At 45.1% G+C, this 57,671-nt stretch carries 47 protein-coding genes, 1 tRNA gene and 1 pseudogene (1 of these 49 running past the window's edge); 22 read left to right on the top strand and 27 right to left on the bottom strand.

Translation table 11 applies throughout. From position 1 onward, the window contains the following. The 3 genes from L9Q40_RS09135 to argR all read right to left on the bottom strand — a co-directional run. Positions 1 to 1,667, bottom strand: the 5' portion of a protein-coding gene (locus L9Q40_RS09135; RefSeq protein WP_498793085.1) for a TRAP transporter permease. It extends 913 nt beyond the left edge of the window; the window shows 1,667 of its 2,580 coding nt (coding positions 1–1,667); the start codon lies at positions 1,665 to 1,667; its stop codon lies beyond the left edge, outside the window. A gap of 468 nt (positions 1,668 to 2,135) precedes the next feature. Further along, entirely contained in the window at positions 2,136 to 3,104 is a 969-nt protein-coding gene (locus tag L9Q40_RS09130) for a TAXI family TRAP transporter solute-binding subunit (RefSeq protein WP_014230706.1), read from the bottom strand. A 402-nt stretch (positions 3,105 to 3,506) separates the two neighbouring features. Beyond that, complete coding sequence (gene argR, locus L9Q40_RS09125) at positions 3,507 to 3,977, bottom strand: transcriptional regulator ArgR (protein WP_014230707.1); 471 nt, start codon at positions 3,975 to 3,977, stop codon at positions 3,507 to 3,509. Between the two features lie 358 nt (positions 3,978 to 4,335). Between argR and mdh the strand changes: the two genes are divergently transcribed. Beyond that, on the top strand, positions 4,336 to 5,271 hold the full coding sequence (gene mdh / locus L9Q40_RS09120) for a malate dehydrogenase (protein WP_014230708.1): 936 nt from the start codon (positions 4,336 to 4,338) through the stop codon (positions 5,269 to 5,271). A 113-nt stretch (positions 5,272 to 5,384) separates the two neighbouring features. Then, positions 5,385 to 5,576 carry a hypothetical protein gene (locus tag L9Q40_RS09115; RefSeq protein ID WP_014230709.1) on the top strand — a complete coding sequence of 64 codons (192 nt, stop codon included), beginning with the start codon at positions 5,385 to 5,387 and terminating at the stop codon, positions 5,574 to 5,576. A 123-nt stretch (positions 5,577 to 5,699) separates the two neighbouring features. Here the strand turns inward: L9Q40_RS09115 and ispB are convergent, their stop codons facing one another. Next, positions 5,700 to 6,671, bottom strand: a complete 972-nt coding sequence (gene ispB, locus L9Q40_RS09110; protein ID WP_014230710.1) for an octaprenyl diphosphate synthase — start codon at positions 6,669 to 6,671, stop codon at positions 5,700 to 5,702. Positions 6,672 to 6,927: 256 nt separating this feature from the next. Here ispB and rplU point away from each other — a divergent pair, with 256 nt between their 5' ends. The 6 genes from rplU (at position 6,928) to folA (ending at position 10,972) form a co-directional block, all read left to right on the top strand. Next, a complete protein-coding gene (rplU, locus tag L9Q40_RS09105; RefSeq protein ID WP_005383096.1) occupies positions 6,928 to 7,239 on the top strand; it encodes a 50S ribosomal protein L21 in 312 nt (103 codons plus the stop codon). Positions 7,240 to 7,259: 20 nt separating this feature from the next. Then, on the top strand, positions 7,260 to 7,517 hold the full coding sequence (gene rpmA / locus L9Q40_RS09100) for a 50S ribosomal protein L27 (RefSeq protein ID WP_005383095.1): 258 nt from the start codon (positions 7,260 to 7,262) through the stop codon (positions 7,515 to 7,517). A 210-nt stretch (positions 7,518 to 7,727) separates the two neighbouring features. Further along, positions 7,728 to 8,903 (top strand): Obg family GTPase CgtA, encoded by a 1,176-nt coding sequence (gene cgtA / locus L9Q40_RS09095; RefSeq protein WP_014230711.1) that lies wholly within the window; start codon positions 7,728 to 7,730, stop codon positions 8,901 to 8,903. A 306-nt stretch (positions 8,904 to 9,209) separates the two neighbouring features. Further along, positions 9,210 to 10,013, top strand: a complete 804-nt coding sequence (locus tag L9Q40_RS09090; protein WP_065296297.1) for a threonine/serine exporter family protein — start codon at positions 9,210 to 9,212, stop codon at positions 10,011 to 10,013. Then, positions 10,010 to 10,483: a threonine/serine exporter family protein gene (locus L9Q40_RS09085; protein WP_014230713.1), complete on the top strand. Its 474-nt coding sequence runs from the start codon at positions 10,010 to 10,012 to the stop codon at positions 10,481 to 10,483. Before L9Q40_RS09090 ends, L9Q40_RS09085 begins: the two co-directional genes overlap by 4 nt. A 9-nt stretch (positions 10,484 to 10,492) precedes the next feature. After that, entirely contained in the window at positions 10,493 to 10,972 is a 480-nt protein-coding gene (folA, locus tag L9Q40_RS09080; RefSeq protein WP_014230714.1) for a type 3 dihydrofolate reductase, read from the top strand. 73 nt (positions 10,973 to 11,045) lie between these two features. Here folA and L9Q40_RS09075 read toward each other — a convergent pair whose 3' ends face one another. From L9Q40_RS09075 to lptD, 6 genes are all read right to left on the bottom strand, one after another. After that, positions 11,046 to 11,852 (bottom strand): symmetrical bis(5'-nucleosyl)-tetraphosphatase, encoded by an 807-nt coding sequence (locus L9Q40_RS09075; RefSeq protein WP_498793084.1) that lies wholly within the window; start codon positions 11,850 to 11,852, stop codon positions 11,046 to 11,048. Between the two features lie 16 nt (positions 11,853 to 11,868). Continuing rightward, positions 11,869 to 12,249 (bottom strand): Co2+/Mg2+ efflux facilitator ApaG/CorD, encoded by a 381-nt coding sequence (apaG, locus tag L9Q40_RS09070; protein WP_014230716.1) that lies wholly within the window; start codon positions 12,247 to 12,249, stop codon positions 11,869 to 11,871. 65 nt (positions 12,250 to 12,314) lie between these two features. Further along, complete coding sequence (gene rsmA, locus L9Q40_RS09065) at positions 12,315 to 13,124, bottom strand: 16S rRNA (adenine(1518)-N(6)/adenine(1519)-N(6))-dimethyltransferase RsmA (RefSeq protein WP_014230717.1); 810 nt, start codon at positions 13,122 to 13,124, stop codon at positions 12,315 to 12,317. Beyond that, a complete protein-coding gene (pdxA, locus tag L9Q40_RS09060; protein WP_065299089.1) occupies positions 13,121 to 14,119 on the bottom strand; it encodes a 4-hydroxythreonine-4-phosphate dehydrogenase PdxA in 999 nt (332 codons plus the stop codon). Before pdxA ends, rsmA begins: the two co-directional genes overlap by 4 nt. Further along, positions 14,109 to 15,392, bottom strand: a complete 1,284-nt coding sequence (gene surA / locus L9Q40_RS09055; RefSeq protein ID WP_014230719.1) for a peptidylprolyl isomerase SurA — start codon at positions 15,390 to 15,392, stop codon at positions 14,109 to 14,111. The genes pdxA and surA overlap by 11 nt, the downstream gene beginning before the upstream one ends. A 59-nt stretch (positions 15,393 to 15,451) precedes the next feature. Continuing rightward, a complete protein-coding gene (gene lptD, locus L9Q40_RS09050; protein ID WP_239948760.1) occupies positions 15,452 to 17,797 on the bottom strand; it encodes an LPS assembly protein LptD in 2,346 nt (781 codons plus the stop codon). Between the two features lie 317 nt (positions 17,798 to 18,114). Here lptD and djlA point away from each other — a divergent pair, with 317 nt between their 5' ends. After that, positions 18,115 to 18,975, top strand: a complete 861-nt coding sequence (djlA, locus tag L9Q40_RS09045; protein ID WP_065296301.1) for a co-chaperone DjlA — start codon at positions 18,115 to 18,117, stop codon at positions 18,973 to 18,975. A gap of 107 nt (positions 18,976 to 19,082) precedes the next feature. On the opposite strand, the gene L9Q40_RS09040 is transcribed toward djlA, so the two are convergent. From L9Q40_RS09040 to leuA, 5 genes are all read right to left on the bottom strand, one after another. Beyond that, complete coding sequence (locus L9Q40_RS09040) at positions 19,083 to 19,865, bottom strand: DUF547 domain-containing protein (protein ID WP_498793083.1); 783 nt, start codon at positions 19,863 to 19,865, stop codon at positions 19,083 to 19,085. Positions 19,866 to 19,998: 133 nt separating this feature from the next. Next, positions 19,999 to 20,601: a 3-isopropylmalate dehydratase small subunit gene (leuD, locus tag L9Q40_RS09035; protein ID WP_014230723.1), complete on the bottom strand. Its 603-nt coding sequence runs from the start codon at positions 20,599 to 20,601 to the stop codon at positions 19,999 to 20,001. Positions 20,602 to 20,612: 11 nt separating this feature from the next. Continuing rightward, positions 20,613 to 22,013 (bottom strand): 3-isopropylmalate dehydratase large subunit, encoded by a 1,401-nt coding sequence (gene leuC / locus L9Q40_RS09030; RefSeq protein WP_014230724.1) that lies wholly within the window; start codon positions 22,011 to 22,013, stop codon positions 20,613 to 20,615. A 73-nt stretch (positions 22,014 to 22,086) separates the two neighbouring features. Then, positions 22,087 to 23,178, bottom strand: a complete 1,092-nt coding sequence (gene leuB / locus L9Q40_RS09025) for a 3-isopropylmalate dehydrogenase (protein WP_020335844.1) — start codon at positions 23,176 to 23,178, stop codon at positions 22,087 to 22,089. 81 nt (positions 23,179 to 23,259) lie between these two features. Continuing rightward, on the bottom strand, positions 23,260 to 24,807 hold the full coding sequence (gene leuA / locus L9Q40_RS09020; protein WP_014230726.1) for a 2-isopropylmalate synthase: 1,548 nt from the start codon (positions 24,805 to 24,807) through the stop codon (positions 23,260 to 23,262). 599 nt (positions 24,808 to 25,406) lie between these two features. Here leuA and L9Q40_RS09015 point away from each other — a divergent pair. The 7 genes from L9Q40_RS09015 (at position 25,407) to ilvN (ending at position 34,262) form a co-directional block, all read left to right on the top strand. Next, positions 25,407 to 26,183, top strand: coding sequence for an SH3 domain-containing protein (locus tag L9Q40_RS09015; protein WP_498793082.1), 777 nt, complete (start codon positions 25,407 to 25,409; stop codon positions 26,181 to 26,183). A gap of 185 nt (positions 26,184 to 26,368) precedes the next feature. After that, complete coding sequence (locus L9Q40_RS09010) at positions 26,369 to 26,917, top strand: phosphatase PAP2 family protein (protein WP_014230728.1); 549 nt, start codon at positions 26,369 to 26,371, stop codon at positions 26,915 to 26,917. Positions 26,918 to 26,920: 3 nt separating this feature from the next. Next, positions 26,921 to 27,967 (top strand): MJ1255/VC2487 family glycosyltransferase, encoded by a 1,047-nt coding sequence (locus tag L9Q40_RS09005; RefSeq protein WP_065301915.1) that lies wholly within the window; start codon positions 26,921 to 26,923, stop codon positions 27,965 to 27,967. Between the two features lie 528 nt (positions 27,968 to 28,495). Then, positions 28,496 to 29,455: a LysR family transcriptional regulator CalR gene (calR, locus tag L9Q40_RS09000; protein ID WP_020335847.1), complete on the top strand. Its 960-nt coding sequence runs from the start codon at positions 28,496 to 28,498 to the stop codon at positions 29,453 to 29,455. 326 nt (positions 29,456 to 29,781) lie between these two features. Then, positions 29,782 to 31,581, top strand: coding sequence for an AMP-dependent synthetase/ligase (locus L9Q40_RS08995; RefSeq protein WP_498793081.1), 1,800 nt, complete (start codon positions 29,782 to 29,784; stop codon positions 31,579 to 31,581). A 460-nt stretch (positions 31,582 to 32,041) separates the two neighbouring features. Next, positions 32,042 to 33,766, top strand: a complete 1,725-nt coding sequence (locus L9Q40_RS08990; RefSeq protein ID WP_020335849.1) for an acetolactate synthase 3 large subunit — start codon at positions 32,042 to 32,044, stop codon at positions 33,764 to 33,766. 1 nt (position 33,767) lies between these two features. After that, entirely contained in the window at positions 33,768 to 34,262 is a 495-nt protein-coding gene (gene ilvN / locus L9Q40_RS08985) for an acetolactate synthase small subunit (protein ID WP_014230733.1), read from the top strand. 154 nt (positions 34,263 to 34,416) lie between these two features. Here the strand turns inward: ilvN and pykF are convergent, their stop codons facing one another. Next, positions 34,417 to 35,829: a pyruvate kinase PykF gene (gene pykF / locus L9Q40_RS08980; protein WP_014230734.1), complete on the bottom strand. Its 1,413-nt coding sequence runs from the start codon at positions 35,827 to 35,829 to the stop codon at positions 34,417 to 34,419. Between the two features lie 432 nt (positions 35,830 to 36,261). Here pykF and L9Q40_RS08975 point away from each other — a divergent pair, with 432 nt between their 5' ends. Then, a complete protein-coding gene (locus tag L9Q40_RS08975; RefSeq protein ID WP_014230735.1) occupies positions 36,262 to 37,023 on the top strand; it encodes a DeoR/GlpR family DNA-binding transcription regulator in 762 nt (253 codons plus the stop codon). 118 nt (positions 37,024 to 37,141) lie between these two features. Continuing rightward, positions 37,142 to 38,974, top strand: coding sequence for a glutamine--fructose-6-phosphate transaminase (isomerizing) (glmS, locus tag L9Q40_RS08970; protein ID WP_498793080.1), 1,833 nt, complete (start codon positions 37,142 to 37,144; stop codon positions 38,972 to 38,974). A gap of 154 nt (positions 38,975 to 39,128) precedes the next feature. Here the strand turns inward: glmS and L9Q40_RS08965 are convergent, their stop codons facing one another. The 7 genes from L9Q40_RS08965 to L9Q40_RS08935 all read right to left on the bottom strand — a co-directional run bounded on the left by L9Q40_RS08965 (position 39,129) and on the right by L9Q40_RS08935 (position 48,749). Further along, positions 39,129 to 39,974 carry a MurR/RpiR family transcriptional regulator gene (locus tag L9Q40_RS08965; protein ID WP_498793079.1) on the bottom strand — a complete coding sequence of 282 codons (846 nt, stop codon included), beginning with the start codon at positions 39,972 to 39,974 and terminating at the stop codon, positions 39,129 to 39,131. 55 nt (positions 39,975 to 40,029) lie between these two features. Further along, complete coding sequence (locus tag L9Q40_RS08960) at positions 40,030 to 41,406, bottom strand: PTS transporter subunit EIIC (protein ID WP_498793078.1); 1,377 nt, start codon at positions 41,404 to 41,406, stop codon at positions 40,030 to 40,032. Between the two features lies 1 nt (position 41,407). After that, positions 41,408 to 42,310 (bottom strand): N-acetylmuramic acid 6-phosphate etherase, encoded by a 903-nt coding sequence (murQ, locus tag L9Q40_RS08955; RefSeq protein WP_498793077.1) that lies wholly within the window; start codon positions 42,308 to 42,310, stop codon positions 41,408 to 41,410. Positions 42,311 to 42,615: 305 nt separating this feature from the next. Beyond that, the gene (locus L9Q40_RS08950) at positions 42,616 to 43,146 is read right to left on the bottom strand and encodes an MltR family transcriptional regulator (RefSeq protein ID WP_014230740.1); all 531 of its coding nucleotides are present in this window, start codon (positions 43,144 to 43,146) and stop codon (positions 42,616 to 42,618) included. A 58-nt stretch (positions 43,147 to 43,204) separates the two neighbouring features. Beyond that, positions 43,205 to 44,353, bottom strand: coding sequence for a mannitol-1-phosphate 5-dehydrogenase (locus L9Q40_RS08945; protein ID WP_422832936.1), 1,149 nt, complete (start codon positions 44,351 to 44,353; stop codon positions 43,205 to 43,207). Between the two features lie 112 nt (positions 44,354 to 44,465). Continuing rightward, a complete protein-coding gene (locus L9Q40_RS08940) occupies positions 44,466 to 46,415 on the bottom strand; it encodes a PTS mannitol transporter subunit IICBA (RefSeq protein WP_409391369.1) in 1,950 nt (649 codons plus the stop codon). Positions 46,416 to 46,994: 579 nt separating this feature from the next. Beyond that, positions 46,995 to 48,749, bottom strand: coding sequence for a bifunctional lysophospholipid acyltransferase family protein/GNAT family N-acetyltransferase (locus tag L9Q40_RS08935; protein ID WP_498793076.1), 1,755 nt, complete (start codon positions 48,747 to 48,749; stop codon positions 46,995 to 46,997). 317 nt (positions 48,750 to 49,066) lie between these two features. Here L9Q40_RS08935 and L9Q40_RS08930 point away from each other — a divergent pair, with 317 nt between their 5' ends. Further along, on the top strand, positions 49,067 to 50,425 hold the full coding sequence (locus tag L9Q40_RS08930; protein WP_498793075.1) for an 8-oxoguanine deaminase: 1,359 nt from the start codon (positions 49,067 to 49,069) through the stop codon (positions 50,423 to 50,425). A gap of 348 nt (positions 50,426 to 50,773) precedes the next feature. Further along, complete coding sequence (locus L9Q40_RS08925) at positions 50,774 to 51,064, top strand: D-fructose-6-phosphate amidotransferase (RefSeq protein WP_498793074.1); 291 nt, start codon at positions 50,774 to 50,776, stop codon at positions 51,062 to 51,064. 144 nt (positions 51,065 to 51,208) lie between these two features. Here L9Q40_RS08925 and L9Q40_RS08920 read toward each other — a convergent pair whose 3' ends face one another. After that, the gene (locus tag L9Q40_RS08920; RefSeq protein WP_329347082.1) at positions 51,209 to 52,012 is read right to left on the bottom strand and encodes a MetQ/NlpA family ABC transporter substrate-binding protein; all 804 of its coding nucleotides are present in this window, start codon (positions 52,010 to 52,012) and stop codon (positions 51,209 to 51,211) included. A 314-nt stretch (positions 52,013 to 52,326) separates the two neighbouring features. On the opposite strand from L9Q40_RS08920, the gene L9Q40_RS08915 reads away from it, so the two are divergent. Both L9Q40_RS08915 and L9Q40_RS08910 read left to right on the top strand, forming a co-directional pair. After that, positions 52,327 to 53,457 (top strand): flagellin, encoded by a 1,131-nt coding sequence (locus L9Q40_RS08915; protein ID WP_498793073.1) that lies wholly within the window; start codon positions 52,327 to 52,329, stop codon positions 53,455 to 53,457. A gap of 510 nt (positions 53,458 to 53,967) precedes the next feature. Next, positions 53,968 to 54,573, top strand: a complete 606-nt coding sequence (locus L9Q40_RS08910) for a porin family protein (RefSeq protein WP_498793072.1) — start codon at positions 53,968 to 53,970, stop codon at positions 54,571 to 54,573. Positions 54,574 to 54,967: 394 nt separating this feature from the next. Here the strand turns inward: L9Q40_RS08910 and L9Q40_RS08905 are convergent. The 3 genes and pseudogenes from L9Q40_RS08905 to dnaG all read right to left on the bottom strand — a co-directional run. Beyond that, positions 54,968 to 55,043 (bottom strand) — tRNA-Ile (locus tag L9Q40_RS08905). A gap of 154 nt (positions 55,044 to 55,197) precedes the next feature. After that, positions 55,198 to 57,069, bottom strand: coding sequence for an RNA polymerase sigma factor RpoD (rpoD, locus tag L9Q40_RS08900; protein WP_014230751.1), 1,872 nt, complete (start codon positions 57,067 to 57,069; stop codon positions 55,198 to 55,200). A 99-nt stretch (positions 57,070 to 57,168) separates the two neighbouring features. Then, positions 57,169 to 57,671: pseudogene (dnaG, locus tag L9Q40_RS08895) on the bottom strand (DNA primase); the annotation flags it as partial.

Genomic DNA, 57,671 nt, shown 5'->3' with positions numbered 1-57,671 from the left:
AGCATTAAGAACACACTACCACCAGAGATGAATTCGACAAAGTCAGTCATGACCAGGCCAATACCAGTCAGAGTTACCACACCGACCACCGTACCAGCAGCGGCTGTCGCCACACCGATACCAATCATGTTACGCGCACCAGAAACCAAACTTTCCAGAAGATCAATAAAGCCTTCTTTCGTCTGTTCTCCAATACCGCCTTGTTTAGATAGCAATGCAATTAGCGGGCGTTGCGTTAACAGGATGAAAATCATGAACACGGTCGCCCAGAATGCAGATAAACCTGGAGAGAATCGCTCGACGGTTAAACACCAAACCAGAACCACAATTGGCAGTAAGAAATGAAGCCCCGATTTTACTGTTGGTCCCGGTTCAGGTACTTCAGTCAGCTCTTCATCGATATTGATCGCGCCATCTTTGGTGTGATTCGCCGATACTTTAACTAAAGCAACATAAGCAATAAGAAGAGCAACCATCACGATAGGTGTTGCAGCCTCACCAAAGACATCTTTCGTCCAGCCGACGCCGTAGTAAACCAGCGCACTGATGACACAAAGTCCTAAAATGGTTCCGGTGAACGACAACATGCTTTGCAGCATGGTTGGGTTATGACGACGAGGTAACCCCGTCATGCCTGCTTTACATGCTTCAAGGTGAACGATGTAAATCAATGCGATATACGAGATAAGTGCTGGCAAGATTGCCGCTTTGATAACTTCAACGTACGAGATCCCAACGTATTCCACCATCAAAAATGCAGCGGCACCCATGATAGGAGGCGTCAACTGACCGTTAGTAGATGCTGCTACTTCTACCGCACCTGCTTTGGTTCCCGGGAAACCAACGCGCTTCATCAACGGAATCGTAAAGGTACCGGTAGTTACTACGTTCGCAATCGAAGAGCCTGATACAAGGCCTGAAAGACCTGAAGCCACAACGGCCGCTTTTGCCGGACCACCTCTCATGTGACCTAATAGTGAGAAGGCCACTTTAATGAAGTAAGCACCAGCGCCAGCTCGTTCTAGCATCGCACCAAAGAGTACGAACAAGAATACGAAGGAAGTCGAAACGCCTAAAGCCACACCAAATACACCTTCAGTTGTTAGCCATAAGTGAGACATCGCTTTATTCAAGCTCGCGCCTTTATGGGCAATGACGTCTGGCATGTATGGGCCAGCGAAGGTGTAGGTAAGGAATACCGCAGCGACAAGCATCAGTGGTGGACCAAGTGCACGTCGTGTGGCTTCCAGAAGAAGCACCATACCAATCACGGCGACAACAATGTCAGGCGTGGTTGGCGCGCCTGAACGTCCGGCGAGTTCCGTATAAAAGAGATAGATATAAGACGCTGAAAAGCTACCAGCAAGCGCAAGAATCCAGTCGACAGCCGGAATATGATCGCGTGGGGAATTTTTCATTGCAGGATAAGCAGTGAAAGCCAGAAAGATCGCAAATGTTAAGTGAATCGCACGAGCTTCAGTGTCATTAAGTACGCCAAAATTAAAAAAAAATGGTAATGGTGATGCATACCATAACTGAAATAGTGACCAACACAGTGGGACAAACCAGAGGATTCGTCCTTGTATGCCAGATGGGCTACGTGCCCCTGTGTCTGCCTGAGCCACCATATCTTGCACATCTTGTGACGGGGCTTTGTTCGTCGCCATGTACTTTTTCCTTATTATTGATGGTTCTGCCTGTTTTATATGTCGAAAACTCACTTCGCTTCTATCAGTGTAGTGAACTGAGCGAAGTTTGCAGTCGAGTATTCCGCTGCCTGAAATTTAAATGAGACTCGTTAGAAGCTCTGAATTGGCGGCGTTAAAGTGTTTTCTTGGCATGAGTGTGAGGTTTTAGAAAAACCGACGAATATACCCAGATGATTTCCAGATGCGGGGTTTATCGCTGTCTTCATGGAGAAATGAATCAGCGGCAAAACTGACAAATGTCGGGTGACTTACCATGACTTTGGAATGTTGCAGGCTCTCAAAAACCAGAACAAGCCAGTCACATTAAGTTTGGCATCCAGAAGCGCCTTAGGTAATAAACAAAGTATGCTGGCGATCCTGCGACAACCAGCATACTAAATCAGGCAGAAACTACTTGTTCCTGCCTTGGTTTAGAGTCCGTGGTGCTTATTTTAGCAGTCCCACTTCCTTGTAGTACTTAGCCGCGCCTGGATGAAGAGGAATTGAAAGACCTGCTTTCACCATGTCTTCTTTTTTCAGGTTCGCGAAAGCTGGGTGCAGGCGTTTGAATGTGTCGAAGTTTTCGAATACTGCTTTTGCAACATTGTATGCCACTTCATCAGAAACGTCTGTTGAAGTAACCATTGTTGCAGCTACACCAAAGCTCTTCACATCTTGATCCGTACCACGATACATGCCGGCAGGTACTGTGCTGTACGCGTAGTAAGGGGTACTTGAAACGATCTTGTCGATCTCAGGACCAGTCGCTGGAACTAGCTTAGCATCACATGATGTGGTTGCTTCTTTGATTGAGCCATTTGGGTGACCAACCATGTAAATAAATGCGTCGATTTTGTTGTCACAAAGTGCTTGAGAACGCTCAGAACCTTTAAGCTCTGAAGCTAACTGGAAGCTATCTAGGGTCCAGCCCATCGCGTCCATCACTACGCCCATTGTTGCACGGTCACCAGAACCTGGGTTACCGATGTTGACGCGTTTACCTTTCAGGTCTTTAACGTTTTCGATGCCAGAGTCTGATCGAGCAATGATGTTGAAAGGTTCAGTATGCAGAGAGAACATTGCGCGTAGCTTATTGTACGGGCCTTGTGCAGCAAACTCACTCGTACCGTTGTAGCCATGGTACTGCCAATCCGACTGAACGATACCGAAGTCTAATTCGCCAGCACGGATAGTGTTAACGTTGTAAATAGAACCACCAGTCGACTCAACGGAACAACGAATGTTGTGATCTTTACGACCTTTGTTGACCAATTTACAGATAGCACCGCCAGTAGGATAGTAAACACCTGTCACCGAGCCCGTACCGATAGTAATAAACTCTTGAGCGTTAACTGCGCCTGCACCCATAACGGCTGCAGCGATAGCGCCTACTTTGAGTAGTTTGTTAAATGCCATGAAATTCCCTTCCTTATATTTCATTATTTACCCGGAAATAACCATCAATCACTTCTGGAGTTTCCTGTTTGGAAACGGCATCTTTTCCAATCCAATTGTTTGAAAAAGCGAACAAATCATAACAAAAAATTGGCAGAAAATTATCCGACTGTTAAAAGTTATAGCGAATAAACCTGAAGATTGCGTTAATAGCCAGTGATTAAGTTGTTATTTTATTTCTTTTATAACAGTAGTTTACGATTGAATGTGGGGAAAGGAAGGAAAAATTAATAGCGTGATGCACATCACAAAAAAATGATTAAAAAATAGCCTTAAAACGCGATAGGGGAAGGAAATTGTGAGCTACAGAATAGGATTTATCTTATAGCTCACAATCAGTTAGGTGACTTCAACCTACAGTTGTTAGCCAGTGTATTCGAACAGTTCACACACGGATTTGAACAACTGCTCTGTCGATACTGGCAACGTCGGAGTGATAAAGATAGTGTCATCACCAGCGACAACACCCAAGATGCCTTCAGATTTGCCAAGAGAGTCCAGCATACGAGCGATAAGCTGCGCGGCGCCAGGACCAGTATGGATAACAACTAACGCGGCATTGTGGTCGATATCCAACACGAGTTCACGCAAAGAACTGCTTGTCGTTGGGACCCCAAGTTCTGCAGGAAGACAGTAAACCATTTCCATTTTTGCATTACGGGTACGAACAGCACCAAACTTAGTCAGCATGCGAGACACTTTAGATTGGTTAATACTTTCAAAACCTTGCAGTTTTAGAGCATCAACAATCTCGCCCTGTGAGCCAAAGCTTTCTTCCTTTAACAGGGCTTTAAAAGCTCGAACTAGGTTATCTTGTTTTTCAGTATTGCGCATAGTCATTATGATTCTCTTAATTACGGATCAGCAATTTTGCATATTCTCGCATATATATTCAGACAGTTCCAAAAAGTCCCGAGATAATGCTAGTTACATCACTGTAAATTATAAACAGAATGACATTCCATTTAATCGTGAATCATACATCCGTTTTATTTCCCGTAATCTATTGTCATTTCAAATGAATAAAAGAATAATCCAACCGTTTGTGTAGCACGAAAATGCGGATTTGCGCGAGGTCGCAAAGCTGGCGTTAATTGATTGTAATCAAGTTGTGATTCCTATAGCTTTACTTGGTTGGTTAAAAACTACCCTACAAATACATTTATAAAAAAATACTCTCAAGGAGAACTACATGAAAGTAGCCGTTATTGGTGCCGCTGGCGGTATCGGTCAAGCCCTTGCCCTTTTACTAAAGAACCGTCTTCCTGCTGGTTCTGATTTAGCCCTATATGATATTGCCCCTGTAACTCCAGGTGTTGCCGCTGATCTTAGCCACATCCCAACACCAGTATCGATCAAAGGATACGCAGGTGAGGATCCAACACCTGCACTGGAAGGCGCAGATGTGGTTCTAATTTCTGCTGGTGTTGCACGTAAGCCAGGTATGGATCGTGCGGATCTATTTAACGTTAATGCTGGTATCGTTAAGGCATTGGCTGAGAAAATTGCTGTAGTTTGTCCGAAAGCATGTGTTGGTATCATCACTAACCCTGTGAATACTACTGTGCCAATCGCTGCAGAAGTACTTAAAAAAGCTGGCGTTTATGACAAGCGCAGACTATTCGGTGTAACTACACTTGACGTTATTCGTTCAGAAACCTTCGTTGCTGAGCTGAAAGACAAAGATCCAAGTGATGTTCGTGTACCAGTTATCGGTGGTCATTCAGGTGTGACTATTCTTCCTCTGCTTTCTCAAGTAGAAGGCGTTGAGTTTACTGCTGAAGAAGTTGAAGCACTGACTAAGCGTATCCAAAACGCGGGTACTGAAGTCGTTGAAGCGAAAGCGGGTGGCGGTAGTGCAACTCTATCTATGGGCCAAGCAGCGTGTCGCTTTGGTCTGTCTCTAGTACGTGCTCTTCAAGGTGAAGAAGGCGTTGTTGAGTGTGCTTACGTTGAAGGTGACGGTGAGCACGCACCATACTTTGCTCAGCCAGTGAAGCTAGGTAAAGAAGGTGTTGAGGAAGTACTAAGCTACGGTGCACTAAGCGACTACGAAAAGTCTGCTCTAGACAACATGCTAGAAACGCTAAATGGTGATATCAACATCGGTGTTGAGTTCGCGAAATAATTTTAAGCGTTTATACGTTTACAAAAAGCCGATCTTAGGGTCGGCTTTTTTGATCCCTTTATTCTGTCTGACGTAAAAGGTGTAACGCCAACAATGTCAATCAGGAGTAGGGTATGGAAGCAAGTCGAATCCGTAAAGGCATGGTTGTAGAGTGCCAACAAGGTGTCGGTACGATTCTTGTCGTTGATCGTGAAGCAGAAACCGTTTTACTGGCTAAACAGGGAACTGACCAGCAAATCGCAGTCACGTTTGACGAGATAGAAGATGACCCGCAGCTACACGGAGGGAGCGACCGTTATTATTAGCTGAGCAAACAACACTGGAACGAGAAAAGGAAGAGCGTGCTCTTCCTTTTTATTTTCAGCCTTAGACCACCAACGTTGGTCGGTGGTTATAATTGATCGCCTTGCTGGTCCAGTTAGCAGTGCTTATCGAGTGCGTTTAACCGCTACATGAGCCAGTGTAACGAGTGCTTCTTTATACTCTGACTCAGGCAGTACAGACAGCTCCGCGATTGCCTTGTCGGCTTCGTCGAGGGCTTTTTGAGTCGTGTACTCTAAAGAACCTGCTTCTTTCATGACAGCGAGGATATCGTCAAGACGATCCATTCCGTTTGCTTTCTCGATCGCTTCACGGATCATCTGAGCATTTTCAGGTGTCGTGTTTCTCATCGCATGAAGTAGAGGAAGGGTAGGTTTACCTTCTGCTAAATCATCGCCAACATTTTTACCCATATCTTCGCCATCTGATGTGTAGTCCATGACGTCGTCAATCAGTTGGAACGCGGTACCTAAGTACTTACCGTAATTCTGTAATGCGATTTCAACGTGCTCAGGGGCATCATTCAGGATGGCACCAATTTGTGTCGCAGACTCAAACAGGCGTGCCGTCTTAGAGTAGATGACCTGCATGTAGCTTTCTTCTGTCGTGTCAGGATCGTTACAGTTCATTAATTGCTGAACTTCACCTTCGGCGATCACGTTTACGGCGTTACTCATTAACTGAAGGATCTTCATGGATCCTAGCTCAGTCATCATCTGGAATGAGCGAGTGTAGATAAAATCCCCAACTAGCACGCTTGCTGCGTTGCCAAAGGCAGCATTTGCGGTCGCTTTACCACGGCGCATATCTGACTCGTCTACCACATCATCGTGCAACAGCGTTGCTGTATGGATGAACTCAATAAACGCAGCTGCCATGGTATGACCGCTGCCTTGATAACCAAGCGCACGGGCCGACAAAATCGCCAATAGCGGTCTTAGGCGTTTGCCTCCACCACTGACGATATAGAAACCGAGCTGATTGATTAAAGAGACATCAGAATTTAGTTGGGCTTGAATTGTTTCATTCACTTTTGCCATGTCATTGGCAGTAAGCGCTTGGATAGTTTTAAAATCCATTGTATATCCGGCTGAAGTTAGACCCTGCAAGGCTTATTCGATTTATATAATTGTCGAATAATACACTAAAAAACGTTGATTAATACATTACTAAAGGGCATGATTGCCGCACTTTTCTTTGGCGATTAGCTTTTCGCCAATTTTTTCAAAATATGGCTTGTCATAGGGACATCTCTTCTGTAGAATCTGCGCCCTATTGATGATTAGTTTAGCGCACACCCTCACGAAAGGCTGTGCGGAAAAAGCGGAGTAAAATATGTACGCTGTTTTCCAATCTGGTGGTAAACAACACCGTGTAAGCGAAGGTCAAACTCTTCGTTTAGAGAAATTAGACGTTGAAACTGGTGCAACTGTAGAATTTGATAAAGTTCTTCTTGTTGCTAACGGCGAAGACATCAAAGTTGGTGCTCCTCTTGTAGAGGGCGGCAAAATTGTTGCTGAAGTTGTACAACACGGTCGTGGCGATAAAGTTAAAATCGTTAAGTTCCGTCGTCGTAAGCACTCTCGTAAGCAACAGGGTCACCGTCAGTGGTTCACTGAAGTGAAGATCACTGGTATCAACGCTTAATCTATTAGGAGAGTTTAACAATGGCACACAAAAAAGCTGGTGGTTCTACTCGTAACGGCCGCGATTCAGAAAGCAAACGTCTAGGTGTTAAGCGTTTCGGTGGTGAATCTGTACTTGCAGGTAACATCATCGTTCGTCAACGTGGTACTAAGTTCCACGCTGGTAACAACGTAGGTATCGGTAAAGACCACACTCTATTCGCTCTTACTGAAGGTAAAGTGAAGTTCGAAGTGAAAGGTCCTAAGAACCGTAAGTTTGTTAGCATCGAAGCTGAGTAATTAGTTTTTAACTTAATTACTTAATAGCTTTAAGCTGAATTCAAAAGCCCTGCCGAATCGGCGGGGTTTTTTATTTGTAGGCAGTCGACATATCGAAACTTCTCGGTAGATCCAAAGCGATTCGAATCTGGGAGTTTAGATCTGTCATCTGCTAAAATTGTCGGATGACAAAGTAGATTTAATCCACGCACGAAGTAGTCGGAGTAAAAGATGAAGTTCGTAGATGAAGCTGTAGTAAAAGTTCAGGCAGGCGACGGCGGTAGCGGCGTTGTTAGTTTCTGGCGTGAAAAATTCATCACTAAAGGTGGTCCTGATGGCGGTGATGGTGGTGACGGCGGCGATGTATATATCCAAGCTGACGAAAACCTAAACACCCTAATCGATTACCGTTTCCAACGCTTTTACGAAGCAGAGCGTGGAGAAAATGGCCGCGGTGGTAACTGTACTGGTAAGCGTGGTAAAGATATTGTGATGCGTGTGCCAGTTGGTACTCGTGCAGTCGATATCCACACCAACGAAATCGTTGCGGAAGTTGCTGAACACGGCAAAAAAGTAATGGTAGCTAAAGGTGGTTGGCACGGTCTGGGCAACACGCGCTTTAAGTCTTCTGTAAACCGCGCTCCTCGTCAGAGAACGTTGGGTACTAAAGGTGAAGTTCGTGAAATTCGTCTAGAACTATTACTGCTTGCTGACGTTGGTATGCTTGGCTTGCCAAACGCCGGTAAATCAACCTTTATTCGCGCTGTATCTGCTGCAAAACCAAAAGTGGCGGATTACCCATTTACGACGCTTATCCCAAGCTTAGGTGTGGTTAGTGTTGTACCTGAGAAAAGCTTTGTAGTTGCGGATATCCCTGGTCTGATTGAAGGCGCTGCGGATGGTGCAGGTTTAGGTATTCGATTCCTGAAACACCTAGAACGTTGCCGCGTTTTACTGCACATGATCGATATCATGCCGATTGATCAGTCTGATCCAGTGCAAAACGCACTAACGATCATTGATGAGTTGGAACAGTACAGTGAAAAGCTAGCTGATAAACCTCGTTGGTTGGTGTTCAACAAAGTTGATCTAATGCCGGAAGATGAGGCGAATGAAAAGATCCAAGAGATCTTGGATGCGCTAGGTTGGGAAGACGAGTACTTTAAGATCTCGGCAATCAACCGTTCTGGTACGAAAGAACTTTGTTACAAGCTGGCAGACTTTATGGAAAACCTACCTCGTGAAGAGGAAGAAGTTGCTGAAGAAGATAAAGTTAACTTCATGTGGGATGACTACCATAAAGACGCAATGGCTGGTAAAGACGTTGTTACTGAAGATGACGACGACGATTGGGATGACTGGGACGATGAAGAAGATGACGGTCACGTTGTCTACGTTCGTGACTAATTTTATCATCCGGTAATAATTACCAAGAAAATTTAATCAAGCCGCAATGCCTATTGCGGCTTTTTTGTATCTAATCATATTTAGATGATGTGATTTACGGCACAATAATACTCATGCCAGTAATGTGTGATCATAAAATTGCGTAGGAAACATCGTTTAAAGCAAGGAAGAATGTGCGGTATTTAGTGGTTCTAATTCTAATATTCTCACGCGACTATAGGCGATTTGGTCCAGCAAGAATGATTTATTAATTTCTGGAACTAGTATCATTAATTATGCAGACCCTAAAAGGACTTAGATGTATCTATGGCATTAGAAACTATACCTACCACAAAGGTATCGGTATCAAATCAAAGAGCGATTTCTCGCCTCGTTGCTCAAGCCGGACAGATGTTGCTTGCTCATGGTGCTGAAAGTACCTTAGTGAGCGATATAATGCGCCGCATCGGCCTTGCTTGTGGTGTTCATGAAGTCGCGGTAGCACTCTCTGCAAATGCACTTGTTGTAACCACGCTGATGGATGGGCATTGTATTACCACGACACGAAGTTGCGCCGATCGTGGTATCAATATGCGAGTTATCACGCAAATTCAGCGTATTTGTATCATGATGGAACGAGGGTTGCTCGATTCAACCATGGCGCAGAAAAAGCTTAATCATATCAGTCCTGAGCGCTATAACCGATGGCTGGTGGTCTTTATGATCGGACTATCATGTGCGGCATTCAGTCATTTAGCGGGAGGGGATATAAGCATATTTTTCATGACTTTCTTAGCCTCTGCAGTCGGCATGATTGTTCGCCAGGAAATTGGCCACCGCCATTTCAATCCTTTACTCAATTTTGCTGCTACGGCATTTGTGACGACCTTAATTTCTGCGCAGGCGGAAATCTATCAGATTGGTAACTTGCCTACGGTCGCGATGGCATCGTCAGTGTTGATGCTAGTGCCGGGCTTCCCATTGATTAACTCGGTAGCCGATATGCTCAAAGGTCATATCAATATGGGGATTGCCCGCTTTGTCATGGCGAGTTTATTAACGCTTGCGACCTGTTTAGGCATTGTAGCAGCGATGAGTGTGACCGGGATTTGGGGATGGAGCATCAGATGAGTACCGTTGATTTGCTGGTTGGATTATTAAACGACATGTTTTTTGCCGCTATTCCGGCAGTGGGCTTTGCATTGGTCTTCAATGTGCCGCATAAAGCATTAATCTATTGTGCGGTAGGCGGCGCGATTGGTCATGGTAGTCGTTATTTAATGATGCAGTTCGGGATTCCTATTGAATGGGCAACCTTCTTCGCGGCGACCTTAGTTGGGATGATTGGTGTGTATTGGTCTCGTCGCTTTTTGGCCCACCCGAAAGTATTCACTGTTGCTGCTCTGATCCCTATGGTTCCCGGCGTGTTTGCCTACAAAGCCATGATTGCGATGGTAGAGATAAACCATTTAGGTTACTCACCTGAGCTACTTGCGACGTGCATGGAAAATTTTCTTAAGGCCATGTTTATTATTGCAGGTTTAGCCATTGGCCTTGCTGTTCCGGGGCTGTTATTCTATCGCCGCAGACCGATAGTATAAGGACCCGACATGATCATTAGTATGATTGCCGCGATGGCAGACAATCGTATCATTGGTAAAGATAATCAAATGCCATGGCACTTGCCGGCTGACTTCGTATGGTTTAAGCGTTGCACCATGGGTAAGCCCGTCGTCATGGGACGCAAAACGTATGAGTCTATCGGACGTCCGTTGCCTGGTCGTCTTAATATCGTTATCAGTCGTGATGAATCTCTAAGTATCGAAGGAGTGACGACAGTGACGTCCATTGATCAAGCATTAGAGGTTGCGGGTGATGTGGAAGAAGTGATGATCATTGGTGGTGGGGCTATTTATTCAGCCTGTCTACCACTTGCGACGAAGTTGTATGTGACACATATTGAGGCAGCTATCGAAGGTGATACGCAGTTCCCTGATTGGGGGAATGAGTTTAAAGAAACTTATTCTGAAGCGTATCAAGCGGATGAGAAAAACGCCTACAACATGCGCTTTACGATTCTGGAAAAATAATGGTTATAAAAAAGCACCGCAAATGCGGTGCTTTTTGTTTGTCGTGTAGGTTTATGTTAAGAGAATGAATCGCTTAACTTAATGCCTGTTGGGTAAAAATTTGTTTATCTTCCCAACGGATCATCGTTAGTTCTCCACCCCAAACACAGCCAGTATCCAGACCAATCACTTCTTCATCGATATGGCCTTGTAATGCCGCCCAATGTCCGAATAGGACAGTCTTGCCTAGCTCCACTCTCTGTGGAAGATCAAACCAAGGAATTAACTCTTCATCTGTCACTTGTTGTGGCGGAAGTTTGCAATCCATGTCCAGGCGTCCATCTGGAAAGCAAAAGCGCATACGCGTAAATGCATTGATGGTATAGCGATAGCGATCTAACCCTGTCAGAGAATCATCCCAGTAATCTGGTTTGTTACTGTACATATTGTGCAGTAGCCACGATAAGTGATCGCTTTGCAGGATGTTTTCTACTTCGCGGGCACATTGGCGGGCTGTTGCCAAATTCCACTGTGGTGGAATTCCGGCATGGCACATAACGAAGTCATCATGCTCCGCAAGAAGCGGTTGCTTAGAGAGCCATTGCAATAACTTTTTACAGTCTGGGGCCGAAAAGATTGGGGCGGTTCTGTCTTTATCTTTCAATTTCTTAACGCCATGAGCGACGGCAAGTAAATGCAGGTCGTGATTGCCAAGTACCACTTTGGCACTGTCACCCAATGATTTAACAAAACGTAAGGTTTCTAACGACTTAGGTCCTCTGGCGACGAGATCACCCGCTAGCCAGAGTTGATCATTCTTGGGAGAGAAAGATACTTGTTCTAATAGACGCTGCAGTTCTTCAAAGCAGCCTTGGATATCACCAACAATATAGGTAGCCACTGACTCTCCAATCTTATTAATTTAAAACATTCGGAATGGCAAGACGGAACGGTTCTATTTCAGCGATGAACTCCTGACCATGTTCATCTAGCATTTTATAGTGTCCCTGCATAACACCGACGGGTGTTTCTAGCGCAGTCCCACTGCTGTAGGTGTATTCATCGTTACTTGGAATAAACGGTTGCTGGCCAACCACACCATCGCCTTCAACGGTCATCTGTTTGCCATTAGAGTCGGTGATCAACCAACGACGGCTAATCAATTGCACAGTTTGCTGGCTCAGGTTTTTAATCGTGATGGTGTAGGCAAAAACGTAGCGTTGTAGCTCGGGATTAGACTGTTCTTCGATGTATTTGGTGTGAACTTGAATTTTAATGCAGGGTTGAATGACGTCCATGTACACTCCTTGGAAAAATTAGCAATAAGCCAAACCGACAGGGTTTGGCTTATTGTTTGGTTTACTTAGTGCTGTGGGTTATCCGCCAGCCAGTTCGCCATCGCGACGAATTGCTCTAGCGTCAGGTTCTCTGGACGCATACTTGGGTTGATTCCCAACTCTTCCAGCACTTCTGTACTCAACAGTGATTTGTAGCAGTTACGTACGGTCTTACGGCGTTGGTTAAAGCCTTCACGACATACTCGATCCAGTAAGCGTAAGTCTTTAGCTGGACATGGTAGTACTTCGTAAGGAACCAGACGAACGACGGCTGAGTCTACTTTCGGTGGCGGTACGAATGCTGTTGGTGGCACTTCCAGTACTGGTACCACTTTACAGTAGTACTGAGCCATGACCGTCAGACGGCCGTAAGCTTTGCTGCCTGGACCTGCTGCCAAACGGTTAACCACTTCTTTTTGAAGCATAAAGTGCATGTCTTGAATGTCTTTATGGAATTCAAAAAGATGAAACATCAACGGGGTAGAGATGTTGTACGGCAAGTTACCGAAGATACGTAGCTTGTTGTTCGGTTTTACGAGCTGTGTGAAGTCGAAACGCATCGCATCGCCTTCATGAATCGTTAACTTGTCCGCCAGCTCTGGGTGGTTACGTAAACGCTCTGCCAGATCTCGGTCAAGTTCGATAACGGTGAACTTGTCGACTTCACGGCCGACAGGTTCAGTAATAGCGCCCAGACCTGGACCGATTTCAACCAGATTCTGGCCTGGTCTTGGGTTAATCGCTGATACGATACCATCAATAATGTATGGATCGTTCAGGAAGTTTTGACCAAAACGTTTACGCGCTTTGTGTCCTAAATGGACATCATTTCTCATTGTTTCTTCTCTACCAATTCTATCGCATGCGTGAGCGCTGTTCGGAAACTCCCTGTATCCGCCTGACCTGTCCCTGCCAGATCTAATGCAGTACCGTGATCCACCGATGTTCTAATAAAAGGTAGACCAAGCGTAATGTTTACTGAACGACCAAAGCCTTTGTATTTTAAAACTGGCAATACTTGATCGTGGTACATGCCTAAAACAGCATCAGCATCGTTTAAATATTTGTCATTGAAAATGGTATCTGCCGGCAATGGGCCGATCAGATTAAACCCTTTTTCTTGTCGAATCTTTTCCAGTGTCGGAGTGATGGTTTCGATCTCTTCACGACCTAAACAACCATCTTCTCCCGCATGTGGGTTAAGCCCGCAAACATAGATGTTTGGTTGCTTGATGGCAAATTTTTCAACGAGGTCTTTATGAAGAATATCGATGATTTTCTCTAATCGCTCTTCAGTGACGGCTTTTGACACATACGCCAAAGGAATATGTGTGGTTACCAGCGCAACACGCAGTCCTTCCGTCGCCAGCATCATCACAACTAACGGCGTATTAGACTTCTCGGCAAAGAATTCAGTATGTCCACTGAATGCAACGCCAGAGCGATTGATCACCCCCTTATGAACAGGGCCGGTGACAATAGCATCAAATTCGTCATTCATACAGCCTAAAGCGGCTCTTTCTAGCGTTTTTAATACATAGTGGCCATTCGCTTCATTGAGCTGGCCAGCAACCGCGCTTTCTGATATTTCAACATGATCAACGATAAGCGTGCCGGCTTTCTGTGCTTGTGGCGCTTCTTCTGGATTATAATCAGAGAGTTGGACATCGATACCAAGTAATTTGGCTCGTTCCATTAACATGTTCTTATCTGCGCAGACGACGATTTGGTGTGCCCAGTCTTCTTTTGAGAGAGCAAGCACCAGGTCAGGGCCGATACCCGCAGGTTCCCCTGCGGTCACGACAATTCTGCGGACTAAATTAGTTGTCATTGCTGTCATCCACGATTTCAACAAACGCACTTGCACGCAGTTCCTGCATCCATGCGCCTGCTTCTTCATTAAACTTACGGTTGAAGAGAATGCGGTAAGCTTTATTCTTCAATGCAGAGTCTGTACGGTCAACCTGACGGCGATCCAGCACTTCTACGATATGCCAGCCGTGAACGGTTTTGAATGGTTCACTGATCGAACCCACTGGTAGTGTTTCTACCTGATGTTTAAATTCAGGTACGTAAAGGTCCGGAGTTTGGTAACCAAGTTCACCGTTCTGAGCAGCAGAGCCAGGGTCCTGGCTGTATTGAGACGCTAACTGAGCAAACGTTGCTTCACCTGCTTTAATGCGACGAGCATATTCATTTAATTGCTTCTTCGCACCGTCATCACTCAGGATAACCGTTGGTTTGATCAGAATGTGGCGTGCGTTAACTTCCGTTACTGCAACAGTTTCCAGACCTTTTACATCGTCAATTTTCAGGATATGGAAACCAACACCACTACGGAATGGACCGATGATGCTGCCTTTGTTCTGCATATTGATTTGGTCGGCAAAGATGGTTGGCATTTCCTCTTTGCGCATCCAGCCCCAGTCACCACCTTGTAAGGCTTTTGGCCCTTTAGAGTAGGTGTAAGCCATTTCAGTGAAATCAGCGCCGTCATTGAGTTTTTTGGCCAGCGCTTTTGCTTCGGCTTCTACTGCCGACTTTTCTTGATCATCAGAGAAGCGCAGCTGGATATGGCTGATTTTGTATTGAACCGTGGCGTTAGTTTCTTGTGATAACTGTTCTGAAAGGCTGTCTACTTCCGCAGGCAGAATGTTTACACGACGACGCACAAGCGCGTTACGTGCTTCTGACGCTGCAATTTCCTTACGGATTTGCTCGCGGAATTCTGTGTAACTTAGCCCTTCGCTTGCAATCGATGCCGTCAGTTGCTCCACACTTTGATTGTTGTTGCGTGCAATCTCTGCAATTGCCTGATTAAGGCGGCTATCGTCGATACGAACGCCGATACGATCCGCTTCCTGGCCTTGAAGCGTATCAAGAATCAGTTTTTCTACTACTTGATCATGCAAAACCTGGGCAGAAGGTAGGCTTTTACCACTTTGGCGAGCATTGGCTTGTAGCGTTTTTAATGCAGTGTCGATATCACTTTGTAGAATGACACCGTCATTAACGATAACAGCAACCTTATCAAGCTCTACTGGTGCTGCAACGGCTCCGCAAGAGAGTAGGGTCGTAAATAAGATTGATTTCCAAATTTTCATTTAAAATTCCGTCAGTATTTTTAATTAGTGTCTTATTTACTCTAAGACGCTTAATTCGATTAATTGTTCAGATAGAATGGGCGACCATATTTGATTGTGTTATCTGAGCCTTCCAATTCTTTGGCAGCAGTGCCGTTGGTTTGGTTGGTGGCAAACCCTTGAATACCGACGCTAACACTGAAGTTGCTTTCGTATTCTGCTGATGCCCCTGAGCCGCCGATAATCTGGTCTTCCCAGCCTAACAGTTGGTTAGAGTAGGTTAAACCGATATACCAACAATCAGATTGATAGCGTAAGCCTGCTAGCCATTCTAAGTCGTTATTTTCATTTAGGTCATAGTAGTACTGACCACTGGCGGACCAGTTCTGGTTGAATTCGTAAGCGGCAACAATACCTGCCTGAGAAATACCTTTACGAGTAATGGTGTCCAGGTTTTCGAGAATGATCGTATCTTCAATATATTCACGAGTGACATAACGGTAGTTACTTTGAATAAAGCCACCGTCGAACTGGTACTCTAACGTGCTGTTCGCAAGTTGCATTGAGCCTAGGTCGATGTCGTACTGAATACCGCCATGATAGAACACGGAATCGTTGTAGTTGAAATCAGCTTCAATCGCCCAAGACGAATAGTTTGTTGTTTCATCTGGATCGGTTGGGTTGTTGCTGAGCTTGGTCTTTTTATCAAAGTAGTAGATTTGACCAAATGAAATATTGAGACGTTCTTTATAATCGTCATCAAAGAAACGTGTGCTCGCACCGTAGCTTAGCTGGTTTGCGGATGCGATCTTATCAATACTACTGTACTTACGGCTGCGGAATAGACCGTAGTAATCGGTTTGCAGCAACGTTGTATCATAGTTGTAGATATTGGTTTGATCTTCTTTCGGTACGTACAAGTACTGGACCTGCGGTTCCAGAGTTTGGGTGTAACCTTCGACCCAGCTGGTATCACGTTCAAGGTAAATCTGCGCATTACTACGGAACTCTGGAATCACACGAGACACTTTTTCATCCAGCTGAAGCTCTAGATCAGAGTCGGTAAGACCATTTAAGTCTTGCGAGTAGTAAGTCGCAAGTACGCGTGCTTCTGTGGTCCAGGCCGACCAAGAGTTTGACAGTGGGATAGTAAAGCCTGGCTCGATATGAAAGCGAGTTGCATCAGGTTTTGCGTTATCACTGGTGTCAAAGCGGCTAAGTTGGCTTTTAACATCAAAGTTCAGGTAATTTCCCCACACAGGCGTGTAGTAGTTTAATGCCAACTGAGGCATCAAACGGTAAGGTTTGTTTTCTTCTTGCAACAAGACCTGGAAGTCACGAACCGTTAATGAGGCGTCCCAGAAATCTGAACGGTACTGGACTTCTCCTTCTTGCATCAGTTGACCGTCTTCACGGTTACCGATATCAGAGTCGAGATCCAGGAAGTAGTCTATATCACTCACTTCTGAGTAATCGACATCGACAACCCAATGCTTGTCGATAATGCCTTCATGCTTAAACTGGTAGCCCCAGCGTGTTTCATCGGCATACTTTCTGTCTGAATTTAGGTATTCGCCTTTGATTTCACCTTCTCCCCAGCCATCGGTTAGATAGCGGAAGTCGGTGTCGAATTTGGTACCACGTTGCTGCATGTAGAGCGTGGTCAGGGTCATATCGTATTGAGGTGCAATGTTCCAGTAGAATGGCACTTCTACTTCCATACCATCGCTAGAACCGTACGATAGAGAAGGGAATAGCAGACCCGATTTACGAGTATTGCCAATTGGCATTGTCAGGTAAGGGACGTAGAAGATTGGAACATCTAAAACTTCAAAACGAGGGTGGTGTAGTGTTGCCGTCTCTTCATCCTGGTCGACATCGATACCAGATGCAACCAGACGCCAAGAGTTATCCCCCTGAGGGCAGGAAGTGATAGAACCGTCTTCGAGTTCATAAATCGACTGACCAGTACGCGCAATATAAGCTGCTGTGCCTCGGCCTTGTTGGCAAATGAAATGGTAGTCTGTGTTCTCGAGAGAGAAAGTGTCTTGATCAATATCGCTGGTCACACGATCCGATCGGGCTTCGACCTGACCATCATTGAAGGTGACATTACCTTCAGCAACCACGACGTTGTCTTGTTGGTGCAGCGTTACGCTATCTGCTGTGATTTTCTTTTGACCTTGCGTGACTTGGACGTTACCAGAGTACTGTGCTTTATCGCCACTAATGGCTTGCAGTCTGTCAGCTTCGACTACTACGGGTGCATTTAAAGCGTCCTGCTCACCACTCGTTTCGACCAAACATTGATCTGTGGTGGGCATTTCCTGCACACTATCATGGATATTCGCGTCAGCTTGAGTGGTAGGTACAAACAAGGCGGTGCTGATAGAGGCCGCTAAAAATGTGCGGGAAAAATGTTGCATTGAATCGAACTTTCCTGTGTCACTGTTATACCAATCGTAGTAAATAACTACTCACTTACTTACGGTAATTGATATTACTCGATGGCTATAGGGCTCGTTGTACCCTAGCGTAATAGCCAAATGAATCAACTACTATCGTCGTAAATGTCCCAGCTCATTGACTCGCTGTGGCATAATCGAGATAAAGTAGCTGCAAAGATAAGCAGGCGAATGGCCTAGCCGAAATAAAACTAATTCCATTATCATAAAGGAAATCGTTGCATACGGCACTATAAGACCGCTTTCGTCGATAAAAATTCATTGATAGAGAACACATAATGCATATTTTTGGCAAAATATTAGGTGCCTTTTTTGGCTTGTTACTTGGCGGGCCACTCGGCTTGCTATTTGGCTTATTTGTTGGCCATCAGTTTGATAAAGCACGCCGTTTGAGTCAGGCGGGGTTCTCTACTGGTGGGTTCGGCAAAGGACCGAGTCAGGCGCAACGTCAGGAAGAATTTTTCAAAGCGGCCTTTGCGGTCATGGGACACGTGGCAAAATCGAAAGGTCAGGTCACTAAAGAAGAGATTCAACTTGCGTCAGCGATGATGGACCGCATGAACCTGCATGGTGAACAGCGCCGTGCAGCGCAAGACGCATTTCGTGAAGGTAAGGAAAGTGATTTCCCGCTGGAAGAGGTGTTGGTTAGGGTTAAAATCTCGACTGCGGGTCGTTTCGATTTACTGCAATTTTTCTTGGAGTTGCAAATTTCAGCCGCCTTTGCCGATGGCGAGATTCATCCAAGTGAACGCAATGTGCTGCATAAAATTGCCCGAGCATTAGGGTTCTCTTCTGAGCAGCTCGAGCGACGACTACACATGCAAGAAGCGGCGTTTCGCTTCCAGCATCAGGGCGGTTTTCATGGTCAGCATCAAGGCCAGTACCAGTCGTCTGGTGCTGGGTGGCAGCAAGCATCTCAAGCTGATCAGTTGGCGGATGCGTATAAAATTCTTGATGTTTCGGCGGATGCCGACAGCAAAACGGTTAAGCGTGCTTATCGTAAGCTGATGAACGAGCACCACCCAGATAAGCTGATGGCGAAAGGTCTGCCACCAGAAATGATGAATGTAGCCAAAGAAAAGTCGCAAGAAATTCAAAATGCTTATGATCTGATTAAGAAAGTAAAAGGCTTTAAGTAATCTTTTTAGTTCTATCAGAGATGAGAGTAAACAGGGCACTTGGTGCCCTTTTTGAGTTTTGGGGTTACAGGTAACTCAAAGCTATTCAAGCTATCCATTCAGTGAAATCAGTTAGCTTGATTCAAACTCCAATCGTAGTCGTATTTAACTCGACCGGCAAAGCGCTTGTACTGAGGTGCGTATTGCCTGATATGATTAAACACGTTGTTCTCACCACCAAAATCCACTGCAAACCAATCATAAATTGAAGAAATTTGCGCCGTGTCTCCTTCGATAGAAACGCCTTTTTTACTGTTGATAAATGTTTTCGCTGCACTCTCTAACAAGGTCTGTGTGTTGTCAGCGGTAAACGCCTGAGCTTGCAAGTTAGGACAGCCCAGACTTGCACAGTTAACTGCGTAATGTGTTCTTGGATCTTGCCAGATGGGGCGCAGGATTCGATGCTCAATATCATTCAGAGTTAAGTTTTTATTATTAATGTTGATGACGTCTTCATCCCATGGCCCAAAACTAAACAGCCCTCCTAACTTAGTGATGGACTTTATCGGGTAATTATCCAATATCAGATCCACAGTGATGGCGTTGTACAGGTTGACCCAGTAAGCATATTGCTCAGCTTTGCGGTACTGCAAAGGATCGAGTTTTGCCAGGCGCTGAATGTACTGTTTGAGCGTTGCTTTATCCGCTGCCGACACAGCGCGGTAGCGAAACAACGTATTTTCCCCCTGAGTGACAAGATAGCGGTCGAGTATTTGTTGCCACTCTTGGTGAGAGACTTGTGTTTGGCTGGCCTCATTTGAGTGGTTCCAGTAGGGCCATAAATCGGCTTTGGGAGCGGAGAATACGGAAAAAGAAAATAGGGCGCAAAGGAGCAATAAAAAACGCATCATAGCGATACCGTCGGTTAAAGTTTGTAGTTAGTGTAGACCGGATTAGTGTTTGTTTTCTTACTTTTATCGACACGTAAAAATGAAAAAAGGCTGACAATGGTCAGCCTTTTACTTGTTTATTGACTAAAGCGTCTTAGCGCAGGAAGCTTGGAATATTCGCTTCATATTCCGCAATTTTATCTTCGTGCTGTAGCGTCAAACCGATGTTGTCCAAGCCATTCAGTAGACAGTGGCGACGGAACTCATCGATTTCGAAGTCGTACTCTTTGCCATTGGCACGCACTTTGTTCGCTTCAAGATCCACTTCAATCTGTGCACCTTCATTCGCTTCAACGTATTGGAACAGTTCATCAACCTCTTGCTCAGTCAGACGCACTGGCACCATTTGGTTGTTGATTGAGTTGCCATAGAAGATATCTGCAAAGCTTGGTGCGATCATCGCTTTAATGCCGTAATCGGCTAACGCCCAAGGTGCGTGCTCACGAGAAGAGCCACAACCGAAGTTTTCACGCGCAAGTAGGATGGAAGCACCTTGGTAACGAGGTGCGTTCATCACAAACTCAGGGTTTGGCTGTTCACCAGCATCATCAAGGAAGCGCCAGTCATGGAATAGGTGTTTACCGAAACCCAGGCGAGACACCTTTTGTAGGAACTGCTTTGGTATGATGGCATCAGTATCAACGTTCGCTGCATCTAGAGGAACAACTAAGCCTTTGTGTTGTTTAAAACCTGACATCTGTTCTTTCCTTAATCTAGTTCACGAATATCAACAAAGTGACCAGCGATAGCCGCCGCCGCCGCCATTGCAGGACTAACCAAGTGGGTACGACCATCACGGCCTTGACGACCTTCAAAGTTACGGTTTGAAGTCGATGCACAACGCTCCTGAGGACCTAGGCGGTCGTTGTTCATCGCCAGACACATTGAACAGCCTGGTAGACGCCATTCAAAGCCCGCTTCTTTAAAGATGACATCCAAGCCTTCTGCTTCCGCTTGTGCCTTCACTTGCTCAGAGCCAGGAACAATCAATGCCTGAACGTGTGATGCGACTTTGCGGCCTTTAGCCACTTCTGCTGCTGCGCGCATGTCTTCAATACGTGAGTTAGTACAAGAACCAACAAACACTTTATCAACTGGGTAGTCTGACAGTGATTTACCCGCTTCTAGTCCCATGTAAGCCAGCGCTTTTGCTGCCGATGCTTTTTCCACTGGGTCTGAAAAACTTTCTGGTGAAGGAATCGGTTGGTCAACAGCGATAACCTGACCTGGGTTTGTACCCCAAGTTACTTGCGGTTTGATGTCGGCTGCGTTTAGCGTTACTACGGCATCAAATTCAGCATCATCGTCAGTTTTTAGTGTTTTCCAGTATTCAACCGCCGCGTCAAAATCTGCACCTTGTGGTGAGAATTTACGGCCTTTGATGTATTCGAACGTGGTTTCATCCGGAGCAATCAGACCCGCTTTCGCGCCCAATTCGATAGCCATGTTACATACTGTCATACGGCCTTCCATTGAAAGGTCCGTAATCGCTTCACCACAGAACTCAACTACGTAGCCAGTACCGCCCGCCGCTGTCGTTTTACCGATGATCGCCAGTACGATATCTTTTGCTGTAATGCCCGGAGCGACTTTACCTTTCACTTCGATTTTCATTGTTTTCGCACGTGCTTGTTTTAGCGTTTGAGTCGCTAGTACGTGTTCAACTTCAGATGTACCGATACCGAAAGCCAGTGAACCGAACGCACCGTGTGTTGCTGTATGAGAGTCACCACAAACAATGGTCATGCCCGGCAGAGTAATGCCTAGCTCAGGGCCCATAACGTGGACAATGCCTTGGTATTTGTGGTTTAGGTCGTAAAGGGTTACACCGAATTCTTCACAGTTTTTCGATAGCGTTTCCATCTGGATACGTGCCATCTCACCAGAAGCGTTGATGTCTTTGGTTGTGGTCGAAACGTTGTGGTCCATTGTTGCGAACGTTTTGCTTACCTGACGCACTTGACGGCCCTTTTCACGCAAGCCATCAAAAGCCTGTGGAGAGGTAACTTCGTGTACCAAGTGACGATCAATATAAAGAATCGGGTTTTCCCCTTCAGCTGCGACAGCAACGTGTGCGTCGTAGACCTTCTCGTAAAGTGTTTTGCCCATTATCACTAATCCTGTGTGCTGCCCCTGATAACGGCTTATCAGAGGCGAATAATTATTATCAATCTAGTTTAACTTATGAGTTCAAGATGTACTCGGCGATCTTGTCACCCATTTCTGACGTGGTCAGTGCAGGCTTGTCGCTTGCTAAATCAGCGGTAAGCTCGCCAGCAGAAAGTGCTTTCGATACGGCGGATTCAATGTCTTGAGCCGCTGCTTCTTCACCCAGGCTGTAACGTAGCATTAGCGCAGCTGAAAGAATTTGCGCCACTGGGTTAGCGATGTTTTTACCTGCGATATCTGGTGCACTGCCGCCCGCTGGTTCGTAAAGACCAAACTTGCTTTCGTTAAGGCTTGCAGAAGGTAGCATGCCCATTGAGCCAGTAATCATTGCACATTCATCCGAGATGATGTCACCGAAGATGTTTGAACATAGCATTACGTCGAACTGCGCTGGATCTTTGATTAGCTGCATGGTGGCGTTGTCGATGTACATGTGAGAAAGCTCGACATCTGGGTAGTCTTTCGCGATCTCTTCTACCACTTCACGCCACAAGATAGAGCTTTGTAGAACGTTCGCTTTGTCAATTGAGCAAACTTTCTTGCGACGTAGACGTGCAGATTCAAAGGCAATTTTAGCGATACGCTCGATCTCAAAGCGGTGGTAAACCTCGGTATCAAACGCTTTCTCTGTTGCGCCTTCGCCTTCACGACCTTTTGGTTGGCCAAAGTAAATACCGCCAGTCAGTTCGCGAACCACCACAATGTCAAAACCACGCTCAGAGATATCAGCACGAAGAGGAGAAAATGCCTCTAAGCCGCTGTGAATCTGAGCTGGACGTAGGTTACAGAACAGTTGGAAGTGTTTGCGCAGTGGAAGCAGAGCGCCGCGCTCTGGTTGGTCGTTTGGTGGTAGGTGTTCCCACTTAGGGCCACCTACTGAACCAAATAGAACCGCATCAGACTCTTCACACGCTTTTACCGTTGTTTCAGGAAGTGGGCAGCCATGATTATCAATAGCAATACCGCCGACATCGTGCTCATCACGCTCAAAAGAAAGGCCATGCTTTTTCTCGATTGCATCAAGAACTTTGTGCGCTTGTGCCATCACTTCAGGGCCAATACCGTCACCAGGTAGAACGGCGATTTTGTATGATTTGTCTGTCATGTTAATCCTTTAATATTCTAATTTTTAGCTAAATTTTATATCGAAGTTATTCTGTTGTGCGCTTGGAAGTAACGTTAGCTATTAAACAGTCGCAATTTTCTTTTGCTTGATTTCGGCAATCTTGTCGGCACGGTGAATGCTGTTGATTACGTGCAGTAGAGCCTGACCTGACGCTTCTACGATATCTGTTGAAACACCAGTACCATGGTACTTACGACCTTTGTAGTTAGCGATGATATCAGCTTGGCCTAAACCATCTTCACCTTCACCTTTTGCTGTTAAGTCGAACTTGTCTAGCACGATTTCGTAGCCTGTTACGCGGTAAATACACTGGTATAGCGCATCTACAGGACCATTACCGACTGCCGCTTCACACATTTCTTCATCGCCACATTGCATTTTAATGCTGGTGGTTGCCATCACGCTGCCTGATTGCACGCTCAAGTAGTTCAACTTGTAGAAGTCGTCTTCTTCACGAAGGTTAGAGAAGTGCATTAGCGCTTCCAAGTCGTAGTCGAAAACTTGTCCTTTACGGTCTGCTAGCTTCAAGAAGTCAGCGTACAACGCATCTAGGTTGTACTCATCTTCTTTATAACCCATGGTCTCCATGTGGCTCTTCACTGCTGCACGGCCGCTGCGGCTGGTTAAATTAAGCGCTTGGTTCTTAAGACCAATCGACTCAGGAGTCATGATCTCGTAGGTATTCTTGTTCTTCAGCATGCCATCTTGGTGAATGCCTGAAGAGTGGCTAAACGCGTTGGCACCGACGATCGCTTTGTTACTCTGGATAGGCATATTACATAGTTGGCTGACTAACTTACTGGTACGGTGGATTTCATCATGTTTGATGCCAGTGCGAACGCCCATTAGTTCTTCGCGCGTTTTGATGATCATCGCGATTTCTTCAAGTGAGCAGTTACCCGCACGCTCACCGATACCATTAATTGTACCTTCTACCTGACGCGCACCTGCCTGAACAGCGGCAATAGAGTTAGCAACGGACATACCTAAATCATCATGGCAGTGAACCGAAATGATGGCTTTGTCGATGTTTGGTACGCGGTTAAATAGCGTTTCAATGATGCCGCCAAACTCACTTGGTACTGTGTAGCCCACAGTATCAGGAATGTTAACGGTTGTCGCACCTGCATTGATTGCAGCTTCAACCATACGGCATAGGTTGTCGATTGGTGTACGACCGGCATCTTCACAAGAAAACTCAACATCATCGGTGTAGTTACGTGCATGTTTGACCGCATTCACCGCCATTTCTAGTACATCGTCATAGCTGCGGCGTAGCTTGTCTTCGACGTGAATGGTCGATGTAGCCAAAAATGTATGAATACGGAACTGGTCAGCGACTTTCAATGCTTCTGCAGCAGCATCAATGTCTTTCGCAACGGCACGCGAAAGAGCACAAATTCGGCTGTTTTTAATGTTTTTAGCAATGGTTTGTACTGACTCGAAATCACCCGGAGAAGAGATAGGGAAACCTGCTTCGATGACATCAACGCCCAGCCTTTCCAGCGCATAGGCAATTTGCAGTTTTTCTTTAACCGTCAAGCTTGCTGATAACGCTTGCTCGCCATCACGCAAAGTGGTGTCGAATATAATGACTTGATCGTTCATGTTTGCTTCCTTAATGATTTCTGCACTTTCGTGTGAGTTAATCGTTTACTTCCGGTATTTAGGTATAAAAAAACCCGCATTTGCATGCGGGTTCTTAGAACTTGGTGTGGTTATTTTTCTTCCACAGCCTACCCGCGCGAACTGGTCACGATCAGGAGGAGGCTAAGCAGGATAGAAAAATGAGCTGACATAATTGTTAAGCTTTCCACAAAATTAAGTTAACAAATTAGTACCGCACTCCATGAACTACGTCAACCCTAAAGTCGATTTTTTATTCATATCGGATGAGTCGATTGCAAAGAGGAGTATTTCATCCCGTAAAAAGTGAGCTGATAGGGGGTTCCATGATTCAGTCAAACTCTCGATAAAGATCACGGGTTCATTAGGTTGATCATTAAATAGAGGGATCAGGCTTACAAGCTATCCAGACAATCATTGAATTGTTGGTTGAGAATCGATAGATAGAGTTTATAGTCTATCTCGAAGTGATGATAACACTGCCTATTGCTTAGATTGGTTCGACAAGACAATGAGGCGTCTCTGTGTTCAGTTTCTGAGGTAGTTCTTGAACTAAGTGAAAGTTACAAAGGCAGAGGTTAATGGCTAAAGCAAAACAATTTGGATGTTCAGCACTAGCACTAACATTGATCAGCTTATCAGGTTGTCAGCTGTTTCAATCACAAACAACTCTGATCGTTCCACCTACCGTTGCGAATGATCAGGCTCAGGTCGTCGCGGTAATTCGTGATCAAATGGATATGTACTTGAGCTACGAAGGCCGAGAGTATTTCTTAAATCAGATGTTGGTTGCGCTGGAGTCTGACAGTCGCGATAGGTTTAAGGGGAAAGACCCAGAAACCTATGCGTGGTGGAAGATTCATGTTCAGCCTAACGAATTGCATCAGGCTGAAGTCGTCAGACCTATGGAAGAGGGCATTGAGGTATACCAGGGATTAGAGTTTATGGATGTACCTTATCGCTCAAAGTCGACATTGCATTTGCGCTCCAAGCCCAGTTCGGATGGGGAAGAACTGAGCTCAGTCAGTAAAGGGGAAGTATTTAATGTTGTCGCTAAAGTCTCTGACCTGCCTTGGTATTTGGTTGAGCAGCGAGGGGTGATCAAAGGCTATGTCCATCAAGATTATGCGCGGAGTAATGTCGGCGAGCGTGATCTTCTTTCTACGCCACCCAACCCTTTACTCTCGTCCACTAAGGTTGCCGATGATAACTTTGAATATCGATATGAGCTTCAGGGAAACTACACCTGCCGGGTACTCAGCTATGAGTTGAGTAAAAATGGTGAGTTTACCACTGGTGCCTTACGGGCCTGTCGTAAAAAGAGAAAGGTCTGGTATATCGACGCACCGCAAGCCTAACCCCCATCATGTCCCAATACGTCCATAAATGGCACGTAAAAATATTGATTTGTTCGGCTGTCTTGAGGCCGGGTAAATCACATCGATGCCATTCCTGTCATTAATTGTCCAACTTCCCGTCATGTGGCTGTCACTAAAAACACCTAATTTGCGTACAAGGCGTTGTCAAAGTGAGGGAAGGTCATATGAGAACGATAGAGACAATTACTCAGCCAATAACGGCCATCGCTAAGTTCGACTTAGCACTTTCTAGCGTTTGTTTACAACACCGCTTTAATCAGCAAGTGGCAAATATTAGTAAAGGGATTTCACACAGTGGCGATGGCCATCTTTACTTAGTTCTCGGAGTACTGGCGTGGTATCTGGATAAGGAGCAGGGGTTATGGTTTCTGCTTGCTGGGCTGCTGGCATTTGCCGTAGAACTGCCAATCTATTGGACGCTGAAAAACAGTTTTAAGCGTCGCCGTCCTGAAGAACTGAGCGCTTTGTTACCTGCTTTTATTACCCCTTCTGATCGCTACAGTTTACCGTCCGGACATACTGCTGCCGCTTTTGTCATGGCAACGCTTATTGATCACTTTTACCCACAACTGGGATTTGCTGCTTATTTCTGGGCGAGCTTGATCGGCTCTGCGCGTATCTTCCTCGGGGTGCACTTTTTCACGGACATCATCATCGGTGCGCTGCTGGGAAGTTTGTGTGGTGGGTTTGCTATTTCAATGATCGGAGTTTAATTGATGAAAATCCTATACGGTGTGCAAGGCACCGGAAATGGTCATATTGCTCGCGCCAGAGCCATGAGCAAAGCATTTGGAATGCGAGATGTGCAAGTCGATTTTCTGTTTTCTGGTCGTGACCCAAACAAGTACTTTTCAATGGAAGCGTTTGGTGATTATCAAACGCGTCGAGGGCTCACTTTTGTGACCGAAAAAGGATCGGTCAACTACGCAAAAACGGCACTTAACAACAATTTGATTCAGTTTTTTAAAGAAGTGAATCAGTTAGATCTCTCTACTTATGATCTGGTGATTAATGATTTTGAACCTGTGACGGCATGGGCTGCCCGTAAGCAGAACAAGCCATGTATTGGGATCAGTCATCAGAATGCCTTCCGTTATCCCGTTCCGCTTAAAGGCGCAAGTTGGCTGGATAAGTCAGTGATTGAACACTTTGCTCCCTCACAACATCATCTGGGTTTGCACTGGTATCATTTCGATCAGCCCATACTGCCTCCTATTATTCATACATTGGACAGTCAGGAACACTGCGATAACTTCGTGTTGGTTTACTTGCCTTTTGAATCTATTGAGGACATTGCTGATCTATTGTTCCACTTTAATCAGCAGTCATTCATTTGTTATCACCCTGATGTGATAGAAAGTGAAGTGATCGAGAATATCGAGCTGCGTCCACTGTGCCATACCAATTTTCAGCATCACCTACATCGTTGTAGTGGCGTCATCGCCAATGGTGGTTTTGAGCTGCCGTCAGAGGCGCTTTCTCTCGGCAAGAAGTTATTGTTGAAACCATTAGCGGGTCAATTTGAACAGCAAAGTAATGTCGCAACGCTTGAAGATTTAGGGCTTGCTTCTTCGATGGACAGCTTAGACATATCAGCGGTTCGCCATTGGCTGAAAGAGCAACAAGCGGAGAGCGTTAAGTATCCGGATGTGGCTCAGGCGATCGTTCATTGGGTGCTGCAAGGCGCATGGGATTCTCAAGAAGAGTTGTCCAGGCAGTTGTGGGAGCAAGTGGACTTTCCGAGTTACGTCTCTCATATCTAAAAAGCCAGAACCAAGAAATTTTTAATGCAGCAGTGTAATAATTACTGCTGCATTTTTATTCACTTCATGTTAGTTTTGATTCAATCGTACTGTCGTTGCTACTGTGCTTTTCTAAGTAAAATTGCTCAAGGTTATTGACTGTGTTTCTCTTAAAAAATTTATTCATATTCTCAGTGAATGGGTTTTGGGCTCATTTTTCTCACTGTTGAAAACACGACCCATGGGCTTGATTTGCCTGATTTTAGCGATTTTATATTTTTTTATGTTTTTATCAATATATTGATTTTTAAAGGATAAATAAATTAAGGGCTAAAATTTACTGATTAATTGTCAATCTAGTTGCGAAACCCTAATCAATTCGTTGATAGTACGGTTCGAGCCGGAATTATGCGGCCGATAAATATAATAAAAATCAGGTTTTCTATTCGTGAGATAATTGAATCCAGCCGCCGTCTTTTGTGCGAGATGGGATTCTATTCGCTATGAATTCATTGAACCAAATTGACGATTACAAAAGAGGCGCACTCAATGTTAGATAAAAAAGACGCGATGAGCGCAATTGCTAGCTACCGTATGGAAAGTACTTTGCGTGGTGTAGATTTAAACCTGTTAACGGTATTTGATGCCGTAATGCAGGAGCAAAATATCACTCGCGCAGCACACAACTTAGGTATGTCTCAACCAGCAGTAAGTAACGCAGTCGCACGTTTAAAAGTGATGTTTAATGACGAACTATTCATGCGTCAGGGTCGAGGCATTCAGCCAACCCAACGTGCACGTCAGCTATTTGGTCCCATCCGTCAGGCGCTGCAATTGATCCGCAATGAGCTGCCAAGCTCTGTATTCCAACCGGAGTCTTCAACGCGCTTATTTAAACTGGCGATCTGTAGCCCATGTGACTTACGTTTTGCACCAAAGATTATGTCTAAAGTGGCGCAACAGGCACCGAGCGTTCAGCTTCATTTAGACGCTGAATTCGACCGTCTTCTGTCTGAACGCATGCGTTACCAGGAGATTGATTTTGTGATCGACTACGCTCGCTTTGATGAGCAAGGATTCTCGAGCACAGAAATTTTTAAAGATGAACTGGTGGTGATTGCTTCTAAAACGCATTCACGTATTCAGGGCATGGTCACTGAAGAGCAGCTGATTAACGAAAAACACGCGAAACTTTCACGAGTGCATGGTCAGCGTAGCTTCTCTGAGCAAGCATATCGCGAGCTTGATTGTCTGGCTGCGTATGAAGGTTCAAGCCTGAGCAACCTGCTTTATGTGGTAAGCCAATCTGAGCTTGTGACGATTGCACCACGCTGGATGGCAGAAAATGCGGTAAACAGCGATCAGCTGCAAATTCTGGAACTGCCATTTGCAAGTAAAGAAATCAGTGGATATCTGAGCTGGCACGAGTCTAGTGAGAAAGACAAAGGTCACATCTGGCTTCGTGATCAGTTGATGATTATCTGTGGCGAAGTTGTCGCACAAAAATAAGTGAAGTATGAGCTACCGGTTGAGTCCGGTAACTCAGTAAGTACTAAGTGTTTGATGCGGAAGATTCCTCAAATACTCACCAAATTTTACAATTACAAAGCCCCGGAAGGTTTGCTCTTTCGGGGCTTTTTATTTTTTACAATGGTTAATACAAACAGAAAGTTAAGTGCTTTTCTATCCGACTATCGATGGGGTGGTTCGCACTCATTAGTGAAGCCGATCTCTTAATAAAGAGAAGTTTGATATTCGTCAGTTGCGTTTTGCCGCCCTGTGAGTACACTTGCTCGCTCAATTAGCTTACACCTGTAAGCCAAAGGTAAGTAAAAATGGCCAAGTTAGATTTTCATATCGTTAAACGTATTCGTGAACAAATTGCGAAAGGTGATACTCGCGTTGCTCTAAAACACAAAGTGGGCAATGAATGGCAAGGTATTACTTGGCAGCAATTTGGTCAGCAAGTGGATGAACTATCGCTTGCACTTTTGGCTCAGGGATTGAGAGTTCAGGATAAGGTCGGCATTTTCTCAAATAACATGCCGCAATGGACGATTGCTGATTTCGCCGCACTGCAAGTACGCAGTGTGACAGTTCCTATCTATCCGACTAATACGGCTGCGCAGTCGGCGTATATCCTCGACAATGCAGACGTGAAAGTTCTGTTTGTGGGTGAGCAGCCTCAGTTTGATGCAGCCGTCAGTATTTTCGAGCAATGCAGTCAGCTAGAACTGATCGTGGCGATGTCTGACGATATCGAGCTTGGAGATCATCCATTTGTTGCTTCTTGGAAGGATTTTATTGCCCAGGGCAATAGCCGTTACCAAGAAGAGTTGGACGCTCGTGTTACACAGGCTTGTGAAGATGATTTGCTTACCCTGATTTATACCTCTGGTACAACAGGACAGCCGAAAGGGGTAATGCTGGATTATGCCAATATTGCCGCGCAGCTAGAAGGTCATGATAAACGCTTGAGCCTGACTCAGGATGATGTCTCGCTGTGTTTCCTGCCATTGTCTCATGTGTTCGAGCGAGCGTGGACATTCTATGTCCTGTATAAAGGCGCAACCAACTGTTACCTCAAAGATACAGCGCAAGTGCGAGACGCGCTCAGTCAGGTTCGTCCAACTGTGATGTGTGCAGTGCCTCGCTTCTACGAAAAGATTTTTTCTGCGATTCATGAGAAGGTGTCTCGTGCACCAATCCACCGTAAGATCATGTTTACCTGGGCGGTGAACATGGGCGCTAAAATGGCGTTATGCCATCAGGAAAAGCGTCAGCCTTCAATCATGCTACGTAAAGCTCATGCTCTGGCTGATAAGTTGGTACTGAGTAAGCTACGTGCGCTATTAGGCGGGCGTATTAACTTTATGCCTTGTGGCGGCGCGAAGCTGGATGAAACCATCGGCCGTTTCTTCCATGCGATGGGCATTAACGTTAAGTTAGGCTACGGCATGACGGAAACAACCGCGACCGTATCCTGTTGGGATGATTACTGCTTTGATCCTGATTCTATCGGTACATCGATGCCGGGCGCACAAGTAAAAATCGGTGCAAACAATGAAATTTTGGTTCGTGGCCCTATGGTCATGCGTGGCTACTACAAAATGCCAGAAGAGACTGAAAAAACGTTCGATGAGCACGGTTTCCTGAAAACTGGCGATGCGGGTCATATTGATGAAAACGGCAATCTCTTTATCACTGATCGTATTAAAGAGTTGATGAAAACCTCGGGTGGTAAGTACATTGCGCCACAGATGATCGAGGGTGCCATCGGTAAAGATCACTTTATCGAGCAGATTGCGGTTATCGCTGATACACGTAAGTTCGTCTCAGCATTGATTGTTCCGTGTTTTGATTCGTTGGAAGAGTATGCCAAAGAGTTGAACATTGCGTATCACGATCGCGTTGAGTTGATCAAACATCACCAAGTCGTAGAAATGCTCGAAAAGCGAGTTAATGAATTGCAAAAAGAGCTGGCTAAGTTTGAACAAGTTAAAAAGTTTAAACTGTTGCCAAAGGCTTTCTCGATGGATGATGGTGAGCTGACACCGACACAAAAATTGCGTCGTAAAGTTATCAACGACAAATACCAAGATGAAATCGAAGAAATGTACAAGGAAAAGCACTAGTTCGCTTAACTTGAACTCGCTTAGATTTCAAATTGATTAAAAAGTCCCCAGAGATGCCTCGTTCATGTCTGGGGACTTTTTTATTTACCAGTGTTCCTACTGTATTTTCGCCTGGTTAAGGGTGATTTTTCGACAAATATAGAGTTGCATATGAAATAATATTCTTTTTTTAACCAATACGCTCATTGATCATACTGTCTATTTTCGCTTCTCTGGCTGCTCTTCCTTCTATCAATCCAATTCTTGGTATCTTGTTAAGAAATGAGACCTAGATCTCATTAGACCCGTTGATAATAAAACGTTACATTTGTTGGGTAACCTTGCGGGATGTTATGACGAACGCAAGACATAGCCGAAAACGTGGAAGTATTTCGATTAGGCTACGAATAAGCCCTAAACTATGTAAAACCAGACCTATCCGTTGACCTTACGGTGTGGAAACTGGGTAAGGAGAGCAATTATGACAGCAATGTTGTCAGGTGCAGAGATGGTTGTGCAATCTCTGATCGAAGAGAATGTATCGCAGATCTTTGGTTACCCTGGCGGTTCCGTTCTAGATATCTATGACGCACTGCACGCCAAAACCGACCAAATTAAACACGTACTAGTAAGACATGAACAAGCCGCAACGCATATGGCCGATGGCTATGCTCGCGCTACCGGCAAGCCGGGTGTCGTACTGGTATGTTCAGGTCCTGGCGCGACCAATACAATTACTGGTATTGCGACCGCTTATATGGACTCTATCCCAATGATCGTTATCTCAGGTAACGTACCGAACAACCTGATTGGTAACGATGCATTCCAGGAATGTGACATTGTTGGTGTCTCTCGCCCAGTGGTAAAACACAGCTTTTTAGTAAAGAAAGCGGAAGATATTCCTGAAACCATCAAAAAAGCGTTTTACATTTCGACGACAGGGCGCCCTGGTCCAGTTGTAATTGATTTGCCAAAAGATGTTATGAATCCGCAAATCAAACTGCCTTACCAGTATCCTGAAAGCATTTCGATGCGTTCATACAAGCCAACCACTTCGGGTCACAAAGGCCAAATCAAGAAAGCACTCAAGTCTCTACTTGAAGCGAAAAAACCTGTGCTTTATGTCGGTGGTGGTGCGGTGATTTCCGGCGCACACGAGCATATCTTTGAACTGGCAGACAAGCTGAACCTTCCTGTAGTGAGCACCTTGATGGGCTTGGGTGCATTCCCTGGCATGCACAAAAACTCGCTGGGTATGTTGGGTATGCACGGTACGTACGAAGCCAACATGGCAATGCACGAAGCTGACCTGATTTTTGGTATCGGGGTTCGTTTTGATGACCGTACGACGAACAATTTGGAAAAATACTGTCCGAATGCGAAAGTTATGCATATTGATATCGACCCATCGTCGATTTCAAAAAACGTGAAAGTAGATTTACCAATCGTTGGTTCGGCAGAAAAAGTGCTTACGACCATGCTAGGTTTGCTGGCTGAGCAAGAAGGTGCAAACGACGAAGAAGCTATCAAAGCGTGGTGGGAAGACATTCAAGTTTGGCGCGATCGTCAGTGCTTATCCTATGAAACCTCTTCAGAGATTATTAAGCCTCAGCAAGTTATTGAAACTCTGCACAAACTGACCAATGGCGATGCTTATGTTGCTTCAGATGTAGGTCAGCACCAAATGTTTGCTGCGCTTTACTACCCATTTAATAAACCACGCCGTTGGATCAACTCTGGTGGTTTGGGCACAATGGGCTTTGGTCTTCCTGCTGGTTTGGGCGTTAAATTCGCTATGCCAGAAGAAGAAGTGGTTGTGGTTACAGGTGACGGCAGTATTCAAATGAACATTCAAGAGTTGTCGACCGCAATGCAGTACGACATCCCAGTGAAGATAATCAACCTGAATAACCGTTTCCTAGGCATGGTAAAACAGTGGCAAGACATTATTTACCAAGGTCGTCACTCTAATTCATACATGAGTTCTGTTCCTGATTTTGCAGCAATTGCAGAAGCTTATGGTCACGTTGGTATTCGTATCGAAACGCCAGATCAGCTAGAAGCTGGTTTGCAAAAAGCACTCGATATGAAAGACCGCTTAGTGTTCGTTGACATTAACGTCGATGAAACTGAGCACGTTTACCCTATGCAGATTAAAGGTGAGGGTATGGACAAAATGTGGCTAAGCAAAACGGAGAGAACTTAATATGAGACACATTATTTCATTGCTATTGGAAAACCAACCTGGTGCGTTGTCTCGCGTTGTAGGCTTGTTCTCTCAACGTGGTTACAACATTGAGTCTTTGACGGTTTCTCCTACAGACGACGAAACTCTTTCTCGTATGAATATCACAACGACATCAAACGAGATGCAACTTGAGCAGATTCAGAAACAGCTACATAAGTTAATTGATGTGCTAAAAGTTCAGGAAGTAACAGAGCTTGAGCACCTTGAACGTGAACTGATGATGGTGAAGGTGAAAGCGAGTGGCTTTGCTCGTGCTGAAGTAAAACGCACAGCAGACATCTTCCGCGGACAGATTGTTGATGTCACTGCTTCTCAATATACTGTTCAGTTGGCGGGCACCAGTGAGAAACTGGATGCGTTTATTAAAGCAATTTCGGAAGTTACGGAAGTAGTGGAAGTTGCTCGTAGTGGGGTAGTTGGCATTGCGCGTGGAGAACGTGCGCTGAAGCCTTAACGCTAACCGATAGCTTGCTACCAAGAAAAGCCACCGTGAAAATCGGTGGCTTTTTAAATTTGGTACCAGCCAACCGGTGAATCAGTTTTGTGGTAAGCAAAAACAAAAAAGAGGGCCGAAGCCCTCTTTTTATTTATCTTGTAAACGTTTCGAATTAAAGAACGTGTACAGATGCAGTGTTTGTAGTACCTGAAGCTACTAGAGCACCAGAAACCATCACAACGATGTCGCCTTTGTTACCTAGGCCAGACTCTAGAGCAAGCTCTTTACCAGTCACGTAGAACGCGTCTGTGTTTTCGATAGAGTCAACAACGATTGGCGTAACACCTTTAGTAAGAACAAGCTGTGCAGCTGTCTTAGTGTTAGTTGTTAGTGCTAGGATGTTTGCAGTTGGGAAGTACTTACGTACTGAACGTGCAGACTTACCGCCTTCAGTTGCAACAACGATAAGTGGAGCAGCCAGTTTCTCAGCTGTGTCTACAGCGCCTTTACATACCGCTTCAGTGATACGTAGACGTGGGCTGTCTAGACGAGAACCTAGTTCCGCTTTAAGAACTGAATCAGTACGTTTAGCGATTTGCGCCATGATAGTTACTGCTTCAACAGGGTATTTACCTTTTGCAGTTTCACCAGAAAGCATTACTGCGTCAGTACCATCCATTACAGCGTTAGCAACATCGCCTGCTTCCGCACGAGTAGGACGTGGGTTGTTGATCATAGAATCAAGCATTTGAGTTGCAGTGATAACCATCTTACGTGCACGGTTACACTTCTCGATCATCATTTTCTGAGCGAAGATTACTTCTTCTGCTGGGATTTCAACACCTAGGTCACCACGTGCAACCATGATGCCGTCAGAAAGCTCTAGGATCTCATCGAAGTTATCAACACCTTCTTGGTTTTCGATCTTAGAGATGATGTGGATGTTCTCGCCGCCGTTTGCAGCAAGTACGTCACGGATTTCTTGAACGTCAGAAGCTTTACGGATGAAAGAAGCCGCAACGAAGTCAACGCCTTGCTCACAACCAAACTTAAGGTCGTTCTTATCTTTTTCAGATAGAGCTGGTAGGTTTACAGAAACGCCAGGTAGGTTAACACCTTTGTTTTCGCCTAGTGCACCGTTGTTAAGTACTTTACATTTAACTTCAGTTTCAGTAGTCGCGATAACTTCCATCTCGATTAGACCGTCGTCTACAAGGATAGTGTTACCAACGTTTAGGTCTGCTGCGAAACCAGCGTAAGTCACTGCTACAGTGTCTTTGTTACCAACAACTGAAGTGTCAGTTGTGAAAGTGAATTCTTGACCAGCAACTAGATCAACGTCGTTACCGCCTTCTAGTTTGATAGTACGGATTTCTGGACCTTTAGTATCAAGAAGGATTGCCAGTTGTTTGCCAGTTGCTTCCATTACTTGGCGGAAGTTCGCAATACGAGTGCCGTGCTCTTCATAGTCACCGTGAGAGAAGTTAAGACGCATAACGTTCATGCCTGCGTTTACTAGTTCAGTTAGCTTCTCTACAGATTCAGTTTTAGGGCCAATCGTACAAACGATTTTGGTCTTTTTCATGGAAGATACTCTCCGGTAAGTATAGTTACAATTTGAAAGTCGGTTATTTACTCTGAAGTCAGGGCGTTTTTGATGACATTTTGTGCCTGTCACCCACCGATTTTCCGCCACATTATTGAACTTCAGATTCTGAAAGTCTTTCACCAAGTTTAGTCATTTTATGACTTAAAGATCGGTGATTTTGGTTACCTTTTTGTGACTAATACCACTTTATATGCAGAAAGTTGCAAAAAAATAGCCGTCATTTCTGTAATTTTTTTTCTTTTCGGTGGCGAATTCTACCACCGAATGAATCCAATATCACTGTTTAAGAATTGTCTTAGGACAAGGTTTTATCGAGAAATATTAATTTTTTGGATCGAAATAAATGGACTTAAAAGTTTCGATTTGACTATAATAACTTTCGAAACGAAACTTAAAATCAAAACGTAAATGTCGAAACGAAACACTCAACTAAGAAGACACGCTATTTCTAACCTGGTTTCTGAACTGGGCGAAGTCAGTGTAGATGAATTGGCTCATCAGTTTGAGACCTCTGAAGTCACGATTAGAAAGGACTTAGCTTCTTTAGAGAAAAATGGACAGCTTTTGCGTCGTTATGGTGGAGCGATCGCGATCCCAACGGAAGTTATCCATGAAGAATTGAGTCCAAATGTTTCGACTCGAAAGTTAAATTTAGCCAAAGCGGCCGCATCGCTGATCCGAGACCACAATCGCATTGTTATCGACAGTGGCAGTACGACCGCAGCATTAATACAGCAGCTAAACGACAAGCGTGGTTTAGTCGTAATGACCAACTCGTTGCATGTGGCAAATGCCCTCAATGAGCTGGAAAGTGAACCGACTTTGTTGATGACAGGCGGGACCTGGGATACACACTCTGAATCCTTTCAAGGCAAAGTAGCTGAGTCTGTTTTAAGAGCTTATGACTTTGACCAGCTTTTTATTGGTGCTGATGGTATCGACCTAGAGCGCGGAACGACCACATTTAATGAGCTGGTTGGCTTAAGTAATGTGATGGCAGAAGTGTCCCGCGAAGTCATCGTAATGATTGAGTCTGAAAAAATTGGTCGCCGTATTCCGAATCTTGAGCTCGCATGGCAACAGATCGATGTGCTGGTAACTGATGCGGATATACAAGCTGAGCATAAATCACAGATTGAACAGCATGGCGTGAAAGTCATTTGCGCCTAACAAACTTATATTCAAACTAACATTTTTAAATTTACTTCCCTCATGTACGGGCCTTTGCTTGCTGCCTCTATATGAAATCATGGCTAGGGAAGAACAAAACTAAAATCGGAGAAAAAACATGTGTGGAATCGTCGGTGCAGTGGCACAACGAGATGTTGCAGAAATTTTGGTCGAAGGTCTACGTCGTCTGGAGTACCGTGGCTATGACTCGGCGGGCGTAGCGATCGTCGATGCAGAAAATAATCTGACTCGCGTTCGTCGTCTAGGCAAAGTGCAAGAGCTGGCTGATGCGGTTGATCAAGAGAAAGTGATTGGCGGCACTGGTATTGCGCACACGCGCTGGGCGACACACGGTGAGCCTTCAGAAATCAATGCGCACCCACACATGTCAGGTGATATCACTGTTGTGCATAACGGCATCATCGAAAACTACGAAGAACTGCGTGAAATACTTCGTGAGCGTGGCTACGTATTCGAATCTCAAACTGATACTGAAGTGATTGCACACCTTGTTGAGTGGGAACTTCGCACCTCAGAAACGTTGCTTGAAGCGGTACAGAAAACAGCGAAGCAACTGGAAGGCGCTTACGGCACGGTAGCGTTGGATCGTAAAGATCCTTCTCGCATTGTTGTGGCTCGCTCTGGTAGCCCGATTGTTATTGGTTTTGGTGTGGGTGAAAACTTCCTGGCTTCAGACCAATTGGCATTGCTTAACGTTACTCGCCGCTTCATGTACCTGGAAGAAGGTGACGTAGCTGAAATCACTCGCCGTGAAGTGACAGTTTACGATGAAAAAGGTGAGCATGTAGAGCGTGAAATCACTGAGTCTAATGCTGAGCACGACGCGGGTGATAAAGGTCAGTACCGCCACTTCATGCAGAAAGAAATCTACGAGCAGCCAAAAGCGTTAATCAACACAATGGAAGGTCGCATTACTGCCGATTCTGTTGTGACGGATGCGATTGGTGTGCATGCAGCAGACATTCTAAGCAAAGTCGAGCACGTACAAATCGTAGCTTGTGGTACTTCTTATAACGCGGGCATGACCGCTCGTTACTGGTTTGAAGATATTGCTGGCGTAAGCTGTGACGTAGAAATCGCATCTGAGTTCCGCTACCGCAAGTTTGTTACTCGTCCAAACAGCCTTCTTATCACGTTATCTCAGTCTGGTGAAACGGCCGATACGCTAGCAGCGCTTCGTCTTGCGAAAGAGAAAGGCTACATGGCGGCAATGACCATCTGTAACGTGGCTGGTTCTTCTCTTGTTCGTGAATCTGATTTTGCCTTTATGACTCGCGCTGGTGTTGAAATCGGAGTGGCTTCTACCAAAGCATTTACCACTCAGCTATCTGCACTGTTGATGCTGGTTACTGCGCTTGGTAAGCAACAAAACCGTATCAGCAAAGAGAAAGAAAAAGAGATCGTAGAAGCGCTGCACGCACTACCAGAGCAAATCAATCAGGCGTTGTCTTTTGAAAAAGAGATCGAAGCACTGGCAACGGATTTTGCTGATAAGCACCATACTCTGTTCCTTGGCCGTGGTGAGTTCTACCCAATCGCGATGGAAGCATCTCTGAAACTAAAAGAGATCTCTTACATTCATGCTGAAGCTTACGCAGCAGGTGAACTAAAACACGGTCCTTTGGCTCTGATCGATGCCGACATGCCAGTGGTTGTGGTTGCGCCAAGTAATGATCTGCTTGAGAAGCTGAAATCAAATGTTGAAGAAGTTCGTGCACGTGGCGGTCTACTGTACGTATTTGCTGACGCTGATGCAGGCTTTGAAGGCGATGACACAATGAAGATCATCACAATGCCACACGTAAGCGAAATCACTGCAGCGATTTACTACACCATTCCAATGCAGTTGCTGTCTTACTACATTGCTCTGATCAAAGGTACTGACGTTGACCAACCACGTAACCTGGCAAAAGCAGTTACCGTGGAATAACACTACTCATTACCAAGTGAATTACAAAGCCACCTATTACGCAGCGCGTGATAGGTGGCTTTTTCTTTTATGCTCATAGACAAAATAGGGGAAGCATCTTAACAGTGCCGCGAATAAACCCAGTCTGCTTGCTCACATTGTTCGATGGACAGCGTTAAGGTTGAATTTGACGAAGTGAGTCCAACGCCGTGTTCATGCTGACAGAGTCGGTCAGTGTATTGAGTTTGAAAAACAGGATGTCGAAAGCAATCATCTGCAGTAGTTGTGGCGTGACCATACCTAATTGGTTGTGCTCTTCGGTGTAGCTATAAGGAATGACGAAATCCGATAGCTGAGCCACTTTGCCTTTTCCGTAACGAGTCAGTGCGATCACTTTGGCACCGTTGGCGCGTGCTTTTTCAATCGTGGCCAACACTTCTTGTGTATTGCCTCGCGCCGATACCACCAGCAATACATCGTCTTTTTTCAGCAGTGAAGCCTGGACGATTTGAATGTGGTAATCCAGGTTGAACTGAACGTTAAAACCAGAGCGAATCAGCTTGTGGTTGATGTCGGCGGCGACCACCGCAGAAGCCCCAATACCCGAGAGCAGAATCTTGTTTGCCTTGAGCAGTAACTCAGCACTGCGCTCAATGGTATCGGTATCAATCAGGCTTAGAGATTGTTCTATCTTACTGGTAAATAAGTTTTTTGATTTCTCAATGATGGTTTGGGTTGAGTCACTGCTTTCGATTTCTGCATACACAGATTGAGTGGGCAGCTTTTGTGCCTGTGGCGCAAATGCCGCCAGCTTCAGTTTTAGGTCCGGAAAGCCACTGCAGCCGATGCTCTTGGCATAGCGAATCACCGAAGAGTCGCTGATACCCAGTTTAGCGCCGACTTTGGTGGCGCTAAACTTAGCGAGGTCAAACTGTTGCTCAATAATAAAGTGCGAAATTCTTTGCTCGTTCAGGTTAGTGGAATGAGCGAGTACTTTGACTTTATTGATGATGCTTTCCATTGATGCCTCTACAGTGAATTCGTCCCGCCGCAACGAATTGTACGACGGGATGATATTAGCGACTTTTCGCTGTATTTTCGACTGGATCGGTAAACCCTAAGAGCATCGACGCGATAAAACCGACAATCCATGCACACACTACCGCAAGAAGGAATGATGGAATCTGCCCCTCGCCAACCAGTGGAATCAGAGAAAGCCCAGCAGTACCAAATGGAATGATGATGCCAATCTTGAACGCGGCCATCATGGCACCACCAGCAAAACCGCCAATACAGCCTGCAATAAAGGTTTTACCTAGCGGTAGTGACACACCAAACAACAGTGGTTCGCCAACACCCAGAATACCAACAGGCAGAGCACCAGTGATGGTCTTCTTCAGGCGTTCATTCTTCGACTTAAGGTATACGTACGCCGCAGCGCCGACTTGCCCCATGCCACCCATCGCTAAAATCGGGAACAGGTAGTTAAGACCAAAAGTCTCAAGAATTTGCGCATGAATAGGGATAAGACCTTGGTGTAAGCCTGTTAATAGTAGGAACAGGAAGCCACCACCCAGGACACCGCCAACCGCTACGGAACCTGCGGATTCATTAAGCAGTGCAACCGAAACCAAGTTACCTAGCCACACGTTTACCGAGTGGGCGATAGGCTGCAAGATGAACAAAGCCACTGCCGACGACACCAAAATCGTCACGGTTGGAGTAAAGATAAGGTCGAGACTTTCTTTACAGTGGCTACGGAACCAAAGCTCAAACTTAGAAGAAAAGACACAGACCAACAATACAGCAAACATGCCGCCGCCGCCCGGAACTAATGCGTTACCAAATAACTCGATATTGGCAAGGCCCGGCGCAGCCAAAACTGCAGCCATCACCGCACCAATCGCAGGAGACGCCTGAAGTTCTTTGGCGGTATTCATACCGATCATGACAGAAAGCACGGCGAATACGGCTTTACCAACGACAGTGAATAGCGAGAAGATATCTGGGTTGGCTGCGACAAATTCCGGAGCGACAAGTTTGAAGATGTTCACCATCCCCAGAACTAAACCACATCCGATCAAAGCTGGAATGGTCGGCACAAAAATTGCGGCTAAGGTGTTGAGAGCGCGACGAATCGAAAATGGTTGCGCGACAGGGGCCTCCGCCGAACCTTCCTCAATACCTGCACCTTTCATTCGTTTATTCAGAACGCCAGCGACTTTTGCCGCAGTGCCCATGCCGACGATGATTTGATATTGTTCTCCGGCATCAACGACACCTTTAATACCCTCAACCTCTCGTAGTGCATCCATATTAAATTGGGAGCGGTCTTTAAGCACGATACGTACGCGTGTCATGCAGTTGGTCAGGGTCGCGACGTTATCAAAGCCGCCAATATGCCGTTCAATGTGATCGGCAATGAGTTCCAGATGTTCTATCTTATTTGCCATGCTATTTTCCTTGCAGTAACTGCTGTTTCAGAGGTTGGAAGGGTTGTGCCGCAAGAGCCAACGCTTTAGAAGGTGAAGTGTCCAACGTGTGCAGCAATACCGCAGCACGAACATTGTATTCCACCGCATCCAATAGCTTGGCGGCGGTGAGTTCATTCACTTCACAAATTTGCTGCACCATGTGCTGGGCACGAATGCGCAGCTTCTGGTTATTCGCTTTGACGTCTACCATCAGGTTTCCGTGCACTTTACCCAGTTGAAGCATGACCGAGGTACTCAGCATGCCCAGTAACATCTTTTGTGCTGAGCCGCTTTTCATCCGTGTCGAGCCTGCCAGTACCTCTGCGCCGACATCCGGTGCAATAGACACATCCGCGTGTTGCGAAATAAGCCCAGGTCCTCGGGTACTGAGTGCAATGGTTTTCGCGCCGATCTGTCTGGCGTAATCCAGTGCTGAAATGACGAAGGGTGTTCTTCCACTTGCGGCAATCCCAACCACTACATCTTGCGAAGTCAGTTGGCGCTGGCGAAGTTCGGCAGGAGCGGACTCTTTGCAGTCTTCAATGTCTTCTACAGCCGCGAGCATAGCGTCAAGACCGCCTGCGATAATGGACTGGACCAGAGCAGGATCGGTACCAAAAGTAGGGGGGCATTCTGCTGAGTCTAAAACACCAAGTCGGCCGCTGGTTCCTGCACCAACATAGAATAAACGGCCGCCTTGTCTCATCTGCGAGGCAATCAGTTCAACCGCTTTGGCGACATCTGGCAGCACTTTATTAATCGACACCGCAACGCTGGCATCGTGGGCATTGAGTAATTCCAGCACTTCCATTAATGGCAACTCGGACAGCTGCTCTGTCTCGGGGTTTTGCTCTTTATTAATGGTTGACGACAACTCACTCATAACTCTCTCCGTTGATAATCGACGGATAGATAATAATTAAATGTCGAATTCCGATAATTTAAATAGTACGGATTATAGATTGGAGTCACATATGTAAAACGATGTTTCATTTATTTTTGTTGTGGTTCGACTACTTATTGGTAGGAGACTTGACGGGGAGTGAATGGTTGTATTAAGGAGTGAGAATGTCGAGAAGTGACATTCTCTAAACAAAACACCCGGTCGAGGAGTCGGTGGGCAGAGGTAGCAATAATTCAAAGCAGTAGTCAGTACTGCACAAAGATAGCGTTAGTAATGTTTAACTATTAAAAAGGACTTTCCTTGCCAAGTTCATTGCAGATTTCGACAATGGCGAGGGAAAGCCCTGATTTGATGATTTGTTGTTGGCGCTGAAGTTGAAGCTGATAGAACTCTAAATCGATGTCGTCATCCGGTTCATTGACTTCCAGTTGCACCATGCCCATTTTCTTCACCAAATGCAGCTTTTTGATCGGATCGAGAATGTTTGGGTCAGTGAACTCGTAGTCGGATGCGTCGCTGTTGAGTTGGTTTTTGAGCTTAATGATATCTTCAATATCGTGGTAAATATCGTCAGGTAGTACGCCCAAACCAAACAGTAATTTTAGACGAACAGACAGATCGCCCAGTGGGCCTGAGTCTTGTAGTAGCGGGCCGACAACCGATTGAACAGCGAAGTTATCTTTACGGAAAATTCTTTGTATCAGACCGTCGATCGACTCGTTAAAGACGTCGACCGTGGCAATAAAGAAGCCCCGCACTGAGGGTGCGCCGTTGAGTCGTTCAATGATCTCGGTTTCGTTGATGTTATCTGCCATATACTGAGTAGTTGTTAAGTCGTTATTATAAGGGGAGCATTGCCCCCCTCTGAGTTAATTACAGCTGGTTGTAGAGTGCCTCAATATGAGCCACCTCAGCGCTGTCTTCTGCAAGACCTGTGTATTTCGCGAGCGTTGGCTTCACGCCGACTTCTTTTAATGAAGTTTGTAATTCAACCGCTTGAGGATCGGTGTCGTTAGTGTACTTCAACGCCGCCGCTATCCCTTTTAAAAGTGTTTGATTTTCAGTGCCATATTCAATTGTACCGAGTAATGGCTTCACTAATCTATCATTTGCACCTAATTTGCGAATTGGCTGACGTCCAACGCGGTCAACTTCATCAACTAAGTATGGATTGGCAAAGCGACCCAGAATCTTCTCGATGTAGGCATTGTGCATGTCGCGGTCGAAGCCATAACGACGAATCAGCACTTCACCACTCTCGATCATGGCCTGCTTTACTTCAGCCTGAATCTCAGGATCTTCAATCGCTTCTCGAATGGTGCGGTGTCCTTTCAAGCAGCCCAAGTAAGCCGTAATACAGTGGCCGGTATTTAGGGTGAACAGTTTACGTTCCACAAACGCCATCAGGTTGTCGGTCTTTTCCATCCCTGCGATGTCCGGGATTTCCCCTTTGAATTGTTGCTCGTCAACAATCCACTCGCTGAAGCTTTCTACCGTTACTTCCAGTGGATCATCGTTGGCAGCTTCTGCTGGTGGCACGATACGGTCTACTGCAGAATCGACGAAGCCAACGAGCTCATCGGCTTTTGCGTGCAGTGACGCATCAAGATGCTTGTACACTTCGCCTTTTAAATGGGTCGTGCCGCGAACCATGTTCTCACAGGCGATGATGTTCAATGGTGATTCATTCCCCGCTTCGAAACGTTTGGTGATGCCGGTTGCGATGGTTTTCGCAATGATGTCCAGCACGTTGGGACCCACGGCGGTTGTCACCAAATCGGTTTTTACGATGCGGTCAATCACGTCTTCACTTGCTGAGTTAACTGCGGTGACATGCGTGACTGTGTCGATTTGGCACTCCGTGCCCACCACTTTAACTTTGTATTCTTGTTTATGACTGAGTTGGTCTACCAACGGGGCATCAACGTCAGCGAAAGTGACCTCGACGTCTGCGTCTGCTAAAAGTTTACCGATGAAACCACGACCAATGTTACCTGCGCCAAAATGAACTGCATTTTTCATAACTGTTACCTACCAATGTCTGAAATATTGACTAACGAATCTAGGGTGAGGCCAACCGCATAGGGGGTGACAGCTGACCTCGGTTTGCTCAGGAGCAAATTAAGTGAAGTAATTAAGCGGCTTGTTCGCGGCCAAGGATGTTGAGGATCTCTTCTACATCCGTGGTGCTGGTTAGCTTCTCAATTGCTTCTGGCTCATCGAGCGCGTTCGTAATGGTGGTAATAACTTGGATGTGCTCATCATTTTTAGCGGCAATGCCGATAACCAGTTTCGCTACATCGTCTTCGTCTTCAGTAAATTGGATACCCGATGGGTATTGGCAGATAACAATGCCAGTCTTTTTAACGCGATCTTTCGCTTCAATCGTGCCGTGTGGCACCGCGATAGATTCGCCAAGGTAAGTCGGAACCAGGGCTTCACGATCAAACATCGCCTCCACGTATTCTGGTTCAGCGTAGCCAAGTTCAACTAACTTGTTGCCCGCAAAGCGAATCGCTTCTTCTTTGTTAGCCGCGCTTAAACCTAAGTGGATGTTTTCACGTTGAATCTGGAATACAGATGGCTGCTGTTGTTCAAAATTGTCGTCGTTTGCTGCAAGAACCGATACTTTTACCATCTGATCGTCATTGGCAGATGAAGTTTGTGCCGCCAGCAGTTTGGTGACGAGTTGGTTGTACATTTCGCTGTCCAGGAAGTTAGTCAGTGAAATGTGGTGTGCGTTAGGAGCATGCTTACGTGCACGATCCGTCAAATCTTTATGAGTAATCACGATATCTGCACTCTCTGATAAATTGTTAATAGCAAGGTTAGTGACGTGGATGTTCAGACCTGCGTCCTGAACTTTCTTGCGTAGCATGCTCGCCCCCATCGCGCTTGAGCCCATGCCGGCATCACAAGCGACAATAATGCTTTGAACTGTCGCAAGGTCTACGTCGCCTTTGCTTTCACTGTTTACCGCTGCATTGTTTTTTGATGCAGATTTCATGTCTTTCATTTGTGAAGTCGCTTTTTCTAGCGCGGCTTTATCGCCGTCTTCTTCTGTCGATGTTTGAGTCTTCATTAACAGAGATGCTACGGTGAACGACACGCCCGCTGCCGCCGCGATAGAGGCTAGAACACCAACGATCGAGCCTTTTTGCGTCATCAATAGTACCGCGAAGATAGAACCTGGAGACGCTGGAGAAACGATACCTGCGTTGAACATAGTGAGAACGAACACACCTGTCATACCACCTGCGATAGCCGCTAGGATGAGGCGTGGGTTCATCAGAATGTATGGGAAGTAAATCTCATGGATACCACCAAAGAAGTGGATGATAGAAGCACCACCAGCAGTCTGACGAGCAGTACCTTTGCCAAACACCATGTACGCCAGAAGAATACCTAGACCCGGACCTGGGTTTGCTTCAATCAGGAAGAAAATAGATTGACCTGTTTCTGACGCCTGTTGAATGCCTAGTGGTGAGAAGATGCCGTGGTTAATTGCGTTGTTCAGGAACAGAATCTTCGCTGGCTCAACAAAAATAGAAGTCAGAGGTAGAAGGTGCGCTGATACAAGGAAGTTTACTCCTGCTGCTAAAGCACCAGAAAGTACTTTTACAAAAGGACCGATCAGGAAGAAAGCAAGAATGGCACACAGCATACCGATGATGCCTGCAGAGAAGTTGTTTACCAACATCTCAAAGCCACTTTTCACTTTGCCATCGATGTAGTTGTCGAATTTTTTAATCGCCAAGCCGCCCATTGGACCGACGATCATCGCTCCCATGAACATAGGGATGTCTGTACCGACAATCACGCCCATTGTGGTGATTGCGCCGACTACAGCACCGCGATCGCCGCCGACTAATTTACCACCGGTGTAACCGATAAGTAGTGGCAGCAAGTAAGTGATCATAGGACCAACCATTGAAGCCAAAGTCTCATTTGGCAACCATCCGGTTGGGATGAATAGTGCAGTGATAAAGCCCCACGCGATAAATGCGCCAATGTTAGGCATTACCATGTTAGACAGAAAGCGACCAAAATTTTGTATCTTGATCTTAGCATCTGGTGATATCATAACAATTCCCCGTTCGATGTTCTGATGAATATTGTTGTCGTAAACGGTTCGCCAAAACCGCTTGTTTGATTGCTTAGTACCCAATCAATTTATCACACAATTTCCAATTAGAACTGACAACGGGCTTTTCGTGATCTACACCCGCACTTCTTCAGATAAAAAGCATTTTTTAAGTGATGGCGATCAATTTATTGATATGTAACTTAATAACAAAATGCAGGTTTTGAATCTGTCAATAAAAATCTTAGTGATCAAATCGATCTTATTACAAATTTGAATTGAAAATATAATGTGATCAAAATCACTTATGATTTATTTCTGGGATCGAATTAAATATTTCGATCGATCAGCATCACACTTTGTCGTTGTTTGGTTGTTGGTAAAAATGTGACCTGCGTCTGGTTGTGGTTTTTTTGAAATTTTGTAACGAGATATGCTGCGCAATATCAGCACATAGTGACTGATTGACTGAGCAAATGAGTGTGATGTCAGAAATATCTGAAAATTTCGGTTATATTTCTTACAAATTAAAAGGATAGTGCATTACTTGTATCAGCAATGCACTATTTCTCTGGTAAGTTATTTATCGAGGTGTTGTGCTAAATATGTTCGCGTATTTTCCAGCCCCATGTATCGTGCCAGTGTCTTTTCTGGCACGTCGCGTAAGTCCACCATAATTAATCCGTCTAGCGCGTTGTTAAAGGCAGGATCAACGTTAAAGCAGACCAGTTTGCCGTTTAAGCTCAAATACTGACGCAGTAAAACAGGAACTCCTTTGCCTTCATCAATTCGAGCGATCACACGAGACAGCAGCTGCAAATCGCCTAACGCGGTGAGCATGCTGGTGTTCCAGTTCAGGTTAGTCTCGGGAAGCGGGTTGGATGGGGTAACGTGCTCTGCACAGGCATTGTCGTAGTGATGTAGTGTCATGGACTGAGCCAGTAATTGACGAGCGGTTTGGCTGTAATCGTTACTTATGCTGACCGGACCAAACAGGTGCGTATACTCTGGGTTTCTATGTACGAATGTTGCAATGCCTTTCCAAAGCAGTAGCAGGGCACTCATGCTCTTTTGGTATTGCTCCGCAATCACCGAGCGTCCCATCTCAATCGATTTACCCATCTTGTCGATAAAGCGCTGGTCATAGTTAAACAGGGTGCGGGAGTACAACCCTTCAACTCCATGTTTTCTCATTAATTTATCGACTAATCCCAGACGATAAGCGCCCACCATGCATTGATTTTCACGATCCCAGACAAATAGGTGCAGGTAATCATGATCGAAATGATCGATATCGATCGCTTGCCCTGTGCCTTCGCCCACCTGACGAAAGTTGTATTCACGTAGACGACCGATTTCATGCAGTAGAGATGGGATCTGATAAGCGGATGTGCAGTAGACCTCAAACTCACCACTTTCAAGAAGTTTGGCTTCTGCAGGTAAGCTGTGCAGCTCATCGAGTAATTGGCTTATCGGTAACCCTGCCGCAATAGGCAGCAAAGCATTCATCGATGTGGTTTGCCCAGGAGTGCTGGGTTCACGGTTAAGCAGGTAGGTATTGAGCCTCAAATAATTGACCACCTGATCATCACTGAGGTTATTCAGTTCTTTAAATTTAATCGCCTGGCCAAAAGATAGTTCAATTGTTTGAGCATTCTTATTAAGGAGCTCTCTACCCAGCATTAACGTTCTTAGCAAAGGATGGATTTTTCCGGCCATATAAAAGCGTTTCGAGTTTTGCCCGTTAATAAATACGGGTACCGTCGTCGCCTTATTTTTACGAATCAGGCTACTGACACTGCGGCTCCACTCTTTGTCTTCTAAACGCTGCTGCTTAGCGTCAACCAGTTGCGATACTTCACCTGCAGGGAAAACTAACAACAATCCGCCGTTTGCTAGGTGTCTGTTCGCCGCGCGCAGTGCTTTCATGTTGGACTTGACCGCGTCTTTGCCTTCAAACACATCTACACCAATAAATAACTGGTCGAGTTCCGGGACGGTTTTAAGGTATTGATTCGCCAAGATTTGGATGTCATCTCGAACCATGAGCAGTAACTCTGCCAGTATGACGCCTTCGACGCAGCCGAGAGGGTGGTTGGCAACAATGACGGTAGGGCCTTGTTTTGGCACGGCGTCGAGTGAGCCATGAGCAATTCGGTAATCGATACCTAAAATCGACAGCGTGAAGCGTAAAAAGGTTTGAATATCTGCATTAACAGGTCTTTGCGCATAGAACTTATCGAGCTGGCTTAATCCAGTAGCCCACTCAGCGACATTTTCACCAATGCCAAATGGCGTTTTACGAGGGAGACGAAAAGGGGTAGTGCTATCCATATTTACCTCAGCGTGCAAGTTTCTAACTGGATAGTAGGAATTGCAGATGACAGTTCAGCGGCAAAACAGTGAGTCTTTGGTGACAAAAGAGTGACGATTTATTGAACGCTGAGGTTAGATTCAGAGGTCGGTGCGGAATTTTTGTCCGCTTTAGTTGGGCTTATGCTATGGTAGTTACGGCTCATTATTTGGGCTATTTATATGCCGTCATATCGGTATTATTAATCAAATAAAATCACTCAACATCTTCTCACGTGAAGGTGTGGGTACAAGTCCGATTCCCCTGAAATGGTTGAAACGGCTAAGGATATTTATGAATGGAAACAATCTGGATTAAGAATCCACTCGCGATTTACACTGGCAATGAGCAGGACGCTCGCGGAGGTCTGGTGATTCGCGGAAACAAAATTGTTGAGCTGGTGGCCTTAAATGCCACGCCTGACAGCAAAATCGATTCGGTAGTCAACGCCAGCCAGCACGTTATCACTCCAGGGCTAATCAATGCCCACCACCACTTTTATCAAACTTTGACTCGCGCTTATCCCGATGCTCTCAATAAAGAGCTATTTCACTGGTTGAAAAGCCTTTATCCGGTGTGGGCGAACCTTGATCAGGAAATGATGAGTGTCGCTACTGAATTGGCTTTAGTTGAGCTTATGCGTTCAGGGTGCACGACCGCTTCGGATCATCACTACTTATTACCCAATGGTCTGGAACATGCCATCGATCTGCAAGTTGAAGCTGCACACAGCCTTGGCGTACGCGCTATTTTTACTCGGGGTTCAATGAGTTTGGGGGAAGATCAGGGCGGTTTACCGCCAAGGCATACTATCCAAACAGAGCAAACGATAGTCGATGACAGCAAAAGACTGATCAATGAATATCACCAAGACCATGATGGCGCGATGATACAAATTGCGCTTGCGCCATGCTCCCCATTCTCGGTGACCACGGATCTGATGAAAGAGACTGCGCGAATCGCTCAAGATGAGAATGTCATGGTGCATACCCACTTGTGTGAAACCATTGATGAAGAGAACTTCTGTATCAAGCAGTTTGGATTGCGTCCGGTCGATTACCTTGAAGATGTTGGCTGGTTAAACGAGCGTACTTGGTTGGCTCATGGTATTCATTTTAACTCTGAAGAGATTGTACGATTAGGTAAAGCGGGCGTTGGGGTCAGTCATTGTCCGACATCCAATATGATGCTGGCCTCTGGTATGTGTAAAAACTTGGAGCTTGAGCAGGCCGGTGTGAAAGTTGGCCTTGGCGTCGATGGTTCTGCCTCAAACGATGGCTCCAATATGATTGCCGAAGTCCGCATGGCGATGTACCTGCAACGCCTTCAGTATGGCTCAGCAAAAGTAACGCATTTTGATGCTCTGCGCTGGGCGACAAAAGGCTCTGCTCTTGCGATGGGGCGACAAGATATTGGAGAGCTAAACATCGGTTATCAGGCTGACATTGCCATGTTTAAGCTGGATGATATTCGCTTCTCAGGGAGTCATGATCCGCTGGCGGCTTTACTGCTATGTGGCGCACAACAGGCTGACCGAGTGATGGTAGCTGGCCAATGGCGGGTCCATGATGGTGAAGTGATCGGTGTGGATTTACAGGACTTGATGGTTCGTCATAGCCGCGCCGCGAAGCGACTGGCAGAGCTGTCCGTCAGTTAATGTCTGACAGACCAAAATAAAAAGCCGCTCACAAACCAGTGAGCGGCTTTCTCTATTCTATGTGTGAGAACTACAGAATCGGGTAGATGTCTTGTTCTGTGTGTTCCCTCTCAACCACTTCTAATGACGTAAGGATGAATTGATATGTTCATTAGTTCTTTGTTTTCAGGATATTCATCGCCGACAGGATTAACTGGGACAGTTTCTTATAGCTGTAGTATTGAGTAGAAGTTAGCTTTTATAAAACTAACTTCTTATTGGTATCTAGCAGAAATTGACCGTAATCAAGCTAACGGAGTAGCTAGAGGAGTATCTTGGTATGACGTACTGCTAGAAGGATTTAGTACCATGATATATAAATATTTCTTACGTGAACTCTTGGGGTTAGCTATAGTGGTCTGTGTTGTTTTTGGAGTGGTAGGGGTCTTGTTGGATCTTTTTGCCCTGACTGCATTTTTTGAGCATCAAAACTCTATTGCTGATGTCTTTTTCCATGAGTCTTTATACTTTGTTATTTTCTTCATCCCGCCGTATTTTCTCTGGAAACTTATCAATCGCCCAGATCTAGTCGTCGCTAGGCAAAGTTACTTGGCGATGAAGCTTGAAGCAGAACGTCGTCAATACGCTGATCATCTTTAAGCGTAGTTGGCTATTGACCTCAGGCCAGTATCTAAAAAGCACAAAGGCTCATGGATGTTTCCACGAGCCTTTTTCAATATTGCCATTACCTATATGCGAAAGGTGATGGCAGAGTACTATCAAGCACTATGCTGTTTCTAATCCTTAAAATGCAGGCTCAATGGTACCCTTAAAGGTTTTATCTAAAAAGTCACGAATCTCCTGAGACTGATAGATCGATACAAACTTCTTGTACTCTTCTTTATTCTTATCTGCTTCGCGTGTTGCGATAACCATAACAGCCAGAGGTGCTTCTTTCGATTCTAGATAGATCCCTTGTTTTTTAGGATCAAGCCCTGATGACATCACATAGTTCATCGTAATGGTTGCCGCATCGACATCGTCTAATGTTCTTGGCAACTGGGCTGCATCAACTTCAACGAACTGAAATGCTTTTGGATTCTCCGTAATGTCTGTCAACGCCGCTTTATGGCCGACACCCGGTCTCAGTGTAATTAAGCCCGCATCAGCAAGTAGGAGTAGGCCGCGACCACCGTTGGTTGGATCATTCGGGATCGCAATGCGCGCATTCTCAGGTAGGTCTTCAAGAGAACGGAACTTGTTTGAGTAAACTCCCATACGCATCAGAATAGATTGGCCGATAGAGACTAAGTGAGCGTTGTGGCTGTTGTTGAAGTTATCTAGAAACGGTTGATGCTGATAGCTGTTGATGTCGATACTGCCATCACTCAATGCTGCGTTTGGTGTTACGTAATCGGAAAACTCAACCACCTCTACTTTAAGCCCTTGTTTTTCTGCTTCTTTGGCGACTGCTTCTACAACTTGTGCATGAGGGCCAACGGTTGCTCCAACCTTAATGACAGAGTCTTCTTTTTGCCCGCACGCCACTAAGCTCAATGCTGCTATGAGAATAAAAGGTAACTGCTTAATTTGGCTAAAACTTTCCATAATAACTCCATTTATATTTTTGGACGTCTATACGGCTAATCTATCATGATTATAAAACCCGTCAATGTTTGATCGCTCGGTCACCTACTAATGTCTCCCGTCAGTGAGAATTTTGCTTTTGCTAACGTATCCCCTACCAGTTGGCTCTCTGTCTTTAAAGGTTGATTAATCATTTATGCGACAAATGTAATAAAGTTAAATTATTCAACTAATTATGCATAAAGTCACTAAAGTGCAGATGGTTTTGGTCGATATTTAAAATGAGACTTTAGTTCCATAATTTCAAGCAGTAATAATGGAAAGGAGGGCCATGCGTGACATTGAGCCTACACAACAACACCGCTGCGTTAGCAACACGACGTCACGTTGCTGATGCATCTGAAGATTTTAACTCTTCAATACTTAAACTTTCTTCGGGAAAAAAGATCAACAGTGCTAAAGATGATGCGGCTGGTTTACAAATTTCGAATCGATTACATGTACAAACTCGAGGGTTAGATGTAGCAGCTAAGAATGTTAATGACGGAGTAGCCATCGTTCAGACTGCTGAAGGATCTATGAGAGAAATATCTCATATTCTACAAGATATGAGAGACCAATCCTTACAAGCAGCTAACGGAGCATACTCAATAGCGGATAGGCAAGCTATTCAAAAAAATGTCCAAGCTTTAAAGGATGAGCTTCATAGTATCGCGAGTTCAGCCAACTTTGCTGGCATTAACTTGCTCGATGGCACATATGGTAAGAAAGCACTTCAAGTGGGTTCCAATAATGAAACGATTCTCCTTGAGCTAAAGGATATGCGCTCTAGCGCTTCATCGATGGGTGGCAAGATATTTGTTGCACAAGAAGCCAAAGGTGCAGACTGGGTTGTCGGGGAAGATGGCCACAAGCTCAGCATTGATTTCATCGACAAATCTGGGAACGATGTGAGCCTTAACATCGAAGCTAAAATTGGAGATGATATTGAAGAGCTTGCAACTTATATCAACGGACAGCAAGAGTTTATTACAGCATCGGTATCGGGTAGAGGTGAACTGCAAATGTTTGTTGGTTCTGCTGTTGCAGAAGATGAGGTTTGTTTTTCTGGATGTCTGGCTAAAGAGCTGAACTTCGACAATGGCCGCAAGTCGATTGTTGAGAACATCGATGTAACCAGTACAGGAGGAGCCCACGAAGCGGTCGCTGTCATTGATTCTGCATTGAATTATGTGGATGGACATCAAGCAGATATGGGAGCACTTCATAATCGATTTGATCGCATGCTCTCTAATTTAACTAATATGCATGAAAATATTAGTGCATCGAAAGGAAATCGTACTGATACAGATTTCGCAAAAGAAACAACTGAAATGACTCGAGCTAAAATTCTTCAACAATCTTCATCATCTATGTTAGCTCAAGCCAGAGTAATTCCTAATGCAGCTTTGAACCTGCTGAATTAATAGTGTGTGACTTGATATCTGTATCTCAATGGCCGCTCATGTGTTTGTAATACACATGAGTATCTATTGATGAGAAAACTTTAGAATACCAATACCAATACCAAGCAACGAATTAGTTGTTCTTGTGCGATTTATGCTTACTAAACGGTTGGTATTGGTATACGACGGGCGTGGTACCTACCTGGCAAAGTTCACAACCAGATATAGACAAGAACAGAAAAGACAAAGGCCCGTAGATTTCTCTACGAGCTTTTATTGGTGCGCTTTTCTCTAATGTGTCGAACTGCATTTAAGATTCAGGTCAGGCATAGGTTGTGTGTTTGCCCACTTTCTTTTTCATAAGTACGATTTAAGTTACTTTTTTTGTTGTGCCAGTTTAATACGTTTAGTAAAAACATTTGCTTAAGAGTCTTTTTGCATATCATTCAGTCGGTGTGATTTGAGTCATGGCTTGTAAGTTTTGTTTTGAATATTATGGCGCACGATAATTCATTGTAATTATTGATTAAAATGTCATGGTTAGATGTGGCTATAAAAAATCATCAAATTTTAGAGATAAAAATGAAAACCAAAAATGTATTTTCTTTTGCAGTATTGTCTTTTTTCATAAGTAGTGCAGCAGTTGCTGGGACAAAAACTGGATTTTACTTAGGAGCTGACGTGGCATTTGCGAATGATACGGAACTAGAAAACAGTGGTGTATCAATCGAGGAATCAAATGACGTTGGTTTTAATGCCGTTGTTGGGTATGAGTCAAAGTTAGAAGAGTCATTTAAACTTGCTGGCGAAGTGGAATACCAAAATTTTGGTGAGGTGGATTTTTTAGGAACGATGAAAGCAGATGGGTATGCGATTTTTGCTAACCTTAAGCCTAAATATACTTTTAATAATGGTACTTACATCGCGGGTGTAGTTGGCCTAGGTCAAATGACTCTGAAAGATAAGACAAACGCAGTTGAAAAATCTGAGACAGGCTATCAATTTGGTGTAGAGGGTGGATATAACATCAATGAAAGCGTTAGCTTAAATGTTGGTTATCGAAGCGCAAATACTGAAATTGATGACGTAGAAATTGCGATACGTGGCTTTTATGCTGGTGCTCGTTACTACTTCTAACTCAACTACCCCCAACTCTAGAACGCTGGGTCGGCCGCACTAGGTTGGCCCAGAACTCTTCCCAGACCTCACACCACCAAGATTCCACTACATAAATTCTCATGCTAGTTGTCGTCATCGACGTCGATAAATGCCCGTCAACACGGAGATGGTATTCAACCCGGAAACTGTCCCTGTAATATTCCTAGGACAATTTTTTGGCGCAACTTATATACAAAAGCTGATTCTGTTTTGGTACTGGTATTTTTTGCCCTTAGGTTAAAGTAGAGTAGGCGTGTTTACTAATGCAGACTTTTAGAAAGGTTGGTACTTAGCGGGCAATAATTAGGATAGGATATAGACCGGACCAGAAAAGACAAAGGCCCGTAGATTTCTCTACGAGCCTTCTAGAATATGGTGGCCCCTCGCAGACTTGAACTGCGGACCAATCGATTATGAGTCGACTGCTCTAACCACTGAGCTAAGGGGCCTGATAGGTCAACGATTATAGGGGAAGCGCTGCGAGGTGTCTAGATACCAACATGGCTAATTGCGCTTAGTTTTTATCCACTTAGCACAGCGGATAATAAAAAAGGTGACCTAGGGTCACCTTTTTTGATTTTTTAAAGCTTATTAGCGCTTTGCTTACTCGTCCAGGAAGCTGCGCAGTGTTTCTGAGCGGCTTGGGTGACGAAGTTTACGTAGTGCTTTTGCTTCGATCTGACGAATACGTTCACGAGTAACGTCGAACTGTTTACCTACCTCTTCTAGAGTGTGGTCGGTGTTCATGTCGATACCAAAACGCATACGAAGTACTTTTGCTTCACGTGGCGTTAGACCTGCAAGCACGTCTTTTGTCGCGCCTTTCAAGCTTGTCGCTGTTGCAGAATCCAATGGTAGTTCAAGCGTCGTATCTTCGATGAAATCACCTAGATGCGAATCTTCGTCGTCACCGATTGGTGTCTCCATTGAGATTGGCTCTTTAGCGATTTTCAGAACTTTACGAATCTTGTCTTCTGGCATCTGCATGCGTTCAGCAAGTTCTTCCGGTAGCGGCTCACGACCCATCTCTTGTAGCATTTGACGAGAGATACGGTTTAGTTTGTTGATCGTTTCGATCATGTGTACCGGAATACGAATCGTACGAGCTTGGTCTGCGATTGAACGAGTGATAGCCTGACGGATCCACCACGTTGCGTATGTCGAGAACTTGTAACCACGACGATATTCAAACTTGTCTACCGCTTTCATCAAGCCGATGTTACCTTCCTGGATTAGATCCAAGAACTGTAGACCACGGTTGGTGTATTTCTTCGCGATAGAAATTACCAGACGCAAGTTCGCTTCAACCATCTCTTTCTTCGCACGGCGAGCTTTTGCTTCACCGATAGACATACGACGGCTGATATCTTTAACGTTTTGTACGCTCAGAGACGTCTCTTCTTCAATCATTTTTAGCTTAGTGATTGAACGACGGATCTCTTCTTCGTTACGTTTGATTTTCTCTGCGTATGGTTTGTCAGACGCTAGAATCTCATCTAACCAAGCATCACTTGATTCGTTACCAGTGAACAGAGCGATGAATGATTTCTTCGGCATTTTGCCGTATTCAACGACTGACTTCATGATCAAGCGTTCTTGAGTACGAACACGATCCATAGACGTACGCAGCTCATTCACCAAGTGATCGAACTGTTTTGGTGTTAGACGGAATTCTTTGAACACGTCTAGCATCATTTCATTAGCAACGGTTGCTTTCGGGCTTTCGTAGCCGTATTCGTTGATCGCTAACTGCAGATTTTGGTATGTACTACGTAGCTGATTAAACTTCTCCAGAGCAAGTTCTGGATCGATACCAACATCTTCTTCAGTGTCTTCTGAATCGTCGTCGCCATCTTCGTCTTCGTCGTCATCATCAACGTCTGTGTCATCTTCATCTTCTAATTGAGATTCAGATAGCTCAGAACCGATGTGTGTTGCTGTAGGTGCAGCAGTATCTTCTGCGTCAGGGTCTACAAATCCAGAAATTAGATCCGTAAGGCGAAGCTCTTCTGCTTGAACTTTATCAAACTGTTCAAGAATGTACGGGATCGTTCCTGGGTATTCAGCAACAGATGATTGAACTTGGTTAATACCTTCTTCAATACGTTTTGCGATGTCGATTTCGCCTTCGCGAGTCAGTAGTTCTACTGTACCCATTTCACGCATGTACATACGCACTGGGTCTGTAGTACGACCAATTTCACTTTCTACGCTAGAAAGTGCAGCGGCTGCAGCTTCGGCTGCATCTTCATCGGTAATATTTGTGTCATCATTTAGTGCTAAATCATCAGCATCAGGAGCAGTTTCTACTACCTTAATGCCCATGTCATTGATCATCTGAATGATGTCTTCTACCTGTTCTGAATCTACGATTTCAGCAGGTAGGTGGTCATTTACTTCGGCGTAGGTCAGATAGCCTTGTTCCTTGCCTTTAATAACAAGTGACTTTAGCTGTGACTGCGGATTTTGATCCATAGACGGTATCCAACTTCGTAATCTGGTGAAGGAATCAGTATGCGAAATGCAAACCACTAACTATAACAAATTAAATTGATGCTGACTAATTAAACAGGGTTACGCTTTTAAATCTAGCATAAGTGCTAGCAGCTCCCTTTTCTCTTCGGCTGATAAACCGACACTTCTTGCTTTGGCCTGCAGGTTTTCAATTTGCTTTTCTACGCACTGGGCGATAATTTTGTCCAGTGAGTCTAAAAATATTTCTTCTTGATTGTCTTCATCGAGTGGAATGTCCCAGCTCGCAAGACGAGACAGAAGTGCCTCATTCTGGCTATTTCGCCAGTGCTCTAATAATTGGCCTGTGTTTATATGGGGATGCGCCTGGCATTTATCAAGTACATCTACAAATAAACTGAGGCCTGGTATGGATAAATCTCTCACTGTGGAAAGGTCCGGTACCATTTGAGCATAGCTCGGATTTTGAATAAGTAGAGCAATAACCTCACGCATTGGAGTTCGTTTGATCTCTTTGTGCGGTTGAGGTCGAGTTTCGTTTACTTTTTTACGTGATTGACGCAGGCGGTTATCAAAGCCTGTACGTTCATCAAGTAGCTTTTTCG

Source organism: Allocatenococcus thiocycli (genome assembly GCF_921292965.1).
In the GTDB taxonomy this organism is placed as follows: Bacteria; Pseudomonadota; Gammaproteobacteria; order Enterobacterales; family Vibrionaceae; genus Vibrio; species Vibrio natriegens.
This window is presented reverse-complemented; position numbering and strand designations above follow the sequence as displayed.

What these genes read in the sequence shown, in the direction of transcription:
- leuB (WP_020335844.1), bottom strand. Translation starts at nt 23,178, where the DNA reads ATGACAGACAAATCATACAAAATCGCCGTTCTACCTGGTGACGGTATT.
- ilvN (WP_014230733.1), top strand. Translation starts at nt 33,768, where the DNA reads ATGAGACACATTATTTCATTGCTATTGGAAAACCAACCTGGTGCGTTG.
- L9Q40_RS09115 (WP_014230709.1), top strand. Translation starts at nt 5,385, where the DNA reads ATGGAAGCAAGTCGAATCCGTAAAGGCATGGTTGTAGAGTGCCAACAA.
- cgtA (WP_014230711.1), top strand. Translation starts at nt 7,728, where the DNA reads ATGAAGTTCGTAGATGAAGCTGTAGTAAAAGTTCAGGCAGGCGACGGC.
- murQ (WP_498793077.1), bottom strand. Translation starts at nt 42,310, where the DNA reads ATGAGTGAGTTGTCGTCAACCATTAATAAAGAGCAAAACCCCGAGACA.
- folA (WP_014230714.1), top strand. Translation starts at nt 10,493, where the DNA reads ATGATCATTAGTATGATTGCCGCGATGGCAGACAATCGTATCATTGGT.
- L9Q40_RS08925 (WP_498793074.1), top strand. Translation starts at nt 50,774, where the DNA reads ATGATATATAAATATTTCTTACGTGAACTCTTGGGGTTAGCTATAGTG.
- calR (WP_020335847.1), top strand. Translation starts at nt 28,496, where the DNA reads ATGTTAGATAAAAAAGACGCGATGAGCGCAATTGCTAGCTACCGTATG.
- L9Q40_RS09040 (WP_498793083.1), bottom strand. Translation starts at nt 19,865, where the DNA reads ATGATGCGTTTTTTATTGCTCCTTTGCGCCCTATTTTCTTTTTCCGTA.
- L9Q40_RS08920 (WP_329347082.1), bottom strand. Translation starts at nt 52,012, where the DNA reads ATGGAAAGTTTTAGCCAAATTAAGCAGTTACCTTTTATTCTCATAGCA.
- L9Q40_RS08960 (WP_498793078.1), bottom strand. Translation starts at nt 41,406, where the DNA reads ATGGCAAATAAGATAGAACATCTGGAACTCATTGCCGATCACATTGAA.
- mdh (WP_014230708.1), top strand. Translation starts at nt 4,336, where the DNA reads ATGAAAGTAGCCGTTATTGGTGCCGCTGGCGGTATCGGTCAAGCCCTT.
- apaG (WP_014230716.1), bottom strand. Translation starts at nt 12,249, where the DNA reads ATGGACGTCATTCAACCCTGCATTAAAATTCAAGTTCACACCAAATAC.
- leuC (WP_014230724.1), bottom strand. Translation starts at nt 22,013, where the DNA reads ATGGGCAAAACACTTTACGAGAAGGTCTACGACGCACACGTTGCTGTC.
- L9Q40_RS08990 (WP_020335849.1), top strand. Translation starts at nt 32,042, where the DNA reads ATGACAGCAATGTTGTCAGGTGCAGAGATGGTTGTGCAATCTCTGATC.
- ispB (WP_014230710.1), bottom strand. Translation starts at nt 6,671, where the DNA reads ATGGATTTTAAAACTATCCAAGCGCTTACTGCCAATGACATGGCAAAA.
- L9Q40_RS08910 (WP_498793072.1), top strand. Translation starts at nt 53,968, where the DNA reads ATGTCATGGTTAGATGTGGCTATAAAAAATCATCAAATTTTAGAGATA.
- L9Q40_RS09085 (WP_014230713.1), top strand. Translation starts at nt 10,010, where the DNA reads ATGAGTACCGTTGATTTGCTGGTTGGATTATTAAACGACATGTTTTTT.
- pykF (WP_014230734.1), bottom strand. Translation starts at nt 35,829, where the DNA reads ATGAAAAAGACCAAAATCGTTTGTACGATTGGCCCTAAAACTGAATCT.
- leuD (WP_014230723.1), bottom strand. Translation starts at nt 20,601, where the DNA reads ATGTCAGGTTTTAAACAACACAAAGGCTTAGTTGTTCCTCTAGATGCA.
- L9Q40_RS09010 (WP_014230728.1), top strand. Translation starts at nt 26,369, where the DNA reads ATGAGAACGATAGAGACAATTACTCAGCCAATAACGGCCATCGCTAAG.
- L9Q40_RS09005 (WP_065301915.1), top strand. Translation starts at nt 26,921, where the DNA reads ATGAAAATCCTATACGGTGTGCAAGGCACCGGAAATGGTCATATTGCT.
- L9Q40_RS08965 (WP_498793079.1), bottom strand. Translation starts at nt 39,974, where the DNA reads ATGGAAAGCATCATCAATAAAGTCAAAGTACTCGCTCATTCCACTAAC.
- leuA (WP_014230726.1), bottom strand. Translation starts at nt 24,807, where the DNA reads ATGAACGATCAAGTCATTATATTCGACACCACTTTGCGTGATGGCGAG.
- djlA (WP_065296301.1), top strand. Translation starts at nt 18,115, where the DNA reads ATGCATATTTTTGGCAAAATATTAGGTGCCTTTTTTGGCTTGTTACTT.
- rplU (WP_005383096.1), top strand. Translation starts at nt 6,928, where the DNA reads ATGTACGCTGTTTTCCAATCTGGTGGTAAACAACACCGTGTAAGCGAA.
- lptD (WP_239948760.1), bottom strand. Translation starts at nt 17,797, where the DNA reads ATGCAACATTTTTCCCGCACATTTTTAGCGGCCTCTATCAGCACCGCC.
- L9Q40_RS08940 (WP_409391369.1), bottom strand. Translation starts at nt 46,415, where the DNA reads ATGATATCACCAGATGCTAAGATCAAGATACAAAATTTTGGTCGCTTT.
- rpmA (WP_005383095.1), top strand. Translation starts at nt 7,260, where the DNA reads ATGGCACACAAAAAAGCTGGTGGTTCTACTCGTAACGGCCGCGATTCA.
- L9Q40_RS08945 (WP_422832936.1), bottom strand. Translation starts at nt 44,353, where the DNA reads ATGAAAAATGCAGTTCATTTTGGCGCAGGTAACATTGGTCGTGGTTTC.
- pdxA (WP_065299089.1), bottom strand. Translation starts at nt 14,119, where the DNA reads ATGACAACTAATTTAGTCCGCAGAATTGTCGTGACCGCAGGGGAACCT.
- glmS (WP_498793080.1), top strand. Translation starts at nt 37,142, where the DNA reads ATGTGTGGAATCGTCGGTGCAGTGGCACAACGAGATGTTGCAGAAATT.
- L9Q40_RS08995 (WP_498793081.1), top strand. Translation starts at nt 29,782, where the DNA reads ATGGCCAAGTTAGATTTTCATATCGTTAAACGTATTCGTGAACAAATT.
- L9Q40_RS09015 (WP_498793082.1), top strand. Translation starts at nt 25,407, where the DNA reads ATGGCTAAAGCAAAACAATTTGGATGTTCAGCACTAGCACTAACATTG.
- L9Q40_RS09130 (WP_014230706.1), bottom strand. Translation starts at nt 3,104, where the DNA reads ATGGCATTTAACAAACTACTCAAAGTAGGCGCTATCGCTGCAGCCGTT.
- argR (WP_014230707.1), bottom strand. Translation starts at nt 3,977, where the DNA reads ATGCGCAATACTGAAAAACAAGATAACCTAGTTCGAGCTTTTAAAGCC.
- L9Q40_RS08950 (WP_014230740.1), bottom strand. Translation starts at nt 43,146, where the DNA reads ATGGCAGATAACATCAACGAAACCGAGATCATTGAACGACTCAACGGC.
- L9Q40_RS08930 (WP_498793075.1), top strand. Translation starts at nt 49,067, where the DNA reads ATGGAAACAATCTGGATTAAGAATCCACTCGCGATTTACACTGGCAAT.
- L9Q40_RS08935 (WP_498793076.1), bottom strand. Translation starts at nt 48,749, where the DNA reads ATGGATAGCACTACCCCTTTTCGTCTCCCTCGTAAAACGCCATTTGGC.
- L9Q40_RS09090 (WP_065296297.1), top strand. Translation starts at nt 9,210, where the DNA reads ATGGCATTAGAAACTATACCTACCACAAAGGTATCGGTATCAAATCAA.
- rsmA (WP_014230717.1), bottom strand. Translation starts at nt 13,124, where the DNA reads ATGAGAAATGATGTCCATTTAGGACACAAAGCGCGTAAACGTTTTGGT.
- surA (WP_014230719.1), bottom strand. Translation starts at nt 15,392, where the DNA reads ATGAAAATTTGGAAATCAATCTTATTTACGACCCTACTCTCTTGCGGA.
- L9Q40_RS08975 (WP_014230735.1), top strand. Translation starts at nt 36,262, where the DNA reads ATGTCGAAACGAAACACTCAACTAAGAAGACACGCTATTTCTAACCTG.
- rpoD (WP_014230751.1), bottom strand. Translation starts at nt 57,069, where the DNA reads ATGGATCAAAATCCGCAGTCACAGCTAAAGTCACTTGTTATTAAAGGC.